Raw genomic sequence first — 57,671 nt, 5'->3', positions numbered from 1 at the left:
AAATCAGGGTGATCAAAAATGCCTCAGTCAAAAATTGTAAGGTCAACTGGGAAAAATTGGCTCCCATGGTTTTGCGTACACCCACTTCCTTTCCCCTAGTGCTGGCTTTTCCTATAGCCATCGTGGTGAAGTTAATACAAGCAATCAGGAGGACAAGAAAGGCTATACCGGATAATATCCAAAGTAGGGATTTTCTAGTAGTTTCTAGTCCGCCATCGCCTCGGCTTTCTGAAAAGTGCATTTCAGATAAGGGATGGAGCGTGAAGAAATATTCCCCTTCTCTATAATCTTCTCCAAGGGCAGACTTCATGACTGCCTCCATGCGCTCGTTAATCAGATCCACATCAGTAGGGTTTCTAAGCTTGACGATATTTTGACCCCAGACACTATACCAAGAGGTCATTCCCTCTGGATCAGAAAAGAAATCCATATTGGCAATTGGCATCAAGATTTCAAATTTGATCGAGGAATTGGCAGGGATATCCGCTAACAAGCCCGAAACTTGATAATCTTGAAATTCTTCTCCCATCTTTAAACTAATGCTTTTACCGATTGGGTTCTCGTTTCCGAAGTATTTCTTTGCTGTGGCTTCAGTGATGACAATTTTGTATTTGTCGCGAAGCTGCTGACTGAGACTCCCTTGGATGAGTTGAAAATCAAACATTTCTAGAAAGTCAGAATGAACTAATAAAAAGCTTTGGTTTTTTCTGCTTTCATCGGGAAGTTTAGCCTGTACACCGGATGTAATAAATCCTGTAATTTTTTCAATCTGTGGAAATTCCTCCCGAAAGGTGCCCTCCACTATCATAGGAGATGAAAAGCTTTCGATCATTTCTCCATCTACCCGTTCATGGCTTTTGACTCTGAAGATTTTTTCACTTTCGGGGTGAAAAGAATCAAAACTCAATTCGAATTGCACAAAAAAGAAAATCAATATACCTACACCCAAAGCAATGGATAATCCGATCAAATTGATTCCTGTGTAAAGCTTATGCTTCAATAGGTTTCTGATAGCGATTTTGAAGTAGTTTTTGAACATGCGGAGAAATCATTTAAACCTTATGCGATTTATAATCCAGTTTTATGCCAGTAGAAACACCCCTTAAGAGCAATTAATCGTAGTTTTTAGCTAAATTGGGTCCATTGTTCCGAACAAATTTGTTCGCTATCGGGCAAAACAAAACATCTCTTCTTAGTAAGCATTTTTGCAGGTTTGAGGAGAAATTTAGAATAATTACTTGGTGAAAAATGACTTCTTTCTATTCCAATGCTTGGTTGTCATGCTACAAATTCAGTTTTTTTAGCAGTGGATTGGTTCTAGCTTTATTAAGTTACAGCTGTAAAACCGTAAAAATCCCCACTGAAAGGCATCAACAATACAGCTATGGGGCCTCATATTCCTATTCCGAAAATGAGTTAATAGTCGAACTGAAAAATCCACTTTATGCTCCACTTAGAGTTTGGATTTTTTACCCTGAACAAGATAAGCAAGAGATATTTAATGAAATCAATCCAGTAGAATTGGATGCAGGACAGGATACAGTTTTACTTTTTAAGAATATTTCTGATTTCGACCAAGAAATGACTTTCAGTTCAAGACTAGGAAGCCTTACTAAAGAAATTGAGGGGTTGATAGTGGATTTTCCTTTTCCAACAAATAAAGAGTACAGTGTAATTCAAGGTAATGATACTGATTATACCCATGACACTGATTGGTCGAGATATGCAGTTGATTTTGATATGAGTGAGGGTGATACCATTACATCAGCATCAAATGGCTACGTAGTGGGGGTGATTGAAGAGTATCAGTTTGGTGGGATTGGTGAGCTATGGAAGCCTTTTTCGAATTACATTACCATCTATGAGCCTGAATCAGGTGTTTTTATTCAATATGTTCATTTAATGAAAAATGGTAGTTTGGTGGAAGTAGGGGATCAAGTGAAAGTAGGTCAAGCTATCGCACTTTCTGGAAATACAGGTCAAAGTAATAGGCCACATTTGCATTTTAACTGTTTGATTCCTGAGAATTCCGAACAAGGCCTACGATCGGTTCCGGTAGTATTTAAAGGTGGTATTCAGTCTATGGATTTAAAAGCAGGTGATAGGGTATCTCATTGAGTTTTTACTTCCAAGGTTCGAAAGTCTTTATATTTTCCCGTTTCTTCTTCTACAGTTAGAAATTGAAAAAAGACCAGTTTTTAAATAAAACTAGTCTTTTTGCAGAGAGTGGGGAATTGGCTTCGCCTTTCCCTAAATGGGGTAGGAAGTAAACTAAGCCTACTCACTTCGTTCGTTTTGTTCTTTTTGCTCCTCAGCCACTCAAGCAAGCTTGGTGTCTAAAAAGCAAAAAGCCCACCGCTTTGCGGAAAGGCTTGTTTTGCAGAGAGTGGGGGATTGCTCATACGCGCGGCCATGCCGCACTGCCTCTCGCGAATCTCCCTTTAGTCGATTTCGAAGCCAAGGGTTCTCATCCCCATATTTTTTTATTATTGAGTATTCAAAAAAAAACCGACCCTATTTCTAAAGCCGGTACTCGCAGAGAGTGGGGGATTCGAACCCCCGGTACGGTTTGACCCGTACGACAGTTTAGCAAACTGCTGGTTTAAGCCACTCACCCAACTCTCTAAAGCGTTGCAAATATAAAGGAATTGATCAGATTTTACCAAGGCTTCACCTTCTCTGTTTAGCCTCTTTTTTTATCATTTCTTAATTTGTTGACTATCAATGTCAATTCTTGTCAGATAACCTTCAGATTTTTGAAAAATACCCTGTACAGGGTATTTTTTCCACCGTGCTAACTCCTAAATTTGAGTTTTAAAGTTTCTGATATATGATTATTCAAACAAATTCGGGTTCCTTCTTAGTAGAAAGCTGCTTGCAGAAAAACGGACGCATAGCTGTAAAATCAGATTCGGAGCTTGAAATACTTAGATTTTTTGGTTCTCAAAAAATTCAAGCTTCTAATGATTTTAATTTCCCCTACCAAGTAAGCATTTGCAAGCAGGTCTTTTCTGATGCCCTTATTTTGATGGTTAAAGAGATAGACTACACCAAATTTCAATTCGATTCAGACCTTTCTCAATAATTTTTAAAAAAATTGTAATTTTTTTTTTTCGCACATTTTTGGACGAAAAGCATTTTTTATTTTAAGTCTTACTTTTTACTGTCGTTGAAAAAGAATCTACTGAAAAATCCTGATTTATCAAATTATCTTAGTGATTTTGGTCATTTTATTTATAAATATTTTTTTTTAACCTTTGACTTAGATACAGGACAAAATACTCCTATTAGAGGGGCTTGCCATGATAAAGATTCAAAACTCCGAAAAGCTTCTACCTGATTTCTTAATGGACTCAGAGCATTTCTTTTATGCCTTACTAGATGTAGAAGGTCAACTGATTGACGCCAATTCATTGCTTTTGGATCATACTAAGTTGAAGCTTAATGAAGAGATTTTTGGTTTTTTGGAGACTGATTCTGCTGAGGAATTATCCGAATTGCTGGATCAGATGATTTCTAAGCCTCATGATTCCAGAAATATCCTGCTTAATTTTTCTAAGTCGGATGCTCAAAAATCAAATTCAATTTGGTGGGAATTTTCGATGGTACTCAATGATGAAATGGATATCATTGGACTTGTGGGACTAGGAGTGAGCTTGAAGTTTCTTGAGCATGAGTTGCCTTGGGAGCATTTGGTAGAAGTCCTTCATTTCGGAAAAATTGAATTGTCAAATGAGCTATTGGTCAGCGAAGTAGAGGAAAAAGTTGCATTATGGCTGGGAAAGAGTAGCTCTGAGCTTAAAAACAAAGCTTTGGCAGATCCTCAAGTCCTAGTATTGACCCAAGAGCAACTGGCAAAGATCAAAGCCTTGGATAATCAAAGTCAGCCTCTTTTCTTAAAAATTCCCGGTCAGTTCCCAAATCTTTTGGCATTGGCAGGTTTGCTGACAAAGCATGCCTCGGGATATACCTTTTTATTGGCACCTTCCAAAAAAACGCTTAGACCCTTAGCTGATTTCCAGCCATTTACTTCGAGTCAATTAGCAGCTATTCAGGGGGCTGTTTGGATTGTAGATCAACATTTTACTCTGATTCAACAAAATTCATATGCCTCAGCTTTTTCTAAAGAAAACGGTTATCTAGGATTAAACCTAGGTCTTCAATTTTCTACAACTTGGGCTGGTAGCCGCAAAGACCAATTGTCTAAGGCGGTCATTCAATCCTTTGAAGGCAAAGAATGTGCCCTCGATCTTCTCGTGGGCAAGGGAGAGGATGGCATCTTTTTGAATGTGAGAACGAGCCCTATTTTCGATGATTATGGCCGATCAGCTGCAGTGATGATTCAGGCTTTGGATGTAACAAAATTCTATGGGAAAATCAGACAGCTGGAATCAGAGAATAAGGAGTTGAAGGATTTGGCACTTAAGCCTTCTCATATTTTGAGGTCTCCTTTGTCTTCTATGCTTGGTCTTCTTGATCTGATCGATCAGCAATCCATGGATGAGGAAAATAGAAAATATTTCTCTTACCTAAAGCCGCTTGCACATGAATTGGATGAGGTGATCAGAAGCAATGCTAAAAAGATGTCTGCCCTAGATTAAAATAGGCCCTCAAGCCCAACAGCACTAATTATGGGTGGGATATCATAAACTCCCTCCAAAAAAAAGCGCTCTGAACTGATTAGAGCATTTCCAGCAGTCCAATAGGTGATCCCCTCTGGAAAGCCTCTGATAGGAATGTAGCCTATTTTACTTTTTCTGTAGCTGTCTGTCAACTGATTTCCAGAAAATCCGTCAAAAAACCAAAGCCATTGCTCTAGCGGATGACTGCCTAGGCGTAAAAAACCTAGTAGCACTACCCTGCCAGTAGCAGGGTCTATGTCGGCGGCAGTCACTAAACCATCTATGGGAAGCGTTCCCAGAAATTCTGCTTCGTAATTACCGGGTTCTGCAGAAAGGAGGTAATGATCGCTATCCTCAGATTGCCAGTTTTTGGTGAATAAGTGCAGTTTTCCCTCTTTATATACCATCGCTTCACAGTCAAAGCGATGATTTTGTGAATTCCCACTAAAATCAGTTTGATTAGGATAGTAGAATTCTATTTTTTCGGCTTGTATTTGGTCTGCGGTCAAAAGATCAGAAATGCTAACTACATAAATGCTGAGATCCTTTCTTCCTCCTAAATTATTTCCAAAATCACCTATATAAAGATGGGTATCGCTATGGGCTAAATCCTCCCAGTCTACATTTAAGGCATTTTCAACAATAATACTTCGAACTACCTCTCCATTAACTGGGTCGATCTCATGGATTTCATTGCTGTTTTCTCCATCGTTGATCGAGAATAAGCGATTAGCTATCCAAGCTAATCCAGAAGTTTCATTTTGTGATGCAGGAAGTGAATTTAGCTCAATCGATCTGAGTACTCTAGGCCATCCGGATGCATCGAGGTGGTACTCATCATTGTAGAAGTAACTTTCCTCGGGCCATTTTATACTGATTCTTGTAGATAGGTCCACACGGCTAGAAGGAAGGAACTCGGTAAGGTAGCTACTGGATTCAGGTATAGGAATGTTGATCTTGAGGAGCTCTTCCGTGTTGAAATAAAGGTAGAAATCAGCTGTATTACGATGAAAATTTAGCTTCTCCGGCTCAACCAGTTGCGGGAAATCAGATTCAAAATTGGGACTGATCACCACTTGTTTACTCTTAGCAATCCCCTCTAGGTCTAAGCTTTGTTTCCCCGCTTTAGCCTCGAAGCTTCCTGAAATGTTGACAGGCAAATAATCAGAAAATTGAGGACTCGATGGAGATTCATAGGCATAGGTATAAAGCCCCGGTTCTAATTCCAATTTTCCCTCAATAGGAATTTGATTAGGCTTGATACTAAATTTCTGTGCAGAACTGCCCTCAGTTAGATTTACAGTCAACTCCCAATTTTCCTCATAAATTTTTCCAGTTTCTGCTACCCAATCTTCCAAAAGGATTGATCCAAAGGAAATCTCACTCCTGTTTTCTGTATCAGGATCAGGCAAAGGGGTAGGATCTTCTTTCTCTCCACAAGCGTGAATAAAAATCGCGATAAAGAGAAAAATGGTGTGAAGTGCTCTCATATCCATAAAATTATTATAAAAATATTCACCAAGAGGAATTTTTAAATTTTCTAAACAATGACTTTCTACAGGATGTTGACAAATCAAAGGTAGAGAACATGAACGAACTGATTGAAAGTGCTCGAAGAAATGGGAATGGAAAAGGAAATGGCTATCCAGTGACTAAAATTTCTAATGAACCTAAGTTGTTGATAAAGGATGCCATTTTTGTACGACACGATGGCTCTTTGGTCAAAGTAAGATTTCAGGAAATACTCTGGCTAAAAGGAGATGGTAATTATACGACCTTGGTAACCAAAGATTTTGAACTTTCAGTCAGAAATATTCTTAAAGATTTTGAAGAAGCTTTGCCTCAATTGGAGTTTATGCGGGTACACAAAAGCTACATTGTTCGACTAGAAGAAATCTTAGCCATCAATACTAGAGAACTCCGAGTTGGGGATGAGTTCATTCCCATTGGACGGACTTATTATCAAAAGCTATTGGAAGGTGTACACAAATTGGGTGGAGATCATCATTAAACCCATAATAAACTACTATCTCCATAACTTAAAAATCTGTAATTTTTATCCAATGCCTCCTGATAGATTTTTTTCCAGTCCTCTCCCAAAATAGAAGCGATCAATAAAACTAAAGTGGACCCAGGCTGGTGAAAATTAGTTATCAAACCCTCTATCATCTGAAACTTATAGCCTGGAAAAATAAAGATCTCCGTAGAACCCATGATTTCCTGCTTTCCGGTTTTTTCCATCTGTGCTAGTATTGCTGCAAGCGATTCTTTTCTCGTCGGTAGCCCTCCATGGTCTTGATAGGGATACAGCTTTTCAATTAAAAAATGATCCCCTTCATTTTTCAATAGCTTGACCCCGTACCAATAGAGACTTTCAAGAGTTCTCACTGAAGTAGTACCTACTGCTACAATCTTACTTTCTTGATTAAATAGCTGGGCTATAGTTTCTCGCTGCAAGTGGATTTGCTCACTGTGCATATTATGCTCGGTGATATTATCAGCTTTGATAGGCTGAAAAGTGCCGGCACTGACGTGTAGCGTAACCTCAGCTTCTTTGATTCCTTTTGCCCGTAAATTTTCAAATACTGTCTCGGTAAAATGTAATCCTGCAGTCGGGGCGGCGACGGCACCTTCTTTTTTGGAGTAGACAGTTTGGTAGCGCTCCTTATCTTCCTCAACGGGCTTTCTGTTTAGGTAGGGGGGGAGGGGTACCTCTCCGCTAGCTTCTACAATGTCCACAAAAGCAATATTCTGAGCATTCCATTCAAAGCTTACTATTCGCTTTTCCCGGTTTTCCAATCGTGCCTGTAAGATGACTTGAGCTCCGTTTATGTGTATTTCCCCGCTTAAAACCTCTCCATCTTTCCATTTTTTAGCATTACCTATCATCACATCCCAACTCACAGGCCGGGTTGAGAGCATTACTTCGGGTATTACTGTACTTGGAGTCAGGGGCTGCAGCAAAAATATTTCAATACGAGCACCCGTTTCACGCTGAAAAATCAAGCGGGCAGGAATTACCTTGGTGTTATTGTAAACCAAAAGCGTGTCAGAAGGGAGAAATACAGGGAGATCATAGAAGTGATGATGACTGATTTTTCCACCCTTAAATTGCAGTAAATTAGAATGATCCCTTTTTTCGAGAGGGAATTTTGCTATTCTATCATCAGGAAGAAAGTATTCGTAATCTTTAAGATCTATTTTTGGGTCAAACATTCTGCTTTGATTTAGCTTTGCAAATATAGCTGCAGGAGCGGTTAAGGTCCCAATTTTATCAAGAAAGCTAAGAAACCTATGCGTCTGAAATTTGATTTTGTCCCCAGAGAATTGATTTTTCGTTTTGATGCCGGTACTTCCCGCGGTGTTTTGAAAACTCGGAAAATATGGTGGGTAAGTACTACTGATTTGGATTTGACTAAAATAGGTTGGGGAGAGGCTGCCCCCTTGGTCAAATTGAGCATTGACGACCGACCAGATTTTGAAGCTAGGTTAAAGGATATTTTAGCAGAAGCAGAAAATCGAGATTGGGAATTGGGTGAAGAAACCCTACTCACACAAGTAGAAAGCATAGTTCCTTTTGAATTTCCAACTATAAGATTTGCCTTGGAAATGGCTCTTTTGGACTTTTTCCATGGTGGCAAAAAGCGGTTTTTTGAGAATTGTTTTCGGGACGATTTCCAGTCTATCCCTATTAATGGATTGATTTGGATGGGAGATCGGGATTTTATGCTCGCTCAAATTGAGGAAAAACTTGCCTCTGGTTTTAACTGTATAAAGATGAAAATTGGGGCTTTGGATTTTGATTTAGAGCTATCGCTTTTACGGTATATTAGAGATCAATATTCCTCAGCAGAAATCATGCTTCGCGTCGATGCCAATGGGGCCTTCTCGCCAGAAGAGGCTTTAGAAAAGATGCAAAAATTAGCTGATTTGGATATTCATAGTATTGAGCAACCTATCCAAGCCGGTCAATTTGAGCAGATGAGGCTTCTAGGCCAAAATTCTGCTCTTCCGATAGCTTTGGATGAGGAGCTAATAGGTATTAAAAATAAGGCAGAATTGCTGGACCGATTACTTCCCCAGCATATTATCCTAAAGCCTTCGCTTCTGGGAGGATTTAAAGAGACTAATGAATGGATTCAATTGGCCGAGGAGCGTACCATCGGCTGGTGGATGACCTCAGCTTTAGAAAGTAATATAGGCCTCAATGCCATCGCTCAATTAGCCAGTAAATATCGGCCTAGTATTCATCAAGGCTTGGGTACGGGGAAACTTTTTCACAATAATCTGTCCTCACCCCTGCATATCGAAAAGGGTAAGATTCACTACTTGCCTACCGAATCTTGGGATAATCCTCAATGATTATTTAAAGGATAGAGGTAGACTGGGCGATGCCCCTTAATTCTCCAATTGGTGGGTGAAAGCTCTCCTGATTCGGTGTCTCGCTTGAAAACAACAAAGTCATGACTTTCCTGATGTGCAGAAATCACATATTTCTCATCGGAACTCAGTACAAAATTGCGCGGCATAAGTCCTCCTGAGGGATTGTGCTTGACTAGTTGAAATTCTCCATTTTCCTTCTTTTCGAAAATAGATAGGGTATTTGCTTCGCCTCGATTGGAGACATAAATATGGGCATCATCGGCTGAAACTCGGATCTCCGCTGCTCCTACTTCTCCAGAAAAATTGGATGGCGTAAGAGGCAGACGTTGGAATGAGCTCAAATTTCCTTCATTAAAATTAAAAATCTCAAGCAAAGCGGTCATTTCTTGAACCACGTATACCTGCTCCCCCGAAGCCGAAAATGCCAAATGCCTAGGGCCATCTCCTCCCTGCATGGAGTTTTCTACTAGTAGTTGGAAAGGCTGCTCTGCTTTAGGGTCAAACTTATAGCTCATCACAGCGTCCTTTCCCAAATCAGCCACTAAGAGGTACTTTCCACTTGGGTCAAAAGTTGCACTGTGCACGTGAGGTCCCTCTTGTCTATCAGGGTTTATGCTACTGCCTTCATGCTGAATGACCTGACTGATTTTTAGTTGACCGCTGTTTTCAATTTTGAAAACCGCTAAATTTCCCCCTGAGTAATTGCTCACTACTAAAAAATCCTCGTTGGGAGAAAGGGATAAATGACAAGGATGATCTCCTTGAGTAAATTCAGAATCTATCAGATTGAGTTTTTCTTTCTCTTTATTTCTCTCAAAGACTAAAACCTTACCTCCTTTTTCGGAAGAGGTTTCTTCCACCGCAAAGACCAGGTCTTCATTTTTATTGGCTATCACAAAGGAAGGATTGGAAATCCCCGAGGCAAGTGTGGTGAGTTCAAGTGTTCCCTTAGAAGGATTAAACTCCAATAAATCGATTCCTTGCTTTTGGTTGTCAGTGTAGGTTCCTACTAGAAACTTATAACTCATTGCTTGATCGTCTTTGATGGTGGAGGTGCAACTCATTGCAAAGCAAAAGAAAAGCAAGTAAATTGGATATTTCATAAGTGAAAGATAGCTAAATCCTTTTGGACCTAATGACTGTCCCACTAATAGACCGTGATTTATGCAAAAATGAAAAGAATTACACTATTTCATTAATGAGATTGCAAATCATTGGCTTAAAACTAACAAAATTATTAATTTGCTATGCTTAAAAACCTTAATCAGAATGTATAAAACCTACGATACGGAAGTCGCAAAGCGATTCACGATTTACAATTCTTTATTTTTAGACCTGCCTTTTGATCATATTTTCCGAACAGGTACCATGCTTCCTCTTCTATCGACAGCCTGTCAGAAGGGGTTTGAGCATAAGAAGACGCCTCGAGAAATCATTGAAGGATTTTTTGAAGAGATGCTGCCTGATAACCCAAAGAAAGAGCAATTTGATCTGCTTTTTCAGATGATTCAATACGTAGAGCGACAGGTGGTTTTATTTGATTCCATCGAAGATGCTGCCTATGAAAAAATCAACGATTTGGGCGGAAAGGGCTCCATTCGGGCACTAATCAATCGTGCGGAAAGTGATCATAAGAAAGAGGAATTAAAAGAAAAGCTTAAAACTTTCTCTGTTCGTTTGACTCTGACAGCTCACCCCACCCAGTTTTATCCTGGAAATGTACTCGGGATTATTACCGATTTGGAGGATTCCATCCGTAAGGATGATATTGGTCGTATTAATTTGCTACTTCAGCAGTTGGGAAAAACGGGTTTTATCAATCGGGAGAAGCCTAGTCCTTACGAGGAAGCTGTGAGCTTGATTTGGTACTTGGAAAATGTCTTCTATCAAAGTATCTCTGATATCAGTATCCGTTTGCTGTCTAGCTTAGGCATCCCTCTACATGATTGGGAAAACCCCGGATTGCTCAAAGTTGGTTTTTGGCCGGGTGGTGATCGGGATGGGAATCCTTTTGTAACCCATGAGACCACCTTGCAAGTGGCGGAGAGACTTAAAAAATGGGCTTTGCGCTGCTACTATAGAGATCTCCGAAAATTGAGAAGAAGACTCACTTTTAAGCATGTGGAGGAGGTCATCCTGAAAGTGGAAAAGGGCATTTACGCTACATTATTTGAGGAAGTTCAAGTCTATGAAAACCTTGATCAGCTTCTCGATGATCTCAACAATGCCAGAAAGGCCCTGATTGAGCATCATGAGGGATTATTTCTGGAGCAATTGGATGAATTCATTCTCAAAGTAAGGATTTTTGGTTTTCACTTTGCTTACATGGATATGCGACAGGACAGTCGTAAACACGATGGGCTTTGGGATGCTATTTTTAACCTGAAAGGAATAGATCAAGCAGTAGAAGAAAAAGATCAAATCAAGCAAATTCTGGCCTGCAATAGCCTGCCGGATTTACCTTATTTCAAGGACGAATTTCATCAGGAAATGCTTCGCTCTTTGGGAGCCATAGACACCATCCAAAAGAAAAATGGAGAAGCCGCTTTGCACCGATATATCATTTCCAACTGCCAGTCAGCCAAGCATGTTCTCGAGGTATATCAGCTTGCTAAATTGACCGTAGGAGAGGGTAAAGAAACACTTCCATTGGATATTGTCCCGCTTTTCGAGACAATCGATGATCTTGCCGAGGCTCCGGGTATCATGGACTGGCTCTATAAGCTCCCAGAATACCGGGACCACCTTGCTGCAAGAGGAGACAAGCAGACTATCATGTTGGGCTTCTCTGATGGCACCAAGGACGGTGGCTACCTCAAGGCCAACTGGTCTATTCTTCGAGCTAAAGAGGAACTCACTCGTGTTTCTAGAGAGAATGGAATCAAAGTTGTCTTCTTTGACGGGCGTGGTGGACCACCTGCCCGAGGTGGAGGAAACATGCATAATTTCTATGCCTCTCTGGGGCAGCAGGTAGAGAATGCTGAAATTCAAGTTACCATTCAAGGTCAAACGATCTCCGCCAATTATGGGAAACAGGCTTCCTGTACTTACAATTTTGAGCAACTGCTAAGTGCCGGTCTGGAGAATCACCTTTATGCCGACGCTGAGAGAAACTTGAATACCGCCCAAAGAGAATTGATTGAAGAACTTGCCAATCTAGGCTATGAGTCCTACAAGGAGTTTAAAAACCATCCCAAATTTGTTCCCTACTTAGAACATGTGACTCCGCTGAAGTTCTTTGGAATGACAAATATTGGTTCTCGTCCCCTAAAAAGAGGAAAGGGGGAAGGTTTGAAATTTGAAGATTTGAGAGCAATCCCTTTTGTGGGTTCTTGGGCACAAATGAAGCAAAATATTCCAGGATTTTATGGTGTAGGTTCTGCCATTTCCCACATGGAAAAGAATAAACGGCTTTCCGAACTTAAACAGCTCTATCAAGAAAGTTTGTTTTTCCGGACACTCCTCGGGAATTCCATGCAGTCGCTTAACAAATGTTTCTACCCTGCGACTTCTTATCTCAAAAATGATGAGAACTATGGGGAGTTCTGGCAATTGATGTTTGAAGAATACAATCGCTCAGTGGATCAATTGAAAAAAGTTTCTCAGCTGGAAGAGCTAATGGGAGACAATTTGGTGAGCAAAGCTTCCATTTCTATCAGGGAGCGCATCGTTTTACCTTTGATTACGATACAGCAATACGCTATTCAAAAGATGCTTGAGGATGGAAAGCCCTCCGAAACCCTACAGCGATTGGTTTTAAGAAGCATGTTTGGCATTATCAATGCCGCTAGAAATGCCGCTTAAAAATACTATTTGTAAAAAAATGCCTTCATATTATTGATGAAGGCATTTTTTTGACATACCGTTTCATTACCTATTTGAGGATCTTTTTCAGTAGTTCTCGCTTGACAATCACGATGAAAAACCAAGAAATCCAGCCTGCCAAAGTACCGATCAAGCCCCCAATCACAATATCTACTGGGTAATGAACTCCTAGGTATATTCTGGTGTAGCTCACCGCTAAAGCATAAAGAAAAAGCCATCGAAGATAAGGGAGCCGCCCCTTCATTTTTAAATTTAGGAATACCGCCAAACCAAATGTATTGGCAGCATGGGATGAGGCAAAGCCATAGAGTCCACCACATCGGCCGTAATTGTGGATGACATTTTCCCATCGATCATCGTGACAGGGCCTTAATCGCTCAAAAAAGGGCTTCATAAAACCGGATGTGGTTTGATCAGCAATCAAAATCGTCAAGGCTACACCTCCAAAAACCCACCAGCTATTTTTGGGGTCGTTCTTATAGATCAAATAGATCAATAAAATATATAGTGGAATCCAAGTGCTTGTTTCAGTGGCACGGTAAACTACCGGGTCTAACCAGTCCCAATGGAAACTGTTTAGCCAAAGGAAAAGGGTTTCATCCCACTCTTTAATCCGCTCAATCATGGATTATACGTTAACCAATCTATTTCTTTTTTGAGATGCTCTAGTGTGAAAGCTTCGGGACTTCCGGGTTCTGCTTGATACATATAGGTCCAATTGGCCTGAGGAGGCATACTCATCAGAATACTCTCGGTGCGTCCATTGGTGTCGAGGCCGAATTTGGTGCCTGCATCCCAAACTAGATTGAACTCCACATAGCGTCCTCTTCTGTAATTTTGCCAGATTTTTTCATTTTCTCCAAAAGGAATCGCCGAGTTCTTTTGCATAAAATAACCGTAAACTTCAGGAAAAAGTCTCCCCAATGCCAGACTAAAGTCTAAAATCCGCTGAAAGTGATCATCATCCTTTGCGCTGAGGCGATCGTAGAATATCCCACCTATGCCGCGGGTCTCATTTCTATGCTTAAGGTAAAAGTAATCATCCGCCCACTGCTTAAACTTCGGGTAATAGCTAAGGTCAAAAGCATCACAGGTCTTTTTGACCTCCTGATGGAAATAGGCTGCATCTTCTGGTATGATGTAGTGTGGGGTAAGGTCTATTCCTCCACCAAACCAATGGGTTCCGTTTTCCATTTCAAAATACCGGATATTCATATGGATGATGGGTACCATGGGGCTTTTGGGATGCAAGACTATAGATACGCCCGTGGCAAAGAAGTCGGCTTTTTCCAGCCCTAGTTTTCTGAGAATTTTCTCTGGTGTAGGACCATGTACCGCAGAAAACGCCACTCCTCCTTTTTCGATGATATTACCATTTTTGAAAATACAGGTTCTCCCTCCTCCACCTTCTTTTCTATCCCAAAGATCCTCCTGAAATGTCCCCTCCCCATCGTACTTCTCCAGGGATCTGCAGATATGATCTTGCATGCCTTTATAAATCTCGGCAATTTCTTCTTTTTTCTTTCTACTCATAATCTTAGAATGGATACCCGATGCCAAAATTAAGGACTGTCTGTCCTCTCACGCCAAAGGGTCTTTTGAATGATATATTGTCTAAAATCCATCGCTCTCCTTCTGGCTGAGCGGGATCTATTGCTTTGGTAGCTAAGTCCAATCGTATGATTAGAAAATCAAAATCCATACGAAGTCCGATACCCGAACCTACAGCCAATTCCTTATAAAATCGATCAAACCGGAAATCCCCTCCAGGTCGGGAGGGATCTGCACCGATATCCCAAGCATTTCCCACATCAATAAAAAGCGCCATGTCAAAATATCCGTAGATATTTCTCCTGTATTCCAGCATGGTTTCAAAAATCATCTCAGCAGGCTGCTCAAAGGTGTAATCAAAGAAACCATCAGGGCCTCTTTCAGGAGAGAAACTTCCCGGCCCCAAGCGTCTTGCTTGCCATGCCCGTATACTGGTACCACCTCCTGCGAAGAAATATTTTTCATAAGGCAAAATCCCCGCACTAACGCCATAAGGTTGAGCGATTCCGAAATTAGCCCGATAGGCCAATGTCTGTTTTTGATCCAAAGGGTAATATCTTCTAAAATCTGCCTGAAGCTTTAGCCACTGAAAATTAGCAAATTCTATACCTTCTTCGGCATTATTGGGTACATCAAAAAGGTTGAGACTAGTACCACCACTTTCCATATAAAGCCTCAAAAGAGAAGAGGGGCGGCTTCTCCAGTTGCCATATTGATTAAAGTTGATCACGGATTGGGCAGAGATCGAACTGACGAAGGAGGGGAGAAATGAAAATATTAAATTATTACCCTGATCCGCAAGATTGTTGAGTACATCCAAAAAATCAGGTGTGATGTTTGGCGTCCTTACATAACTGATTTCAGTTAGATTGACGGTAAATTGTTGCCTTTGATTCCGGGTAGCCCAAGTATAGGCTAACTGTCCATTCAAACTGTTTCTGGTGTATTCGGGACGATTAGTGTGGTTATAACTGATTTGAGTTCGGGTATTGGGGTTATACCTACCAAATTTATCCAAAGACCAAGGGGCGAAAGGAATCAAAAATCTTGGAAATATCACTGCAGTGGAGAGTCCTACCTCACGGCTTTGGTACACCCCCTGATCCGTAGCGGAGGCAACTCCTTCCAATCCTGCACGGAAGCTGAACTCTAAAATCTCACCGGCTCTGAAGAAATTTCTATTCCTCAGGGAAGTACTGAAAAATGGTCCGGGCAGCTGCTCGGTCACACTTAGACCTACCTGATTGGTTAATTGATACTTCTGATTGGGCTGGGTATAAATATTGGCAGTAAGACTAGTCCCTAGTGTATCAAAGGTCAAGTTTACAAACCGAAAGAGATCCAAATTGCTGATTTGACGCTGACTCTCAATGACATCCTTTCTGTTGTAAACTCCTCCCGGTTCCAAGAAAACTCTGGAGGCCAATATCTTCTCAGAATAACGATCCTGATAAAAATTAAAGTTGATGTCTTTGTAATCGCGCTCGGTTTCTCGATCAGAAAATTCGTCGGTAGGGGGATTTATCCTGAAGTTAATCGAGTCAATGGTGTAAACTTCATGCTTTTCGGCAAAAGTGGGCTTTCGGATCAACTGCTCGACAGTGACAGTTTTACTGGAAGTATCCTGATAGATATTGTACTCTACAAAGGTTTTTGAAAACATGTAGAATCCATTGTTTTTCAAAAGATCTTCCACTCGATTACGCTCAGATACTATGTCTTCCTGCCGATAAATCGCATCTTTTTCTAGGTGGTTTCCCTGCTTATTTCGCTCCAGTATTTCTTTGATCTTCTCATTTTCACTTCTTAAATAAATGGAATCGATTACATAAGGAGACTTTTCATCTACTAGATAAGTCAAATAAGCCTTGTTCTTTTTAGTTTCTACTTCGTAGCTGACTTTGGAATCAAAAAATCCATTGTTTTTCAGATAGCCTTCCATATTTCTCAGAGAGCTTTCTATGCGAGTCGTATCCAATATTGTCACAGGATTTCCTGTCCTCATCAAGGAGTTGCCGAATTCTTCTTTTTCTTCAAGGCTCTCAATCCTTGATCGAAGTTTATCTGCACGTTTGATTAATTGACGATCTCTACCAAGGGTATCAAGCGCAGCATTAACTTCTTCTAATTCCTCTTTTTTTTCATTTAAATTCTTCTGCACTTTGGCACTGTCATAGAATGATTGGCCGATTCTATAAATGGAAACCCCCGGTGATCTATTGATAAGCGGAATTCTAAAATTGGGTTCTAGTTGATTCAAGCCGGCTAAAGCTTCTTCATCGGATTTTTCCACACCCTTTATTTCTACTTCAAATAGGGCGTATTCGTTTTCCTGAAGCCTTTTGGTCAGGGAACATCCCAGGCAAAACCCGAGTAGCGAAAGAAAAAGTATATATTTGGTGAATTTCAAAATGGAAGATCAAGTCCGAATGCTTAGCAAAAATACAGTTAAGTTTATAAAATCCTTACATCAAAAGAAATACCGTTCAGATCATGGGATGTTCTTTGTCGAGGGGGAAAAAAGTGTAATAGAAGTTTTAAGTTCAGATTTTCAACTTCACTCTCTTTTTGTCAGTGAGGCTTTCTGGGGAAAGCACCGAGTTTTGCTAGATAGGCTAAGCATAGAGCTGGAAATAGTAAGCCAAAAGCAGCTAGAATCCATGGGCCAATATCAGAGCAATGATGCCGCTTTGGCCGTACTTTATATGAAAGAGAATAAAGCCTTTGACGCTAGTAAGGATGAATTGATTTTGGCTTTGGATGATGTTAGGGATCCTGGGAATCTAGGGACTATCATCCGTATCGCTGATTGGTATGGCATTCGAAAGCTCGTTTTTTCCAAGCAAACGGCTGATTTTTACAATCCTAAGGTGATTCAGTCCAGCATGGGTTCCTTTACTAGAGTAAGTTTTTTCTATGCTGAGCTTTCGGAGGTACTTGAGCGCTGGGGATTGCCTGTGTATGGTGCATTTTTAGGAGGTGAGTCGATTCATGAAATTAAAGAAATAGCCCCGGGCGTATTGGTCATGGGAAATGAATCCAATGGGATTTCTTCTGAAATAGGAGAAAGGGTGAATCGTAAACTCACTATTCCTGCTTTTGGAGAAGCAGAGTCATTGAACGTAGCCATTGCTACGGCTATTCTTTGTGATAATATAAAGCGATTGATGAATCCATGAGTAGGATACTAAAACTAGCTAAAAAGGTAGGGTTGAACGGGTTTTTGGCAGGTCTTTTTTTGGCTATTTTCCTCGCCTGGCTTTTTCCCACATTCGGTTCTTCTCAATCTTCCGTGCCGTGGAAACCCATCATCAATGTAGGTATAGCTCTGGTGTTTTTTATGTACGGGGTCAAGTTGGAACCCGCTCAAATTAGATCGGGCTTATCCAATTGGCGACTGCATGTCCTCATCCAAGGATTTACCTTCCTTGTTTTTCCAGGCTTGGTTTTACTTATTTTACAATTTACACCATGGATAGCCCCTGATTTTAAATTGGGAATTACGTACCTATCCGCCCTACCATCTACTGTGAGCGCTTCGGTAGTCATGGTTTCTATAGCAGGAGGAAATATCCCTGCAGCGATCTTTAATGCTAGTGTTTCCAGTTTATTGGGAGTAGTGATCACTCCTGCTTGGATGGGGATTTTAGGAAATGGTGGAGGGGAGTTTTCGGTTGAGTTTTTACCGACATTTCTCGAACTGACGTATAAGGTACTTCTTCCTGTTATTTTGGGGGCATTTTTACATGCTTATTTATTTCCAATTTTACAGCCTTTTCTCAAGCAGCTGAAGTACATCGATCAGACAGTAATCATGATGATCGTGTTTACGGCTTTTTCCCAGTCTTTCGCAGAGGAGGTTTTTGCTCCTTATGCTTGGAATACAATCCTTGTTCTGGCATTGACCATGCTCGGTTTGTTTCTGTTAATTTGGACTGTAATCAGCCTATTTTCCTCAATCTTAGGTTTTTCTTTGAAGGATAAAATTACGGCTTTGTTCTGTGGTTCTAAAAAATCCTTGGTTCATGGAGTGGTGATAGGAAAGGTCATTTTTCCAGATCCTGCATTATTGGGTTTGGTTCTTTTGCCAGTGATGCTTTATCACATTCAACAACTAATGATAGGCTCAGCGATTGCCTCTTGGTTTGCTTCAAAAAATAAAACCTGAGTATTCGGCTCAGGCTTTGAAATGTTTTGATTTTATAAATGCTGTGTTGCCAACTTTTCTACTAATTCCATGTAAAGGCTTGCTGCCTCTTCTTTAGAGGTTCCTTTTAGACTGAGCCAGCTATTGTACTTTGCCGCTGCTTTGAAATCAAAACCTCCCGGTCTTTCTCCTTCATTGTCACCTTCTGTGGCTTGCTTATAGAGTCCGTAGAGCTTGAGAAGGTCCTCATTGGATGGTTTGCTTGTGAATTTCTTGGTCAGCTCTACAGCTTCCTCAAGTGTAGTTGGTTTCATGTTTTACTGTGATTTGGAACGAATTAAAAGCCAAATATCTATCCAAAATTTTTTAAATATGGCTTGTGCCATAAAAAAAAGCCGACGCAGGGGTCGGCTTTTGATAAATCTCAATTTTATTTTTATCGTTTGTTCATCGATACGTAGTCTCTTTCATTCGCACCTACATATACCTGACGTGGACGACCAATAGGCTCGCCATTTTCTCTCATTTCTTTCCATTGAGCGATCCAGCCTGGTAGTCGGCCTAAAGCAAACATCACAGTGAACATATCCGTAGGGATGCCTAGTGCTCTGTAGATAATACCGGAATAGAAGTCGACATTTGGATAAAGCTTTCTATCCACGAAATATTGATCATTCAATGCTGCGTATTCCAGTTCTTTGGCGATTTCAAGAATTGGATCGTTGACACCTAACTTTTCTAAAACGTCATCAGCAGCCTTCTTGATGATTTTAGCCCTTGGGTCAAAGTTTTTATACACTCGGTGACCAAATCCCATTAATCTAAATGGATCGTTTTTGTCTTTAGCCTTGTCCAAATACTTTTTAGCATCTCCGCCATCTGCTTTGATAGCTTCTAGCATTTCGATTACAGATTGGTTGGCTCCTCCATGAAGTGGTCCCCAAAGTGCATTGATGCCTGCAGAAATAGAGGCATAAATAGACGCTTGTGAAGATCCTACGATTCGCACAGTAGAAGTGGAGCAGTTTTGCTCATGATCTGCATGAAGGATCAGCAAAGAGTCCAAAGCTTTGGATACCACAGGATCCACATCATAACGCTCAGCAGGTAGAGCAAACATCATTTTTAGGAAATTGGAGCAGTAATCCAGGGTATTGTCTGGATAATTTACCGGATGTCCCATTTCATTTTTGTAGGCCCAAGCAGCAAATGTTGGCATTTTGGCAATCAGACGAATGATGCTCAAATTAACTTCTTCTGCACTTCTATTTGGATTAAGAGATTCTGGGTAAAATGCAGAAAGAGAGCAAATCAATGAAGAAAGTACTCCCATAGGGTGAGCATTGGAAGGGAATCCATCCAGGATCTTTTTGATATCCTCATGTACTAGGGTGTGGTGAGTGATTTCACTCGTGAAGGACTCGTACTCTGCCTGTGTAGGCAATTCCCCATAAATCAAAAGATAAGCTACTTCCAAGAAGGTTGACTTTTCTGCTAAGTCTTCTATTCTGTAGCCTCTGTAGCGAAGAATACCTTCTTCACCATCCAAAAAGGTGATTGCACTGGTAGTAGAGCCGGTATTTTTATACCCTGGGTCAAGGGTGATTAATCCAGTGGCGCTTCTAAGTTTTGCAATATCAATTGCGGGTTCTTGCTCGGTTCCCGTAATCACCGGAAACTCAAAATCTTGTCCTTTGTAGGACAACTTGACGGATTCAGACATATAATTGTTTTTTGGATTGCATGATAAAAAACCTTAAAAGATGGCTTGAAGTTAATAAAAACCATGATTTTTTAAGGATTTTTTGTACGATGGATAATATAATATTTCAAATAACAGAAACTTTAACTTTGGGATTTCAATACTCATACGTTACTATCCCTTTTTCGGAAATAAGAAATTGAGAAAAATTGAAATTTTTTTTGGCCTCTGTTTTTTTAAAAAAAAAGCCCCGAAGGGCTAATTTTAGTCACAGAAATGCTCGAAAACCTCAACCAAGTGGTCTCCGATCATTTTGGCATTTCTACCTTCAATATGATGCCTCTCGATGAAGTGAACGAGTTCCCCATCTTTAAATAAAGCCATAGCAGGAGAGGAGGGAGGATAGGGTAAGACCAATTCTCTTACTTTATCCACTGCTTCTCTATCATTTCCCGCAAAGACAGTGGCCAATGTAGTGGGCTTTTTAGTAGCGTTTTCCACTGCGTATCTCACTCCAGGTCTAGCCGCTCCAGCGGCACATCCACAAACTGAATTGACTACCACTAGCGTGGTGCCTTTGTGATTTGGACCTAAGTGTTCTGAAACCTGCTCTGCAGTTCTAAATTCTTCAAAACCTACATCTGAAAGTTCTGCCCGCATCGGGGCGATGAGTTCTTCGGGATACATATTTGTTGTTTTTAAATTGTTACAAGAAGCCTAATTCTAATTTTGCTGCTTCAGACATCATGTCCTGTGAATAAGGAGGGTCAAATGTGACTTCCACCTCTACATTGCTGATGCCCTGAATCTGCTGTATTTTATCCTTGACCTCAGAAGGGATATACTCCGCAGAGGGACAATTTGGAGAGGTCAAAGTCATCAGCACAAAGACGTTGTTTACTGGGTAAACAGTAATTTCATAAATCAATCCAAGCTCATAGACATCCACGGGGATCTCCGGGTCATAGACCTGCTTGATAGCTTGGACTACCTTTTCTTTTAACTCTGCGATTTGACCTGTTGAGGTACTGTTTTCAGTTTCCATTATCAGGCGTTTAGTTTGGTTTGAAAAGCTATGGCATACATCTTCATTTGCTTAATCATCGATGCCAAGCCGTTGGATCGCTGACTTCCGATGATACTGCCCATGCCGATTCTATCCAGAAAATTCAGTTCAGCATTGATAATTTCTTCTGGACTTCTTTTATTGAAAATTCGGATCAAAAGCGAAATAAGACCTTTAGTGATATCTGTATTGGAGTCTGCTTGGAAATGTATTTTACCTTCTTTCTCATCTGCGGTAAGCCACACTTTTGACTGACAGCCTTTGATGATGTTTTCCTCTTTTTTCTCACTTTCCGGAAATTCATCCAAATTACCACCTAGCTCCATGATATAGAAGATCGTGGACTCTCTGTCATCCCCTAGGATTTCAAATTCTGATACGATTTCTTCCTGTATATCTGTTATGCTCATTTATTTTTGATTTTGGCTATTCTCGAAACACTTTCAGCCAAGTTTTCTACTTCTGATTTGGAATTGTAAACAGAAAAAGAGGCTCTTACAGTTCCTTCTATCCCGAATCTTTTCATTAAAGGCTGGGTACAATGATGACCTGTTCGCACTGCGATTCCTCTTGCATCCAGCATCTGTCCTACATCAAAGGGATGCATCCCTTGTATGTTAAATGATATTACACTGACTTTGTTTTGAGCCGTACCTACTGGTATAAAGCCTTTGATCGGTAAAAGAAGATCGTTAGCATACTGAAGTAGTTCATCTTCATGGCCTTTGATTGCTGTTTTGCCTATACCATTAATAAAATCTAAGGCTGGCTTGAAAGCAATCACGTCTGCAATATTGGGCGTACCTGCTTCAAATTTGAAGGGAATGTCATTGTAAGTGGTCCTTTCGAAGCTTACCTCTCTGATCATTTCGCCACCACCCAAGAAAGGAGGCATGGCTTCCAAGATTTCTCTTTTGCCATATAAGATCCCCAAACCAGTTGGTCCATAGAGCTTGTGGGCGGAGAATGTTAGAAAATCACAATCCAATTCTTGGACGTCAATTTCCAGGTGAGAAGTAGATTGAGCACCATCCAAAAGTACTTTGGCACCAAAACCGTGCGCAGCATCAATTATTTTTTTGACGGGGTTGATCGTACCCAAGGCATTAGAAGCATGGACTATACTGACTAATTTGGTTTTTTTGCTTAACAGCTTTTCAAATTCCTCGAAAAGAATCTCTCCAGAATCCAGAATAGGGATTACTTTCAATATTGCACCTTTTTCTTCACAGAGCATCTGCCAAGGAACGATGTTGGAATGATGCTCCATCGTAGAAATGATGATTTCATCCCCCTCATGGATAAACTTATAACCAAATGTTTTGGCCACTAAATTGATCCCCTCGGTAGTTCCTTTGGTGAAAATAACTTCTGCAGCTTCTTTGGCACCTATGAAATTCTGTACAGTTTCTCGGACTTCCTCATAATCTCTAGTAGCCCGATCAGCTAGGGTGTGTGCTCCCCTATGGATATTGGAATTATCCTGCTCATAGTAGGCCGTGAGTCGATCCAGAACTGACTTTGGCTTTTGAGTAGTAGCGGCATTATCTAAATAAACTAAGGGCTTGCCATGCACTTCTTGATGAAGTACAGGAAACAAGCCCCTAATTTGGTCAATATTTAAGTTCATGTCTTTCAGAATTTGCTTCCTAGACGATCTCCCACTAGTGATATGCAGTAGTTTCTGAAACTTTCATCTCCAATATGCTCCAATACTTCACCTGCAAAGGCGTAAAGCAAAAGTCCTTTGGCTTGAGTTTTATCAATTCCTCTTGCCTGAAGGTAAAATAAAGCTTCCTCATCTAATTGCCCTGTGGTACAACCGTGAGAGCATTTGACATCATCGGCCCAAATTTCTAATTGAGGCTTGGTATTGATGATGGCATCTTCAGAGAGAAGTATATTATTGTTTTGCTGGAAAGCATTGGTTTTCTGAGCATCCTGTCGGACAAAAATTTTCCCGTTAAAAACCCCTCGCGATTGATCAGCTAAAATTCCTTTGTACAATTCATTGGATTCTGCATGGGGAATGGTATGGTCCACATTGGTGTGGTTGTCCACATGAGTCTTACCATTCAATAGATAAAGCCCATACATATTGCCTTCAGAATTACTTCCTAGCAAGTTGAGGTTCAGGTTGTTTCTGACCATGTCTCCTGATAGGGAAACATTGACTGAAGTGAATCTACTGTCCTGCAAAATATCCGTTTCGATAGTACTTACCTCAATGGCAGTACTTCCTTCATTCTGAATTCGGTAATAGTTCAATTGAGAATTGACTCCTCCTTTGATTTCTACTACTTTATTTATTAGACAAGCGGAATCACCCAACATTGTGGAGAAATCTATGAAACTGGCCTCTGCAAAATCTCCAGCCTCAATCCAAATTCTTGGTTGTACAATCTGACCGTTTACGGCTTGATTAAAGGAGAGTAGCAAGATGGGTTTTTCGATCTTGGTTTTCTTAGGAATAGATAGGGAAACCCCGGATTGAAAACTTGCCTGGTTCAAAGCCACAAATGGATCTTTCTCTGCTTTTGCGATGCTTCCCAATTCTAAATCAGCTTGATCAGCCAAATCGCTAACCTTTACAGCATCATCGCAGTTAGATAGTTCTGGTACAAACTTTCCATTGGCAAAAACCAAAACAGAACCGTCAAAACCATCGAAAATAGCATTTCCTACTTCTTCGGCGGTGATTGGAAAAGGTTTGGCGTTCTCAAATTGAGAAATGGTCTGCTCTATTTTTTTTCGAATCGGCGTAAACTTATACTCCTCTTCTTTCAATGCAGGAAGTCCCTGAGTCAAATACTGCTCCTTTCCTTTCAGTCGGATTTCTGCAAAACTCGCTGGTGCAGCGTCTATAATTCCTGTAAATGTATCTTGTGTCGTCAAGGTACTCATGCTTCTGGTTTAAAAGGTTCAGACTGTGGCTTTGGAATCAATTTCTTCTTTGATCCAATCATAGCCTTTTTCTTCAAGTTCAAGAGCCAAATCCTTGGTTCCTGATTTTACAATTTGACCTTTATAAAGTACGTGTACGTAGTCAGGTACGATGTAATCCAAAAGTCGCTGGTAGTGAGTCACCACTATGGTAGCATTGTCAGGTGATTTCAACTGATTCACTCCGTTGGAGACCACTTTTAAAGCATCGATATCTAAGCCGGAATCTGTTTCGTCCAGGATAGAAAGCTTAGGCTCCAACATCGCCATTTGGAAGATTTCATTTCTCTTTTTTTCTCCTCCAGAAAATCCTTCATTAAGTGCTCTACTTAATAGTTTCTGATCGATTTCTACAAGCTTCATCTTCTCTTTCATCAAAGTGAGAAACTTCACAGCATCCAAAGGCTCCAGACCTCTGTACTCACGAACTTGGTTGACAGCAGTACGAAGGAAATTGGTAGAGGATACACCCGGAATCTCCACCGGATATTGAAATGCCAAAAACACACCTTCTCTAGCACGATCCTCAGGTGCTAGTTCGAGTAAATCTTTTCCTTGGAAAAGTACCTCTCCTTCAGTCACTTCATATTCTTCTCTTCCTGCTAAGACTGAGGCAAGAGTAGATTTACCCGAACCGTTAGGTCCCATGATAGCGTGAACCTCACCTGCTTTAACTTCCAGATTGATTCCTCTTAATATAGGAGTGCCTTCGATAGAGGCATGTAGATTTTTTATTGATAGCATAGTCTGATTTGATATTTCAAATTTCAAATTTGAGATTGGAAGCTCGAATTCATCATTTGAACTTATTTCCTTTAATCTCACTAATTTTTAAATATTTCAAGAATTCGGAAATCCTCTTGGAGATTTCTACTTCTCTTTAACTACTTCTTGAACTGAGTATTTTGAAACTGTATTCATTTGGTCTCAGACCAAATTCTCTTTCAAAACCATTTTGATTTTGTTAACTCGAGATTTTCCTTGATTTGGTCCAATCAATTTCCAATGCTCAAGCTTATCAATAGGAGAAATGGTGACCATGAATCAAATTCTCAACCTCTCGTTTCAAACCTTATTACCCAACTGATCCTTCTAAGGTAAGGGCGAGTAGTTTCTGTGCTTCCACAGCAAACTCCATCGGCAATTGGTTTAATACTTCTTTGGCGTAGCCATTGACAATCAATGCCACCGCATCCTCGGTGGCAATCCCACGCTGATTACAGTAGAAAATTTGATCTTCTCCGATTTTTGACGTAGTGGCCTCGTGTTCTACTTTGGCAGAAGGATTATTGATGTCGATATATGGGAAAGTATGTGCGCCACATCGATCACCCATCAATAGGGAGTCACACTGTGAGAAGTTTCGAGCATTGGTAGCCCGCTTCATTACTTGCACTTGACCACGATAGGAATTTTGTGATTTACCTGCAGAAATACCTTTAGATACGATTCTTGACTTGGTGTTTTTACCAATGTGAATCATCTTAGTACCTGTATCCGCCTGCTGATAATTGTTTGTTACTGCTACAGAATAAAACTCTCCAATAGAGTGATCTCCTTTAAGAATACAAGAGGGATATTTCCAAGTGACCGCAGAACCTGTTTCTACCTGGGTCCAAGAAATCTTAGAGTAATCTCCGGCACAAATACCTCTTTTGGTTACAAAGTTATAGATACCGCCTTTTCCGTTTTTATCACCTGGGAACCAGTTCTGAACAGTGGAGTATTTTACCTCGGAACGTGCACCGGCATAAATTTCTACAACGGCAGCGTGAAGTTGGTTTTCGTCGCGTTGAGGCGCAGTACAACCCTCTAGGTAACTCACGTAGGACTCGTCTTCCGCCACGATCAGTGTACGCTCAAATTGCCCGGTATTGGCCGCATTAATTCTAAAATAGGTAGAAAGCTCCATTGGGCATCTTACGCCTTTTGGAATGTAGCAGAATGATCCGTCAGAAAAAACAGCAGAATTAAGTGCCGCATAATAATTATCGGTCATAGGTACTACAGACCCCAAATATTTCTTTACTAATTCAGGATGCTCTTTAACCGCTTCACTAAAGGAACAAAAAACGATCCCTAATTTGCTTAAAGTTTCTCTGAAGGTAGTAGCAACAGACACAGAGTCTAAGACCGCATCTACAGCTATTCCTTGAAGTCTTTTTTGTTCATTAAGGGAAATACCCAAGCGTTCATAGATAGCTAATAGCTCCGGATCAATTTCATCCAAACTTTTAGGCTTCTTCGTTTGCTTTGGCGCAGAATAATATATGAGTGCTTGGAGATCAATTTTTGGATAATGTACATTTGCCCACTCGGGCTCAGTCATGGACTCCCATGTTTTGAAAGCTTTCAATCTCCACTCAAGAAGCCATTGGGGCTCTTCTTTTTTCGCTGAGATCCAGCGGATAATTCCTTCGTTTAATCCGGCAGGAGCTTCATCTGCTTCATAATTGACGGACCAACCGTGTTCATATTCTTTGGAGGTAAATTCTTCTAAAATCTGATTGTCTTTGCTCATAAGCCGAGTTATTTAGACTAATTATATTTTGACTGCGAATCTACAACATATATTCAAAATAATATGTTCGAACCGATCGGAAAAATCTATCAAAGATTCAATTATTCGATAAAAACAAGTCAAAATAGGGCAATTTTGGACTTTTCTAAAAAAATAAGAAGTGAGGAATAGTTTTGTCCCCACTTCTGTTTTGGTTGAAAATTATTTATTTGGATTTAATCCAAATAGTGATTTTACTTCTTCTCTTTATCAAAAAATTGGATAGGCCTGTTGATACTTTCTTCGAGTACAATAAGCGTTTCGGTCCTATCAATACCCTCCACTTTTTGGATTTTATCTAAAACGATCCGTAGATGATTCGTGTCTCTACAGATGATTTTGGCAAAAATTGAGTAGTTGCCCGTCGTGTAATAAGCACTCACCACCTCCGGTATTTCTTTGAGCCGCTCAATTACAGTGTCATATAAGGAGCTTTTCTCCAAATAGATTCCCAGAAAAGCAGAGATGTCATACCCTAATTTTGAAAAGTCAATATTCAATGTGGCACTCTTCACTATCCCCATGTCTTCCAATTTTTTCATTCTGACATGAACAGTACCCGAAGAAACGAAGACTTTTTTGGCTATTTCTGTGTATGGAGTTTTTGCATCCTCGTTGAGGAGTGAAATGATTTTTAGGTCTATGTTGTCGATATCTAAAATTTTATCCATTTTTTTGATGTGGATTTAGATGATTGTTAATGAAGTGAGCTGTAAATTAGAGATTGTTCAAAATATTGCAAAATTATTTTTTCAATTTGTAATTAATGTGAAAATACATTTACTTTGAGGTCGACTTAGAAAGCTTCAATAAAATTTTGCCTAAATGAAGTTTGAAAAAATTAAAAATGGCAAAAATACCGATAGCGAAATTTCAAGTCGGTATCAAAATTGAAACTTTTAATCTCTAAAGTTATATTTGGGTTTATATTCTGAAAAGAGTCTTGCTTCTGGCAAGACTTTTTTGATTTTAGCCCTTTTGAGGGATCCATTTTCCTATTCCGAGTTCTGAGAAATGGAAGATTAACTAATAAAAATTCAAATCACATGGATTAAAGTCCGACCACCTTTATAGGTTAAGCTGAATCAAACCCTAAAATCCGTCTTTCATAACCTTTAAATCGCTGTATATTTTTCAATTTTTTTGACATTTCAAATGCTGAAATAAAAATATAAAAAATTGATAATCAGGTAATTGTGTTTATCCATCGAGCATAGGGGTTTTCATGATTTGTTTTTTGGTGTTTAAACTGCAAAATATTTGCTTTGAAATTAATTTTTGTGCATTTTTGGGTATTGAAATCAGTCATGAAAAAGCTCATCTCACATATCGGCATTACAGTGCTAGCCATTATGCTATCACCGTTTAATGTTTTTGCTTCAGGCAACTTGGAGGAAAAAGCAACGCTTAGGGTAGTTGTTGAAGAAGCTAAAGCTGAATCTGCGAGTTGGAAGTTTGCGGATTTTACTGAGGAAATGATAGACAGTTATTCTCCATTTATTTTTAGAACAAAGAAAAGTCAAGAGATTGACGAAGTTAGAGTTCTTTTGGATGTCAATTCCATGGGAGAAATTAGTGGCTTCGAAATCGAAAACTCTGATGATAAAGGGCTCAAAGAGCGATTGGATCACGTTATTCGCAAATTACCCAAATGCGAGCCTATTCCAGGAAAACAACAATATGGTCCCCAAACCTTTGAATTAATCATCCAAAAATAATAAGTCGGTTTTACCGACTTTTTTTTTGAGCGGTGTGGATGCACTGAGGTACGGTTGGTATTTTTATCCTCTAATCAACCGCCAACCTTATGAAGAACGTTATACCCACTTTAGGTGTACTGTCTCTGCTCAGTTTTTCCGTATCAGGACAAGTTAAATCTTTTCAGGAAGGAAGAAATTTCCCAGAGAAAGATTCTACAGCCAAATTCTATACCGTATCAGGGGAGAGGCATGGTCCCTCTTTTTTTAAAAAATTTGTATTTCCAGAAGTAGAATACACTCCAGGTGATCAGCTCACCTTTGACAAATACCATACGGTAGACGTAATGTATTACTGGTATGAGCAATGGGCTAAACAATTTCCCGAAATCGTAGATCTCTATGTAGTAGCCCATTCCTTGGAAGGACGCCCTGTCTATCAGATGACCTTGACTAACAAGTCAACAGGAAAGGACACGGATAAGCCTGCCGCCTATTTTGAAGGAGGTCGGCATTCTGGAGAGATTACATCCAGTGAGTCCATTCTTTGGATGACCAAGCACCTGATCGAAAATTATGGGAAGGACGAAGAAATCACTCATCTTATAGATACAAAGGCTATCTACCTAAGACCTCAAAATAATCCCGATGGGTCCAACCTTTATTTGTTTACCGAGCAGCGAAACCGAAGCTCTGTCAAACCCCACGATAATGACCGTGATGGATTGATAGACGAAGACCCGGAAGAAGATCTAGATGGTGATGGTATCATCTATCAAATGCGAAAAAAGGCGGTCACCGAAGAGGAAAAGAAAAAAGCCAATTACATCATCGATCCTGATCACCCTTCAGGCAAATTAATGAAGCGCGTTTTTCCCGGAAAGGGAGATTATCTCATCTACTCTGAGGGGATAGATAATGATGAAGACGGGAGTTTCAATGAAGATGGTATCGGAGGGCTTGACCTCCATAGAAATTATCCCGAAAACTGGCGCCCCGACATAGGGGGTGATTTGACAGGTAGAGGCTATACCCAATATGGTGCCGGTGAATACCCCCTCAGTGAACCAGAAACTCGTTCCACAGTACTTTGGATGCTTTCTCATCCCAATATTTCTGTCGTAAACTCTATGGATACCCGAGTTCCTATGCATTTGAGACCGCCTTCCACTTCTAAAAGTGAAGAGCGTATGTATCCTGAAGATCTTGAGATTTATCGGGAAATGGACGAATTGGGACTTTCCTTTACCGCTTACCCTTGGGCAGGGGACGTATATGAAACCTATAGCACTCGATATAAAGTAAATCCCATGACAGGGGATCCGCTTAAGCCTTCACCTTTATTTGGGCATGGACCGGACTTCGGCTACTTCTATTATGGAAGTATTTGGTATGGAGATGAGCTTTGGAACAATGGCGCCATGAAAGACTACAATGGTGATGGTATATACAATGACTATGATGCGCTTATGTGGGATGAAGAAGAAAATGAGGGAAAAGGCTTTAAGCCTTGGACACCATTTAATCATCCCCAGTTAGGTGAAGTCGAAATAGGAGGGTTTCATCCTAAGTTTTTTGGACAGAATGGTCCTACATGGCAACTGGAAAACTGGGCTAAAAAACAGGCCCAATTCAATATGGCCATGGCCATGCGTCTCCCTGAACTGAAAGTAAGTGAGCCCATGATCAAAAAAATAGCTGATAATGAGTATGAAATCACCATCAACTGGGAAAATGTCGGTGGGCTTCCGGTGGCTTTAGAGCAAGCTAAACTCGTGAAAATTGTACAGGAAGATCGAGTTTCTCTGGATTTTGATAAGGCACTTTTAGAAGGTTATGAAGATGCCAAAGTAAAAATCATCAGTCCAGAACTGTACGACAAAACGATCTATTCCGGGTACACGGGATTAGGAGAGAAAAAATCTGCTACTTTCCGGGTAAAAGTAGACGCTGACGAGGAAGTCAAAGGAAAGATCAAGCTTTCCTCCACTAGAGGAGGGATGTTTATTAAAGAATTTAATTTAAACTAAACCATATAAAAGTATGCTGATGAAAATGAGGCTAATGGGATTACTTTTTGCCGTGCTGTTCTATACAGGTGTAGACGCACAGCAAAAGCGATCTCTGACGCATGATGATTACGATGGCTGGGAAAGTCTTTCTGCTGAGCGAATCACAAAAAATGGAAAATGGGTGGGATATATGATTTCTCCGCAAGATGGAGATGCTCGTTTGGAGATTTTGCCCTACACGGATCCCAATCAAAAAACAATTATCCATCGGGCTCAAGGGTGGAGTTTCTCCCCTGACGATGCTTTTGCAGTAGGGAAAATTGTTCCTCAAAAGGACTCGGTTAGAATGCTGAAATTGAAGAAGGCTAAAAAGGACGATATGCCAAAGGACAGCTTGTTTATCCTTAATCTTAGCGCAGGTAAAATTGAAAAAATGGCTAATGTCAAGTCATTTGATATTCCCTCAGAGGAAGGAAGCTGGATTGCGATTCATTTTGAGAAGGAGAAGCCTGTAAAAAAAGATGAGGCAGATTCTACAGCAAAAGCCGAAAAACCAAAGAAAACAGATGGGACTAAATTACAAGTTCGATCGCTGGATGGAAGCAAAAGCTATGAATTTGAGCGAGTGAAAAGCTACGGTTTTTCAGGAGATGGTAAGTTTCTTCAGTATGTTTTGGCAGAGGAAGATACTCTGGACAATGCCGCCATTTACCTCCTTAATCTTAACAGTGGCGAAAGCATGGCTGTTCACGAAGGAAATACAGAATATTCCAGAGTATCATTTTCACCTAAGTCAACGTATTTGGCTTTCATCTCTACCAATGACTCTTCCAAAGCAGAGAAGCCCTACTATCAGCTTTACCTCACACCAACTGAAGCTTTGGCTTTGGAGGAACTGGTCAATAAAGACTCAGAGGGAATTTTAGATAATGGTCGCTTGAGTAGCGATGCCGGTATTCGGTTTACCGAAGATGAAAGAAGACTCTTCTTTGGAGTGGCCGAAGATTATGTAGATTATGCGTATAAGTCTGACACCACGATTCTCGATGAGGAGCGCGTAAGTCTGGATATTTGGGGATGGCAAGATGCCGAAATCCAACCCATGCAGCTTAGAAACAAATCTCGTGAAGAGAGAAGAGCCTACACCGCTACGATGGACTTGGCGAGCAAGAAAATCACTCAACTTGAAGACCGAGAAGTCAACAATATCATTCTAGAAAATAAGATCGAAAGGGATTTTGCATTAGTGTGGACAGATGCACCTTACCGAAGAAACTATTCTTGGGATGTTCAGATTGGAAGGGATGTTTACTTGATTGATTTTACCTCCGGCCAAAAAACCTTGGTAGAAAAGTCCCTGCCAGGATATCCAAGTCTGTCTCCTGAAGGCAACTATGTGACATGGTATGCAAGCAATGATTCCACATGGATGGCATATGATATTGCTCAAAAAAATAAAATCAATTTGACCCAAGGTTTGGATGTTGATTTCTATGAAGAATTGCATGACTCTCCCTCACTTCCTGGAAGCTACGGTACAGCTGGATGGCTGGCAAAAGATGAAGCTATTCTGATCAATGACAGATACGATATTTGGAAAATCGATCCAAAAAATCCGTCTCAAGCGATCAATATCACCCAAGGAATGGGTAGAGCTAATGCTATCGAATTTAGAAGACTAAGCTTGGATAGAGAGGAGCGATCTATTGATCCCAAAGCTACTTTGTATTTGACTGCGTTCAATGAAGTAAACAAGCAGTCAGGACTCTACCAAACTAGTATAAATGCTAAAAGCGCACCTAAGGAAATATTGATGACTGATCATCGTTATTATGGCTTTAATAAAGCAAAGAATTCAGATGAGATCACAGTCAGGAGAAGTACCTATCAGGAAAACCCTGATTTGCACTTGGGAGATTTGACTTTGAAAAACCTGCGCAAAGTATCCAATCTTAATCCACAGCAGGCCAATGTTAAATGGGGATCTGTTGAACTAGTGAGCTATTTAGCAAATGACGGTGTTCCACTGCAAGGCTTGTTATTTAAGCCGGAGAATTTTGATGCTAATAAGAAGTATCCAATGATGGTGTATTTCTACGAGCGAAATAGTAATGGACTGCATAACTATCGCTCCCCGGCACCTTCTGCTTCTACGATTAATATTCCATATTTCGTGAGCAACGATTACTTGGTTTTTGTGCCCGATATCAAATACGATTTGGGACTTCCCGGACCAAGTGCTTACAACTGCATTATTCCTGGTGTGCAATCTATCGTAGCCCGAGGCTTTGTTGATGCGGACAATATGGCGATTCAAGGACAAAGTTGGGGAGGATATCAGGTGGCTTATTTGATTACTCAAACGAATATGTTCAAAGCAGCAGGAGCAGGTGCACCTGTGGTCAACATGACCTCTGCCTATGGTGGTATTCGTTGGGGAACAGGTATGAGCAGAATGTTTCAGTATGAGCAGACTCAGTCGAGAATAGGAGGGACCCTTTGGGAAAAGCCAATTTACTATCTCGAAAACTCTCCTCTATTCTTTATGGATAGAGTAAAAACTCCCGTCCTGATTATGCATAATGACGAGGATGGGGCTGTGCCCTGGTATCAGGGAATCGAAATGTTTATGGCATTGAAAAGATTGAACCAACCGGCGTGGTTACTTCAGTATAATGGAGAGGATCACAATCTCCGTCAACGTAAAAATAGAAAAGACCTTTCTGTTCGTCTAAGTCAATTCTTTGATCACTACCTCAAAGGTGCTCCTGCGCCACTTTGGATGACAGAAGGACTTCCTGCTGTAGAAAAGGGTAAAACCCTGAAATATGAATTGGAGGATTGATCCACCATTCATGTAACCTAAATAAGAAAACCCGGCTCATTGAGTCGGGTTTTTAGTTTTAAATGGGTCTGATTTTGAGCTTTTCCTTATTGAAAATCAGTGCTTTTTCCATCCAGATTCACTTCTTGGATCCAAACATTTCGATAGAGAACATCATGACCTTCAGCTTGTAGTTTCAATCCTCCTGGACGGTCTGTGATTCCTTTTCCTTCGTCATTTCCTCCATCAAGTCCAGAGTTAGGCCCACCCCATACTTGCTGTATACTGACATCCTCATGGATTTTTTTACCATTAAAATAAACAGTTACCCTTGCTTTTTCTTTTAATTCACCATTTTCAAATCGAGCAGCTTTAAATAGTATGTCATAGGCGTTCCATTTACCAAGTCCATTATACGCTTCCTCTTTGGGTAAATGTTCGTTGATCACAGCGGCCAAGCCGTGCAAGCCATAATCTCCATCTAGAATTTGGATTTCGTAGCGATTTTGTAAGTAAACACCGCTATTTCCTCCTTCATTTTTGATTAAAAACTCCACATGCGCTCTGAAGTCTCGGTATTTTTTCTTAGTCACAATATCTGCAGCGCCATACTTTCCACCTGCACCTGCTGGGTCATTGCTGCTGATGGCTTTTCCGCCTGTCACTGGATCTTCGACTTCCGGCCATTTGATGGGGTCTTCGGCAGAAAATCTGGGACCTTTCCAGTATTCCCAGTTTTTTAAAAGCATCTCTTTACTTCCGTCGAGTAGTAGCTCGGCTCCTTCGATAGGCGCAACTCCTACACCCGTTTGCGTGTAGCCACAGGAAATTGTGCTGAAAATTAATCCAGCGAACAATAGGTTTTTTAGGTTGATTTTGGGATTCATAGTATATTTAATTAGGGTTGATTCTAAACTTAAATCTCAATTTGGTTAAATTTAAAATAGCATAAAAAGGATTTTATCTGAATGCCTTCTTTAATTTGATTTTGATTTCCGATACCTCAGCAAAAAAATGAAATTCAAGTAAGGAATTCTCATCTCCTTATTTGATCCAAATTCCTTTGAAAAGTTAAAAGCCGAGCGTAAAAAGGTAAGGGCATTCCATCCCGAATCAAGTTCGTGGCAAGCTATCCTGACTTAAAGCGCGGGACAAGTTCTGGCCTAAAAAAAATAAAGACAAAAAATCGAACACTTTGGAAACGACACACAGGGGGATGCCCCGATGCATTGGAGAAAATGTGTGAGACAGGCTATCCCGATACTCGGGACAAGTTATGACCTCTAAAAAACAAATTATAAACAGATGAAATGGCAAGGAAGAAAAAAAAGCTCTAATATCGATGACCGTCGAGGCCGAAGGGGTTCAGGAGGTGGAGGAATCAACCCTATGCTTTTAGGACCCTTGATCAAAATCTTATTTTCCAAAACAGGCTTGGTGATAGTGGGGATAGTAGTTCTCTTTTCGGTAGTGACGGGTACCAATCCTCTAAATTTTATCGGGGATTTTCTCGGTGGGGGTGGGCAAAACTTTTCCACTGAGTCCACCTATCAGTCCAGTCCTGAGGAAGACGAATTAGCAGATTTTAGCGCTGTTATTCTCGCGGATACAGAGTTGATATGGAATCAACTCTTGGAAGATTATCGCGAACCGACTTTGGTCCTATTTACCAGGTCTGTTTCCTCTGCCTGTGGCAATGCCAGCTCTTCCACGGGTCCCTTTTACTGCCCAGCGGATGAAAAGTTATATATTGATTTGAGCTTTTTTGAGGATATGGAAAAAAAACTTAATGCTCCCGGAGATTTTGCTCAGGCTTATGTCATCGCTCATGAAGTAGGGCATCATATCCAAAATCTCATGGGAATCACCGATGAAGTGCAAAGCCTAAGAGGGCAAATCAGTCAGACGGAGTATAACCAATATTCCGTTCGACTGGAGCTTCAGGCTGATTTTCTGGCGGGAGTTTGGGCACATCATAGTCAAAAAATAAGTGGTATGATGGAGTCAGGTGACCTTCAAGAAGCTTTGAATGCTGCCAATGCAATCGGGGATGATCGCCTCCAAAAGCGATCTGGTTCTGATGTGGTACCTGATTCTTTTACCCACGGTACTTCAGCACAGCGTATGAGATGGTTTAAAAAAGGATTTGATACTGGCGACCTTCGTCAAGGGGATACCTTTAATGCGAAAGAACTATAATTTATGCAATAGCTTTCTCATTTTTAACTTCGGCCCTTCTCGTTTCTCTTAAATCTCCAAGATATAATCTAATATTCCGGCATTCTTTCCCTTCGGTCTGGTGACCAATAGCGGTAAACTATCATTGTATTGGATGAGACGCTCCGCCATGCTTCCTATGAAAAGAGCTGTTGCAGCAGTTCTTCCTTTTGCACCAATGATGATACCATCGGCATCGATTTCTTTGGCCTTACTGACAATCTCCTGAACGGGATCATCGTCTTCATCTTTGGTATAGACAGGGGTAATGGAGACGCCTTTGGTGTCAATCTTTCGAATAAATTTTTTGTAATTGATCTCAGCATGCATTAGCATGATTTGGGTAAATTCCTCATAGCTCTTGCCAGTAAAATGATAGCCTGAAGGAACTGTATACACGTTTTGGCAGACGATATCTACATTTCCATGTTTTTCTGCAATCATAATGGCTTCTTCAAGGGCGTCTTTGGAATAATCTGAAAAATCCGAAGGAACCAATATCTTATTCACTCTTGGAGTTGAGTTTTCTGGTACAATTAAAAGTGAGCAACTTGCACGTCGAGCCAATCTCAATGAGGCCACCCCTGTTCCTGGAAGGCTTACTTTTCTACCGATGATAATCATATCAGCGGATTTTTCCTCCGCCAGTTTCAGGACTTTTTTGGATAGGGAACCTTCCTTGACGATGTAGTTAAGAGAAATGCCTTTTTGATCTTTAAAATTCTCACTGACTACTTGCTCCATCGCCTCTTGCCTTTCATTGACCATGTTCTCCACCAGGTTTGGGAACTCCTCCAAGACCTCCTTGGGTACCGTCAAATTCTTTATGACATTTACAAAATAGACCTTTTTGGTCTGGTTGACCTTGGAAATAAATGCTGCATACTGGATTAACGTTTTATCCAGTGCAGTTTGGTCTAGGCAGACGATAAGCTTTTTGATCAAATACATTGTTGTCTGGGTTTTGCGCTGCAAATTTAAATAAAAAGAGAGTTTATAAGGGGTGGATTAGAAATATTATTTTGAATAAATGAACTTTAATTTATTTTTCAATATTTTTATTCGGTTATTTTAATCATATTAGAATATAATTTTAAAATTCAGACTTCTTGATTCTCTCCTTCTATGATTTTTAAATACTTTCATTTTTTATCTTGAGTCAATAAGCCTGAAGCTTTTCGAACAGTCCCGGGATTATCCCGTATATTTGTAGTGGTCCGGGTCGCTGACATGTTCAAACTTCACAATTAACAAAAATACCGAGTGAAGCCCTTTCCAAAAACAGGCCTCACCCTGATTCTTTCAGGGCCTCGCCCTCAGGGCAGGATAACAGTGGAAGTTTGCGGATCCCAGGCAGCTCAAATCTTGTCTTATAGGAGGTTTGTAACACTCTAAGATCCGGGCCTTTTTATTTTTCTCAGCACCCAAGCCAACTCTTCCTGACCGTATATTTTTGTTTTGGCAGCAATCCAATATATCACCAAGATCAAGATTGATTTTATTCCCAAATCAATCAATACATTTTCCATCGTTGGTAAGAATTTGACTACAAGTAGGCTGAATACTCCTATGGCAATTATTCGCGGGGTATTCTTATCGAATGGGTCAAATCTTAATTTCTGTTTGAGGAAAAAATATTTTATCAAATTAAATACCAACATCACAAGGGCAGAGGCCAAAGCAGCACCCTCTATTCCATAAATGGGAATCAGTGCAAAGTTGAGCAGTATGATCGCAAAACTCATCAGCACGGTCGCGACTAGATTGAAGCGATAGTAGTTTGAGTAGACTAAAATCTCAGAATTGATTGAAAAGCCCACGTCAAAAATTTTTCCCAAACCAATCAGAAACACCACCCACTTGCCGCTTTCGTACAGTTCTCTATTGGGAATAAAATAGTAAATGCTGTCTATATTACTCCATATCCCCACAAATAAAAATAAGCAGATATACAATTGTCTACGGCTGACTTGCTTATACAGCAAATTGATCTGAGTAAATTCATTTCGAGTGAAGTGATCAGATATGACAGGGGTGACTACTTGTGAAATGGCTCTTCGGGGCATTTCTATGACCAAAGCCATACTGAAAGCAATGGTATAAATCGCATTTGCCTCCAGGCTAATCATCGAACTTACCATGATGCTGTCTATCTTCATGATCAGTGTGGAAGCTGCTGTGGCCAAAAATGTGATTAGACTAAATCGCAGGAACGATCGCCTAAACCTTGGGGGGAAATTGCTCCATTTAAAATCAAACTGAAGTACTTTTAGCCAAGCCAAATAGCTGATCATTCCGATCAGCGGGATTCCATAGACGGCAATCAATCCCATCATAAGCTGGTCAAAATTTATCCAATCAGTCAAAAAGAAAATGATCCAACTGCCAGTCAAAAGCCGGATTAATACCTCTCTGAAAAAGGTAGGAATTGCCACTTTCAAAAAGGAACGACTATAAGCATCTAGGATGGAATTCATCAAAGCCAAAAATGTAATCAACAATACAATCCAGAGGTGTTTGAGTACTTCCGGTGAATTGCTGGCAAAAAGTGAAATGATCTCTTTCTGAAAAACCCAAAAAAGAAGACTTACCACTGAAAATCCACCCAAAGCCATCAGCATGCTAAAACTTAAAAAAGCAGATTTCCCCTCTTTTAACTTGGGGAAATAACGGGTGATACCATGTCCAAGCCCTAATTGGGCAAAGGGTACAAAAAGCAAAGCCAAGTCCTGAATAGTACGGAATGTACCCAGTTGTGAAGCTTCAAGGGCATAGGGATAGAGCCAAAGCACATTGAAATAGCCAATGACTACTCCCAAGTAAGAAAAAATAGTGGTCTGAATGCTTTGATTGGCGACTTTGCCCATGGGCTGAAATTATCAAAAAATAAGGAATCTTATCCTTTTCTTTTTATAAATCAAGGCTTGGCGCACTTGTCACAACCTGCCTCGCCTTTAGGTTTGAAAAAATATTTTCTCCCCAAAAAAACCAAAGCGGCTACTACCACTACTCCCAAAAGGATTTCTTGCCACATATTAAGATAGAATTTGATAAGTGATCAATGCAGATACATAAGCCAAAATGGTCATGTATACTGTCTGAATCAACGGCCATTTCCATCCTTTAGTTTCCCTATAGACAACCGCAAGCGTACTCATACACTGCATGGCAAATGCATAAAATACCATCAATGAAAATGCTGTGGCAGTATTGAATACCTTTTCTCCTGTGGCAGGGTTGATTTGAGAGTTCAGTTTTTCTCTGATGGTCAACTCGTCTTCTCCATCTCCTCCGATGCTGTAGATAGTAGCGATGGTGGAGACAAAAACCTCCCTAGCTGCAAAAGAAGTAATCAAAGCAATGCCGATTTTCCAGTCATAGCCCAAAGGACGTATGCTCGGCTCGATGGCCCGACCCATGATACCGATAAAGGAGTTTTCCAATAGCTTGGAAGAGGCTTCGGCTTCTATGATTTCTACTTCTTCCTGATTCTGAGCCAGCTCAATTTTTTGATCTCTTTCTAGCCTTATAGCTTCCATTTCTGAAGGTGGCCCATAAGAAGCCAATACCCATAGAATTACCGAAATCGCCAAAATTACTTTTCCCGCTTCGGTAACGAAGGTGTAGGATTTGCTATACATGGTCAGTAATACATCCTTCCATCGAGGTGTTCTGTAACTTGGAAGTTCCACCATCAGAAAACTCTTCTCACTGGTTTTAAGGATATTTTTCAGCCCATAGGCTGTCACCAAAACACCGACAACTCCCAGCAAATAAAGTCCTAAAAGTGCTAAAGCCTGCATGTTAATAAAACCCAATACCGTATCATCCGGTACTACTAATCCAATTAGAATAATGTAGACAGGTAACCTTGCTGAGCAACTCATCAGCGGAGTCACCATGATGGTGATGATTTTTTCTTTCCAGTTGCCAATATTACGGGCAGCCATCACTCCGGGAATCGCGCAAGCTACACCGGATACTAAGGGGACTATACTTTTGCCATGTAGACCAAAAGGTCTCATCCATCGATCCATCAAAAAGACCACTCTTGACATATAACCCGTGTCTTCCAGAATGGCCAAAAAACCAAAAAGCATGGCAATCTGCGGGATAAATATGACCACTCCTCCTATGCCTGGAATAATTCCCTCTGAAATCAAACTGGTGAAAACCCCCTCGGGTAGGCTTGAATTGACCCAGCCGGCTAACTCTGCAAAAAACCCATCGATCATGTCCATCGGTACCGAGGCCCAGGCAAAGATCGCTTGGAAAATTACAAGGAGAATTGCTGCAAAAATGACATAGCCTAATACGGGATGTAGGAAAGCCTTGTCCAGCACATTGGTAGTAGCGGGAATCGCGTCCTTTTTGACTACTACCCTTTCAATAATATCTGTGATTTTGCGGTAGCGAAGCTTGGTTTCTTCCAATTGTGCAGCTTCAAGGTTAACCGAAATGGAAGATAGCTTTTGGGCAATCCAGTTTCGCTTTTCAGGGGATAATGCACGGTCTTTAAGACCAAAACGCAGGAGTTGATAAGCTTGGTAATCTGTGCTCAACCCAAATTTTTCCTTGACATCTGTCAAAAGCACAGGATCCAAGTATTCACTTACTTTGAGGAATTCGCTTGGTTTGGCAAAGTTACGCTGATGTATCAAATCTTTTATCTGATCCAAGCCCTTGGATGCCCTTGCATTGGTATGAAGTATAGGTACCCCCAAAGCTTTGAATAACTCAAAACCCTTGACTTCGATTTTCTTTTTTTCGGCTAGGTCGGACATGTTGAGCACCAATGCCAAGTTGAGACCCAAATCAATCAATTGAGAAGCTAAAAACAATCCCCTAGAAAGCTGAAGGGAATCAATTACCATGAGCACAAATTCCGGCTTTTCTATTTCACTCTGCTGATTGAGTACTCTATGGGCGATGATCTCATCCTCTGAATTAGGGTATAAGGAGTAGGTGCCAGGCAAATCAATTAATTCGTAGCTAGAACCTTCATGATTCATCACACCGGTTTTTTTGTCCACCGTCACACCCGGATAGTTGCCGATTTTTTGATTGAGCCCGGTAAGCTGATTGAATATTGTGGATTTACCCACATTCGGATTACCGATAATGGCTATTTTGGGTGACTTGACAGCAGTAGATTTGGTAGGATTGGACATGAAGGATCAGAGAAGTTGGACTTCGAGAAGTGAAGCTTCGGTTTTACGCAAGGCGAGTATGGTCTCCTCCAGTAAGAAGGCCATGGGGCCACCCGCAGGAGCTACATGATGCAGACAGATGACTTTACCTGGCAAAAAGCCCAATTCCATCAAATTGATCCTCATCGGGGAATCTTTGACTTCTCGGATAATGGCTTTTTTCAGTTGTGGTAATTGGTCTGCTGTCATGAACTAGCGTTTCGGTTGACGAATGAGTTTGCAAAAATAACTTATCTGGAATGAATCTAAGGAAAAATAAAGAAGATTTTTGTCATATTTTACATGACTAGCGGATGCTGAGGATTTCATTGGGGAGGACAAAGCCCTGTCCATTCTCTAATTGTATCTGTAAATCAAACTCAAGTACGAGTTCTTTTCCCGGTGCTTTTTGCCAAACCAGCTTGAAAAGATCGTCAGAAAATACAGGTAATCCACCGTCCAGAAACTCTGCTAGGGGAAAGGTTTCTGAAGCAGAGAAATAATTCATTTTCACGAATTCATTCAGAAGCTTCCCGACTTCTAAAATTGTACCGTCGCCCAATACTACTTCTTTTTTATTGATCAATTGTAATCCAATAAGTCTATGAATCGATTGAGGGGCAATAGGACTACAGGCATAAGCCATCCCTGGTAGGCCACCGAGGGATTCCTTGCTTTGGGCTACCGTCTCAAACTGTGCTACACGAAAGGACTTGGTTGTCTGATCATAAGGCAAAACCAAACTTGGGTGAATGCGCTGCCCATCCTGAGCCAAGCTAAGCGTCTCAAAAGCTGTAATTCTAAAGTCCTTTACCTCAAACTTCGGCCGACATCCGCAGGGATCATTGCAGAAAACTTCGCAACCCATTGGGAGAATAGCCAAAATCAGAAAAAGCACTACCGTGCTGAAGAGCTGTTTAATTCGTAAAGACATCTTTTGAAATCTACATTCATTCTAACCAATACCAGAACTGAAAAGTTGAAATTTACGGCTGAATTTTTTGCTGTCCGATCAGTCTTAACAAAAAAGCCCGGCGAATCGATCGCCGGGCCTTTTAGAAATTATCCTTAAGCTTTTCCTCTTAGCATCAAATTCCAATACATAAAAGGTAAACCATATTTTTTCAGTAGCCACATACTCCATTGCTCTTTGGAAGTATCGACAAACTTTGAGATTAATGGGTCACTATCTCTCACATTATCGTATTTGAATTCTGCTAACACCATTTTTCCATAGCCTGTCACAAGCGGACAAGAGGAATAACCTTGATAGGAAGCAGTGCCTACTTTCTCTGTTTGAAGTAGTTTTAAGAGATTTTCTACCACCACAGGAGCTTGCTTTCTGATTGCCGCCCCAGTTTTTGCAGTAGGTAGGTGGGCCACATCACCCAGAGCAAATATATTTCCAAATCTTTTGTGCTGAAGGGTGTTGATATCCACATCTACCCAGCCTTTGCCAGGACCCTCTTGGATGGATACTTCTGAGTTTTGGATAAACTTAGGCGCAGCCTGAGGCGGAGCTAAATGCAACATGTCAAAGTGAAGCTTGATCTCGGTATCCCCAGTCATTTCTTCACCGATAGGATTTCCTTCCGTTACTCCGCAATTGCCACTATCCCCTGGCTTGTTGTAGGAGAAATAGATCTCCTGTTTCTCTGGATCAATTTTTATGGGTGCATAAAATGGCTTGAAAATAATGTCTCTGTCATGAATGATTTTATTTAATGTCTTTGCAAAATCAGGAACTCCAAAGATTACGGTTCCAGGAGTAGCAAAAATGACATTGGTCTTGTCTCTCAATCCATTTTTTCGGAAATAGTCTTCCGCCAAATACATGATTTTCTGAGGAGCCCCACCGCATTTGATAGGGGTCGTAGGCTGGGTGAACACGGCATTACCACCTTTGAAATTTTTCAAAACCTCCCAAGTATGCTCCGGGTCTGTATAATTACTGCATACCACTCCTTTATCCATTGCTTCTTTAAGTCCAGGCAAAAGCTCAGGTGCCATGACCAAGCCCGGGGCAACCACTAGATAATCGTACCCTAGGTCTCCATTTTGAGCTGTGGCTACTTGATTGGACTCGGGTCGGATATCAGTGGCTTTGTCTTTGATCCACTCCACCCCCTCCGGAATGTAATCGGCTTCATTTCTTTCGGTGTCTTTAAAGTCAAAAGTACCTGCACCCACCAAGGTCCATGCAGGCTGATAGTAATGCTTATCCGAAGGCTCAATAATAGCAATGTTGAGATTTTTATCTTTGCGCTTAAGCTGCGCAGCTACGGTAATTCCGGCAGTTCCACCACCGATAATTAAAATTTGATAATGTTTCATAGGGTTGTAATTATTTCTTAAAGGCCGATAAATAATTCAATCAAAGTCGGGATTTTTTGCTCCAAACGTATTTTGGAACTGGACTACAGATGTCAGGGAGTCACCCTATACAATCCACCAACTTTCTTTTTTCAGACTTTAGTTTTGTCTGATTTTTTAGAGAAGGAAAAGGTACTAGCTACTAAATGGTTTTTTGGTGACATTCATCACCTTATTAATTTTAGATTCACAATTCTTCTGAATTTATGATTTTTGGCAAAAATTATTTGCTGCAGTACTGTATTTGTGAAGGATAAGCCAATCAATGTCAATTACTAGGCAAGCAATACTTTCTGTCAAAAGCACCAAAGCATGGATAATTTACAATTTAAAAAATCCCCTTTGTGATAATTATCACTATTTTCACATTCATGTAAATTTAGTTTCGCTGCTTTTTAAATCTAAAATGACAACAGAAGAACTCAAAAACGCATTGCCTAATTTCACTGACCCGAAATTGCTGGAGGCAATCTTAGAAAAAGGGCAGATTTTAAAATTGGAACCTGGAAAAATCTTAATGGAACCGGGGAAATTCATCAAGATGGTGCCTATTGTACTGGAGGGCTCCATTAAGATCATGCGTATGGACGAAGATGGCAAAGAGCTGTTTCTCTATTACCTGGACGCGGGGGAGACTTGTGCGCTTTCACTCACTTGCTGCTCAGCCTCCAAACCCTCGGAAATCAAAGCCATTGTAGAGGACCCAACTACCTTGATATCTATTCCTGTAGCTGTACATGAGCAACTTTCGGATGAGTTTAAACAGTGGAAAGATTTTGTTTCATCTACCTATCAAAGCAGATTTCAGGAGATGCTGATTGCCCTGGATGCCGTAGCATTCAAGAGAATGGACGAGAGATTGATGCGCTATATCGTCACAAAAATGAAACAGCATAAAACCAACGAGCTCAATACCACACATCAGGAAATTGCCAACGAATTGGGGACTTCCAGAGAGGTGATCTCGCGTCTGCTCAAGCAACTCGAGAAAAAGAAATGGATAGAACTGGGAAGAAATGTGATTTACATTCGTGATGATTTCGAAGAGTTGATAAGCAAGTGAGGATAAAGCTTATTTGTTAAAAAGCCATCATTTGGATGGGGGATTAAATGCTAGAAATAATTTGAAGAATAGACCATTCATCTACCTTCTTGTTACTTTAAGCTGTATTTTAGTAGTAAATAATCCTATTACTTATGAAAATTCTTATTCCACTCGACTTTTCAGAAAATTCCGAAAAAGCACTTCAGTTTGCCCTAAATCTTAATAAGGATCAAAATCATCAATTGATTTTGGTTCATGTGGTAGAAATCATTTATGATTTTGCATCACAGGCCGCTTTGGCATTGGACAGCATATATAAGGATTCTGAAAAAATGATGAAGGAACTCCAGTCCAAATACAGTACTGATCAGATTAAAATTAAAACCCTTGTCAAAGAAGGTACTCCCTCCATTACGCTGGCCAAAATAGCAGAAGAGGAAGATGTAGACATGATCGTAATGGGGACCAAAGGGGCTAGCGGGATGAGAAAGGTGATTGTAGGATCTACTGCGGCAAATTTGATCAAGGAGTCTTCTGTTCCAGTTTTATTGGTTCCAATTGGGATAGATATCACGGGGATCAGACGAATGGTTATAGCATTGGAATTTGCCAACCATGAAGAGGACTTTGTGGATTGGGTGTATCAGCGTGCGGTCAATTGGTTTTTTAGCTTTGAAGTATTACATATTGAGACGAAAGGAGATTTTAGAGAAAAGCTTTTAACGCTGGGAATTCAAAAGTACTTGGAAGATAACTATCCAAAATCACCCACCCTTTTTCATAAAAAATCTTCTCAAAAAGTGGATGAAGGCTTTGAACAGTTTCTCGAGGAAGAAGAGGATATATTGCTAGTGATGTGCCATAATCATATGGGGCTCTGGGATCAGTTCTGGTCAAAAAGTCAATCCCTAGAAATGGCCTATCATTCCAGAGTACCGCTTTTGATTATGGTTTAAATGCCAGATTAGGGACTACATTATCGGCCATGCGGGCTTAGTGATCACAGAAAAGCCTAAGGCATTGGTAAACCTTTGATCTGATTATAAAATCTGATTTCATCGGTTACCCAACCCTACTTGCCCGCTATGGCGGAAACCTTGAACCCAGAGCCTGGAACATTTTTTACCCCAATCTACCTTTTAACCCTTAACTTTTTGTACCTCAATACTCCATCGCATTTCCCATCAATTCCCCAATCCCAAACCATTTCTTTCATTTTGATGACCACCCTTCTACTTTATTGGCATGATAATCAGACAGAGCAAAGACAAATTGTACATCTTCCCAACTTCCCAACTTCCAAACCTCCCAACTTCCCAACCTCCCACTTTTTCAGCTTTCTGATTTCAAACTCCCTTCTTCCTCTCATGTGACAATTGTTACTGCTAAGGCTAGAGACAAGAAGGTACTTTTGTGAGGTAAAAAAATTAAATTTGAAATTATGGACATCATCATCCTAATTGGATATGCAGCCGCAATTATAATTGGTGTAAGCTTAGGGCTTATTGGCGGTGGAGGTTCTATCCTCACAGTACCGGTTCTCGTTTATATTCTTGATGTAGATCCGGTTTTGGCTACGGCTTATTCTTTATTTGTAGTAGGAGCTACCTCCCTAGTAGGTGCAGGAAACTACATGAAGCAAGGAAAAGTAGATTACAAAACAGCATTGGTATTTGCTATCCCTTCATTTATTGCTGTTTTCCTTACGCGTAAATTTTTGGTCCCTTGGCTGCCTGATCCGCTTTTCTCTTTAGGAGATGTAGCGATTTCAAAAAACATAGGCATCATGGTATTTTTTGCTTTAATCATGCTCGCTGCTTCGTATTCTATGATCAAGGACAAGAAAAAGGTCGAAGTGGAGGGTGAAGGCGAAGTGAAATTTAATATTCCCCTGATTGCAGTTGAAGGTTCGGTTGTAGGGGTGATTACAGGTATAGTTGGTGCAGGTGGAGGATTTTTAATTATTCCAGCTTTAGTGCTTTTGGCTAAACTTCCTATGAAAATGGCAGTTGGTACTTCATTACTCATCATCGCTGCAAAATCTCTAATCGGATTTTTAGGTGACTTAGGTAATCAAACCATCGATTGGCAAATGCTAATCATTTTCACGGGCCTTTCCGTAGTAGGTATATTCATAGGTAGTGCGCTTTCGAAAAAAATCAATGATAAGGTTCTCAAAAAAGGGTTCGGTTGGTTTGTTCTCATCATGGGGATCTACATCATCACCAAAGAGTTGATGGCGCTTTAATCATTTAATAAATTGGAAAAGTATATTAAAATCATTCTAGACGGCTATTATGGGTATTGGAATTACCTGACCTCAGAGATTCTCTACCCATCATGGCAAAACTATTTCTATTGGTTGATTGGACTTTCGGTAGTTGTTTTTGCTCTGGAAGTGATCGTGCCTTGGAGAAAGAGTCAACCTATCTTCCGAAAGGATTTTTGGTTGGATGTGTTTTATATGTTCTTCAATTTCTTCCTGTTTTCCCTAATCCTTTACAATGCCCTCTCCAATGTCTTTGTAGAGCTGTTTAATGACTTCTTGGGAGTTTTCGGGATCACCAATGTAGTGGCAATTCAAATTAATACCTGGCCGATCTGGGGACAGTTTCTGCTGATGTTCATTTTGGCTGATTTTATTCAGTGGAATGTACACCGCATGCTTCATCGAGTACCTTGGCTTTGGGAATTTCACAAAGTCCACCACTCAGTGGAGCAAATGGGCTTTGCTGCTCACCTACGCTATCATTGGATGGAGACCATTGTCTACAAGTCGGTACAGTACCTTCCTCTGGCGATGATTGGTTTTGGATTGGATGATTTCTTTATCCTTCACATCTTCACAATTGCGATCGGACACCTCAATCATGCCAACCTGAAGATTACCTACGGGCCATTGAAATATATTTTGAATAACCCTATCATGCACACTTGGCACCATGTGAAAAACTTGCCTTCGGATAAGCGGCATGGAGTCAATTATGGAATCACTCTCAGTCTTTGGGATTATCTATTCGGTACGGCCTATATCCCTCATGATGGAGAAAACGAACCCTTGGGTTTTGATAAAGTAGAAGAATTTCCTCAGACCTTCTGGTCACAAATCACCTATCCATGGCTGAAAAAGAAAGCTTAAAATCGCTTAATCCATTAAATAATTGGACTACAGTACTGATGCTTTCCCTGACTTTGGGGCTTGCTCCCTTTTTCCCAGAACCTCATATTTGGGGCAAAATAAAATGGGTAGCAGGCGGTGCCGTGGGGATGCAGTGGTTGGATTGGGGGGACCTTCTTTTTCATGGTTTCCCTTGGATTCTACTCCTTCGATTATCCGTTTTAGAGATTAAACGAAAAGTCAAACCTGCTGCTTAAGGCCTGTGACATTTATTACTGATTTTAGTCAGTCGAGCAGGTAATTTTGTAGCAGAATTTAAAATTAATCACTAGCAAAATATGTTTGACTTCTTTAAATCAAAACCAAAAAACTACGAGGACATTCCCGTAGGAGAATTCCACAACTTAATGCTTCAGCCCAACACGGTAGTCATCGACGTCAGAACAGCGGGCGAGTTTGCCGGAGGAAAAATCCGAGGAGCGAGAAACATCGATATCATGTCGAGGGATTTCGCGAAGCAGGTACAAAACCTACCAAAAGACAAGACCTACCTTATTTATTGCCGCAGTGGCAATAGAAGCGGACAGGCTTGTGAAATCATGGCAGACATGGGTTTTGAAAATTGTAAAAATATGGCCGGTGGCATCATGAGATGGCCTTTCGAAACCGTATAAAACCCTATTAAAAAGATATTATCAAGACTTTAGTTAAATGGCCTAAAAAGTGAGCATATTAAATTGGGTAAATGATGATACCAACGAAATAGTTTGAATTTGACTGGAGTCTTTCGGTAATGTGGCCCTTCGGGATTTTCGGTTTTGGAGTGCTTTGCAAACCCGTTAAGAAAATGACTTGGCTCGCGAGGTATCGAGAGAGACCCAGTCATTTTTAGGGTGGCAAAGCATGACAAAATTCCGCTGTGCACTAGGTTTTCATAAAATAGAAAACGTCACCAGCGGAAAGAAAAGAACGGGGCCAAGACTTTTGGATACTTTTGGTCTTCAAAAGTATCAAATAAAAAAGTTTTAAACAGCTTAAGATCAAGCCAAGCTTTTCAGTTTAGGCCAAATCATTTTTTACCTAACTCGCCTCGCCTGAAAAAGCAAAAAAAAATTATAAGGTCATTTACCAAGTGGAAAGACTAGCCTATTCATTAATAAATTTATCAAATTAGAATTGCGGACTAAACTTGTATTTTCATTAAATTATGGGTAGAACCATTTTAAGAGGCTGTTTCAAAAGTGAAGTTTGTCACATTGAGTACTTGTAAGACAAGAGTCTCAAAAAGGAAATATAGGCTAAAACGACATAAAAGGCCTTTATACTGCTCAGCTCCCGTTGGTAAGTTGCTCTAACTAACACTAGAGCGTTTTATGAGACAACCTTATCTGCACGAAAACCTAACCACCCACTTCTTTTCAAGTTTGGCTAAAACTGCTTTGAGTGGATTTGTAAATTGAGCTAGACCTTATTATCGTTTGGAAATCTTATTTAAACTAATCCCTTTTTGTCGGCTACAATGAAATCGATCCATGTCTTTAGGACTTTTTTGCAAATGCTTGGTTTTTCTGCCCTGAACCCTCGCTCTCCACATTTTAAAACTACTCCTCTTCATCTCTCTTCGCATCAGCTCGATAACCTGTGATTCGGAAACTCCAAACTGAGCCTCAATAGCCTCAAAGGGAGTTCGATCTTCCCAGGCCATTTCTATAATTCTATCTAGCTCTTCTTCTGATATTTTTGGCTTTTTTTCCATATCTCTCAAACTATGCTCCCTATAGAAGGTTTTACTGAGGTGAATAAAATCGCTCTAGTTTGGTTGAAGCGGGACCTCAGGCTTCAAGACCATCAGCCGCTGCAGGCAGCCATCGCCTCAGGTCAGCCCGTCTTGCTTTGTTATATTTTCGAGCCTTCCTTGGTTCAAGCTGCTCAAAGTGATACCAGGCATTGGCGGTTTGTGTGGGAATCCTTGGAGGACCTTCAGCTGCAGCTCGATCCCTTCCAGACTCAAATTGCTATTTTTTATGAGGAGGCGACTACCGTACTGCAAAGAATTCACCAAGATTTTAAGATCTGGAAAATTTATTCCCATCAGGAAACAGGCATTCAAGTCACTTTTGAGAGGGACAAAAAGGTAGGTCAATTCCTCAAATCTCAAAATATTCCTTGGCTTGAGTTTGCGCAGCAAGGGGTGGAGAGAGGTCGTAAAAACCGGAAAGGCTGGACCGAATTATGGAGAAAATTTGTGAATCAACCGCTAGCCAATCCTGATTTGAAAAAAGCTAATTTCTTTACTTTTCCACGAAGCTTTTGGGAAGATTTTCCACAAAACTCCATTCCGGAGACTTGGAAAACGCCCAACCCATCCATGCAAAAGGGAGGGGAGAGATTGGCCTATCGCTACTTACAAAGCTTCCTAGACGATAGGGTCAAAAACTACAATAAGCACATCAGCAAACCTGAACTTTCCCGAAAAGGCTGTAGTCGTCTTTCTCCTTATTTGGCTTGGGGCTGTATATCCATCAGGCAAGTATTTCAGCTTTCGCAAGAGAAAAAGAAGTCTGGATTTCAATCCAGAAACCTCACTAATTTCCAATCCCGATTGCAATGGCATTGTCATTTCATTCAAAAGTTTGAAATGGAATGCAGAATGGAATTCCAAGATCTAAATCAGGGCTTTCATAAAATGAAAGAGGAAGAAGATTCCGAAAAGGTAGAGCGTTGGAAGTTAGGTCAAACGGGGTTTCCATTGGTGGATGCCTGTATGCGATGCTTGAAGGAGACAGGTTACCTCAATTTCCGAATGAGGGCCATGGTAGTCTCCTTTTTGACGCACCATCTAGGGCAGCACTGGAAATATGGTGCCAATCACTTAGGAAGTATGTTTTTGGACTTCGAGCCGGGTATTCACTATCCCCAACTTCAAATGCAAGCCGGTGTGACAGGGATCAATACCGTTCGAATTTACAATCCCGTAAAACAGTCTCAAGATCATGATGGGGAGGCAGTATTTATCAAAAAATGGGTGCCGGAACTCAAAAGTTTACCGGCTTCTTTGATACACGAGCCTTGGAAAATCACTCCCCTAGAGCAGCAAGGGATGGGGTTTGTATTGGGTAGAGATTACCCCTTTCCAATCGTACATCCTGAGAAAGCAGCCGCAGCCGCAAGAGATAAAATATGGTCAGCACAAAAAGACCCTGAGGTACTGAAAGATGCCAAACGTATTTTGGCAAAACATACGAATGCGAAACGCTGGCCTTAAGAATTTCGCTGATTTTCAAAAAATATAAATTCCTAATAAATGGATTGTAAAATTTTTAACATCCCCCTGTTTCAAAAATCCCCCTTTACTCACCTTCGTCATTACCATGAAAAAATCTGATTTACCCTCCAAAATTTGTCCCGTCTGCCAGCGTCCTTTTACTTGGCGCAAAAAGTGGGAAAAGAATTGGGAAAATGTTAAATATTGCTCTAAGAGGTGTGCGGGTAACTCTAAAAAAGCTTAATCCCGATATACCATCGCAGACCAGGTGAGAAAAATAGCCAAAGGCACAAAGTAGCTGACGAAAACCACTACTGATGATTCTTTTAAACTCTGTCGGCTTATGCTGTGAAATCCCAAAACCCAAATGACTCCGTAAATCAATTCAAATAGATTCAGAGTGGCCAAGGGATAATGAAATCTTTGGGCGGTTTGATCTGGCCCTATCAGTGCCAAAAGCGATAGGGGACGGTATTGCTCTATTTCCAGAAAAGTACTTGCACTCTCAGGATTGATATAAACTAAAAACCTTATCAATTCAGGAAAAAGGAACACCACTTCTGCTACTAGGGCAAATTGCCAAAGTGATTTGAATGGGACCTTATAGCCTAAGAAAAAGGCACCCAACCAAAATAAAAAGGCAACCACGGTAAACTTCCAAAGCATAGCAAAGGGCGTCATCAAGTAGTCTAAAGTATTGAAAATATAAAAAAAGGTGAAAGCCCCTGAAGCCTCCAATTCTTCAGAATTGGGAACTGCATCCAAGATGAGGGAGTTGGTCAGATAGCGAATCAAAACAAACAGAATCAAAAGAAGGAAAAAATAAAGGCGCTTATCAAAATCTATCAGCTCCTGAATACGTTGTGCTAAGGGGGTATGTGCTTTAGGCATATTTAAGATTTTACCATTTCAAATCTACTGTATTGTAGCATATAAGCCCTAATTTTGCCTCATAATTCATAAATGACAATGTTGAAACACTTGAGTTTGGTACTTATACTCTTCGGTTCTTTGGGACTTCCATTGACTTGGGGCCAATCTGCCCCCGAAGATGACTTGAGTTTTGTGCCCTCACCTTATTTACTGCTGGATAGAGGACTTCAGTTTCGTGTGACCAAGTCCATCAACAGCATGTATGATTTCGATTTTGAGACAGCAGAGCGGGATTTCCAGGTTCTTTCCTATCAATATCCTAATCACCCGCTCCCTGATTTTTTAATGGCTTTGGGCTATTGGTGGAGGATTGAAGTGGATGTGACCAACAAAAAATACGATGACCTTTTTCTAGGATACATCGACCGAGCCAATGAAAAGGCGGAGAAAATGTTCGAAGAGGATGAGACCAATAAGGAGGCTGCTTTCTTCCTAGCGGCAGGATATGGTTTTCAAGGTCGACTTTTATCTGAGCGAAAAAGCTGGACCAGAGCGGCTTGGGCTGGTAGAACTGCCCTCAAATACATGGAATTAAGCAGGGGAGAAGAGGAGTTTAATCCCGAGCTTCTCCTGGGAGATGCGCTGTTTAATTATTTTTCTGTTTGGATTCCCGAAAACTATCCACTTCTAAGACCAGTGATGGCCCTATTTCCAAAAGGAGATAAGGAATTGGGCATAGAGCAACTTGAGAATGTGGCTTCAAATGCTTTTTATACGAGAATTGAAGCGATGTATTTCCTCTTTAGACTTTATGCCTCAGAGGAAAAAAAGCCCTATGAAGCCCTCCGGATTTCGGAATATTTACACAGTAAATTTCCAAATAATCCCTATTTCCACCGTTCCTATGCGAGACATTTGTACACCGTGGGTAGATGGTCAGAGTCGCTAGAGGAATCCCAAGAGATTTTGGACCGGATAGAGTCGGGGAAAACGGGATACGAATCCAACAGCGGGCGCTATGCGGCCTTTTTCATCGCGCAGTATTTTGAAAGAGTAGGAAATCAAGAAGAAGCCAAGCGATATTATTTAAAGACATTATCTTATGGCGAGGAATCCGAATCTCAGGAAAGTGGCTATTATTTGCATTCAATGGTCCAACTAGGACAAATTGCGATGAAAGAAAATCAAAATGCTTTGGCCAAAGAATATTTTAAGAAAGTAAAGAAATACGCAAAGCGTAAACACCCCGCTCATCAGGCTGCAAGGAATTTTATCAAAAAGAATAAACTTTAATCGAAACCTTTACGTTTTTAGAGTTTATAACAGGAGAATATTTGAAAATCCTGCTCCACAACTACTCTTTTGGAGGTAATCTTTGCTCAAAAGCTTGATTGAATTAAGAAAATTTTGATTTCCGCTCATCAAAAAGCATAAAATGATTTTAAAATTTTCCTTAAATATTATAAATTTGTGCCATATAAAATTTTGTAAATGCAAGAGATAATGGATAATAGCGTCAGAATCAAATTTGACAAAATCGACCGCAGGATTCTGGAAATTCTTCAAGGTAACGCGAAGATCACTAACGCTCAACTGTCAAAAGATATTGGACTTTCTCCCGCCCCTACCTTGGAGCGAGTGAAAAAGCTGGAGCAATCCGGAATTATCAAGAGCTATCACGCAAAGCTTGACCCCGAAAAAATCGGTCTTGGAGTCAGTACCTTTGTGTTGGTAAGCTTGATAGGACACAACAAGGCAAATATCGATGCCTTTATGAAAGAGATCAACGGAATCCCTGAGGTTATCGAGTGTCATCACATCACAGGTACGGGCGATTTCATCTTGAAAATAATCGCTAAAGACATCACTGCCTATCAGAAGTTGATGTTGGAAAAGGTTTCTGAAATCAAAGAAGTAGACTCTATGCAGTCCATGGTGATTTTGTCTACCTTCAAAGACTCTAAAGTTCTGCCTATACCCGCATAAAAAATCATTAATCAAACTATTGGGCTGTCTGGAGTTTTGGACAGCCTTTTTTTTTGCAGCTATGACACAAAACCCCTGGAAAACTCTTCAGAAAGAAAGTATTTTCGAAAACCCCTGGATCCGTCTAGAAAAGCATCAGATTATTAATCCTGCAGGTAATCCCGGCATCTATGGGAAAGTGCATTTTAAAAATAAGGCCATGGCCATTATCCCCATCGATAAAGAAGGAAATACCTGGCTGGTAGGACAATATCGCTATACCTTGGATGAGTATTCCTGGGAAATACCAATGGGAGGTGGCCCAATAGACCAAGATTTGCTGGATAGTGCCAAGCGAGAATTGAAAGAGGAAACAGGACTGATTGCAAAGAAATGGACGGAATTGCTCCGGATTCATACCTCCAATTCGGTGACGGACGAAGAAGGTTTGGTTTTCCTTGCAGAGGATTTGACGCAGGGTGAAACTGAGTTTGAAGAGACGGAAGTCTTACAGATCAAGAAGCTTCCTTTTAAAGAAGCCTTGGCTATGGTCATGTCAGGAGAGATTACCGATTCCATAAGTATAGCTGGTATTTTAAAGGCTGCCCGTATCTTGGGCTATTAAGGAATGACAATAAAAAATCACTTTCAAATCACCCTACAGCTCGCTTATCCTGTAGTATTGAGTCAGTTGGGGCAGGTGTCCGTGGGAGTGGCTGATAGCATGATGGTAGGTCAGTTGGGGGCAGTCCCATTAGCGGCATCCTCATTGGCCAACAGTATTTTTTTCGTTTTGCTAATGTTTGGTATGGGGGTTTCTATGGGGATTACTCCCTTGGTTTCCGTCGCGGAAGGTAAAGGAAAACCTACTCGAATAGGTCGACTTTTCCAACATGGCCTATGGATCAATCTAGCCACAGCACTTTTATTGACTACAATCATCCTGGGACTATCTCAAGGACTATACTATCTTAATCAACCCGAGGAGGTAGTGGATATTGCTATCCCGTATTTATTTGTGATTACGGCATCTCTTTTTCCATTTATGATATTTCAGACCTTCAAGCAGTTTGCAGAAGGGCTCTCCCAAACGCGCCAAGCCATGTACGTGACTATCTTTTCCAATTTAGTCAATGTCCTTTTGAACTGGATTTTGATTTTTGGGAAATGGGGAGCACCCGAAATGGGATTGATGGGGGCTGGCTGGGCTACGCTGATCTCCAGGATTTTAATGCCTGTTCTGATGGGACTGTATGTGATGAAATCCACTCGTTATCGGCCTTTTAATTTACAATGGACCGGTAAAAGGTTGAGTTTCCCTATGATCAATAGGGTTTTGAAAATTGGAATTCCTACAGGTTTCCAATATATCTTTGAAGTGAGCGCTTTTGGTTCGGCGGCAATTATGATGGGTTGGATCGGAGTAAATGCCCTGGCAGGACATCAGATTGCATTAAACCTCGCTTCTATTAGTTACATGATGGCTGCAGGTTTAAGTACTGCAGGAATGATAAGAGTAAGCAATCAGATTGGAAAAGGGAATTTGAAGGCTATGAGAGAAGCCGGGATGGTGGTTTTTGGGATGGTCCTGATATTCATGGCCTGCACCGCAGTTATATTTATTGTTTTCAGAGACTTTCTACCCACACTATACATTGACGATCCTGAGGTGATTGCCATGTCGGCTACACTGCTGGTGATTGCAGGGATGTTTCAGCTTTCTGATGGAGTACAAGTGGTCGGCTTGGGAGTCTTAAGGGGAATGGAAGATGTACGTTTTCCCACTTGGATCACGCTCTTGGCCTATTGGGTCCTTGGATTGCCTTTGGGTTATTTTTTGGCCTTCGAATTAGAATGGGGTGCTGTAGGCGTTTGGTATGGTTTACTGATTGGTCTCAGTATCACCGCAGTAGTGTTGTTTTACCGATTTCATAAGCTAAGTCTTAAGCTAAAAAAGGAGAATGATTTTTCTTAATCATCTTTTGTTTTTGAAATCTGATTTTGAAGATTTAGTTTCATTCAGCCAGTGAAAGAATACATCTATTGTAGTTGGTACTACCTCGACTTTAATGAAAAGACCAAAAAAATGATTTCTATTAAAATCAGTGACAAATCAATCTGCTAACGCAACAGTTTAAATTGGACTGGAATCTTTTGTTCATGGGGCCCTTCGGAATTTTCGGTTTTGGAATGCTTTGCAAACCCGTGAAGAAAATGACTTAGTCACGAACTTGTTTCGGGAATCCAGTCATTTTTAGGGTGGCAAAGCAGTACAAAATTCCGCTGCGCACTAAGTTTTTACAAAATAGAAAACGTAACCAGCGGAAAGAAAAGAACGGGGCCAGGACTTTTGGATACTTTTGGTCTTCAAAAGTATCATAAAAAAAAGATTTAAACAGTTAAAGATCAGGCCAAGCTTTTCAGTTTAGGCCAACTCATTTTCATACCTTAATTGTCTCGCCTGACAAACCAAAACAAAAAGTTATAATGTCATTTTCAAAGTGTAAAGACTAGTCTATTCATTTATAAATTTATCAAACGAAAATTTCGGACCAAACTTGTCTTCTTATTAAATTAAGGGTTGACCTTGTAGTTTTTCCCGAACAAAGATTTACTCTAGTCTTAGCCATTCGCAGTGATGTTTCCAAGTATTATCTATTTTTGCATCACCTATGAAGTTCCTCCCTTCCTTCTTTACTATTGATTTTTTTCTGCTCTGTGCGAGTTCCTTTCTCTTTTTCTCCTCTTTCAATATGATTATCCCTGAGCTTCCAGCTTACCTTACTTCTTTGGGCGGAGCGGAATACAAAGGCTTGATTATATCCTTATTTACACTTTCAGCAGGTTTATCACGCCCATTTAGTGGGAAGTTGGCAGATAAAATCGGTAGAATTCCGGTGATGATGTTCGGCGCCTCGGTCTGTTTTGTGATCAGTCTTCTTTATCCTTTGATGAGTTTTGTAAGCGGTTTTTTATTCCTCCGCTTTATTCATGGCTTTTCTACAGGCTTCACCCCCACAGGGACCTCAGCTTATGTGGCAGATATTGTTCCTTTTCAGAGGAGGGGAGAAGCCATGGGGATTCAATCTCTTTTTGGTTCATTAGGGATGGCAGCCGGCCCAGCAATTGGAGGGTGGATAGCGAGTATTTGGCCGATTGAGATTTTGTTTTATTCGGCTTCATTTACTGCTATTCTATCTATTTTGATTTTACTAAAGCTGAAAGAAACCTTGGAAGAAAAGGAACCGCTTCGGTTGGGACTTTTTAAGCTGAAACGAGATGAACTGATAGAGAAAAGAGTATTAGCTCCTTCTTTGGTTTTGTTTTTCTCTGTCTTTTCTTTTGGGGTGGTTTTGACCATCATCCCTGATTTTTCTGCCCATTTAGGAATTGCCAATAAAGGACTTTTCTTTGCGGTTTTCACTTTATCAAGCTTAGGAATACGATTGATTGCGGGGAAAGCTTCGGATCGCTATGGTCGCATTCCTGTACTTCGAGCAGCTACTTTATTTATGATGGGGAGTATGGTGTTGATTGCCTTTTCAGAAACTAAAACAGCCCTTATGGGAGCAGGAGTAATGTTTGGCTGTGCAGTAGGTATGAACAGCCCTACCACCGCAGCATGGGTGATTGACCGATCACTGAATGCTTACCGAGGTAGAGCCTTGGCTACCATGTATATTTTTCTCGAGGCAGGAATTGGTATTGGAGCGGTAGTTTCGGGATGGCTCTTTGCCAATGAGGTGGAAAATTTCAAATTGGTCTTTCTCACCGCTGCCAGTATGGCTGCAGTAGCCTTATTGGTCTTGTTTTTTGTGAAAGAAAAGACCAGGTTTGAAGACAAGCTTTGAGCCAGAGCTTGTTAATCTTCTGCCTTGTCCATTTACGGATTTTATGGATTAAATCCCCAACCCCGCTTGCCCGCCGCGGTAACCTTTAACCCAGAACCCTTAACAATTCCTCCCCAAAATTTCATCGTACTTCCCCTCAATTCATCAACAATCGTTTCCATTCGCCACGGCGAACAAGTTCTTGCTGGCATTGACATCGTGGTTTCCGATAAAATCTCGGGCCAGCACTGGGGTCACCGACATGCCTTCATACACCGCATTCCGTTCGGCGTTCCCCCTCACTTCATACGGGGCTATTCATAGTTTGACCCCTTCAGGGTCAGCTTGGTTCGCCTTTGTGCTCGTTGTAAAATGAGCTAGGCCCGAACCTGCCTTTGCCGGTAACCTTGAGCCCAGAACGCTCAACAATTCCTCTCCAATACCTAAATGGCGCAATGTCTTCA

Annotated in this window: 51 protein-coding genes and 1 tRNA gene (1 of these 52 only partly in view); 25 read left to right on the top strand and 27 right to left on the bottom strand. The window is 40.7% G+C overall.

Annotated elements, in window-relative coordinates:
- Window positions 1–1,039: the beginning of an FtsX-like permease family protein gene (locus BLQ57_RS13680; RefSeq protein ID WP_087939771.1), read on the bottom strand. Its footprint begins 1,406 nt before the window's first position; the window shows 1,039 of its 2,445 coding nt (coding positions 1–1,039); its start codon is at window positions 1,037–1,039; its stop codon lies beyond the left edge, outside the window.
- A 209-nt stretch (window positions 1,040–1,248) separates the two neighbouring features.
- Between BLQ57_RS13680 and BLQ57_RS13675 the strand changes: the two genes are divergently transcribed.
- The gene (locus BLQ57_RS13675; protein WP_087939770.1) at window positions 1,249–2,118 is read left to right on the top strand and encodes a M23 family metallopeptidase; all 870 of its coding nucleotides are present in this window, start codon (window positions 1,249–1,251) and stop codon (window positions 2,116–2,118) included.
- Between the two features lie 418 nt (window positions 2,119–2,536).
- Here the strand turns inward: BLQ57_RS13675 and BLQ57_RS13670 are convergent.
- A tRNA-Ser gene (locus BLQ57_RS13670) sits at window positions 2,537–2,625 on the bottom strand.
- A 205-nt stretch (window positions 2,626–2,830) separates the two neighbouring features.
- On the opposite strand from BLQ57_RS13670, the gene BLQ57_RS13665 reads away from it, so the two are divergent.
- Window positions 2,831–3,085 carry a hypothetical protein gene (locus BLQ57_RS13665; protein WP_087939768.1) on the top strand — a complete coding sequence of 85 codons (255 nt, stop codon included), beginning with the start codon at window positions 2,831–2,833 and terminating at the stop codon, window positions 3,083–3,085.
- A gap of 217 nt (window positions 3,086–3,302) precedes the next feature.
- Window positions 3,303–4,601, top strand: coding sequence for a hypothetical protein (locus BLQ57_RS13660; RefSeq protein WP_139162739.1), 1,299 nt, complete (start codon window positions 3,303–3,305; stop codon window positions 4,599–4,601).
- Here BLQ57_RS13660 and BLQ57_RS13655 read toward each other — a convergent pair.
- The gene (locus BLQ57_RS13655) at window positions 4,598–6,112 is read right to left on the bottom strand and encodes a hypothetical protein (RefSeq protein ID WP_139162738.1); all 1,515 of its coding nucleotides are present in this window, start codon (window positions 6,110–6,112) and stop codon (window positions 4,598–4,600) included. The genes BLQ57_RS13660 and BLQ57_RS13655 overlap by 4 nt on opposite strands.
- A gap of 98 nt (window positions 6,113–6,210) precedes the next feature.
- Here BLQ57_RS13655 and BLQ57_RS13650 point away from each other — a divergent pair, with 98 nt between their 5' ends.
- Window positions 6,211–6,633, top strand: coding sequence for a LytR/AlgR family response regulator transcription factor (locus BLQ57_RS13650; protein ID WP_087939765.1), 423 nt, complete (start codon window positions 6,211–6,213; stop codon window positions 6,631–6,633).
- On the opposite strand, the gene BLQ57_RS13645 is transcribed toward BLQ57_RS13650, so the two are convergent.
- Window positions 6,630–7,838 (bottom strand): S-adenosylmethionine:tRNA ribosyltransferase-isomerase, encoded by a 1,209-nt coding sequence (locus BLQ57_RS13645; RefSeq protein WP_087939764.1) that lies wholly within the window; start codon window positions 7,836–7,838, stop codon window positions 6,630–6,632. The two genes, BLQ57_RS13650 and BLQ57_RS13645, sit on opposite strands and share 4 nt — an antisense overlap.
- 78 nt (window positions 7,839–7,916) lie before the next feature.
- Between BLQ57_RS13645 and BLQ57_RS13640 the strand changes: the two genes are divergently transcribed.
- Entirely contained in the window at window positions 7,917–8,984 is a 1,068-nt protein-coding gene (locus tag BLQ57_RS13640) for an o-succinylbenzoate synthase (protein ID WP_087939763.1), read from the top strand.
- Here the strand turns inward: BLQ57_RS13640 and BLQ57_RS13635 are convergent.
- A complete protein-coding gene (locus BLQ57_RS13635) occupies window positions 8,978–10,108 on the bottom strand; it encodes a lactonase family protein (protein WP_092824124.1) in 1,131 nt (376 codons plus the stop codon). The genes BLQ57_RS13640 and BLQ57_RS13635 overlap by 7 nt on opposite strands.
- Before the next feature lie 166 nt (window positions 10,109–10,274).
- On the opposite strand from BLQ57_RS13635, the gene BLQ57_RS13630 reads away from it, so the two are divergent.
- Window positions 10,275–12,809, top strand: coding sequence for a phosphoenolpyruvate carboxylase (locus BLQ57_RS13630; RefSeq protein ID WP_087939761.1), 2,535 nt, complete (start codon window positions 10,275–10,277; stop codon window positions 12,807–12,809).
- A 70-nt stretch (window positions 12,810–12,879) separates the two neighbouring features.
- On the opposite strand, the gene BLQ57_RS13625 is transcribed toward BLQ57_RS13630, so the two are convergent.
- The 3 genes from BLQ57_RS13625 to tamL are packed head-to-tail and all read right to left on the bottom strand — an operon-like array spanning window position 12,880 to window position 16,791.
- Complete coding sequence (locus BLQ57_RS13625; RefSeq protein WP_087939760.1) at window positions 12,880–13,455, bottom strand: phosphatase PAP2 family protein; 576 nt, start codon at window positions 13,453–13,455, stop codon at window positions 12,880–12,882.
- Entirely contained in the window at window positions 13,452–14,363 is a 912-nt protein-coding gene (gene hemF, locus BLQ57_RS13620; RefSeq protein ID WP_087939759.1) for an oxygen-dependent coproporphyrinogen oxidase, read from the bottom strand. Before hemF ends, BLQ57_RS13625 begins: the two co-directional genes overlap by 4 nt.
- 4 nt (window positions 14,364–14,367) lie before the next feature.
- On the bottom strand, window positions 14,368–16,791 hold the full coding sequence (gene tamL, locus BLQ57_RS13615) for a translocation and assembly module lipoprotein TamL (protein ID WP_087939758.1): 2,424 nt from the start codon (window positions 16,789–16,791) through the stop codon (window positions 14,368–14,370).
- Between the two features lie 19 nt (window positions 16,792–16,810).
- Between tamL and BLQ57_RS13610 the strand changes: the two genes are divergently transcribed.
- Window positions 16,811–17,560, top strand: a complete 750-nt coding sequence (locus BLQ57_RS13610; protein WP_087939775.1) for a TrmH family RNA methyltransferase — start codon at window positions 16,811–16,813, stop codon at window positions 17,558–17,560.
- The gene (locus BLQ57_RS13605; RefSeq protein ID WP_087939757.1) at window positions 17,557–18,549 is read left to right on the top strand and encodes a bile acid:sodium symporter family protein; all 993 of its coding nucleotides are present in this window, start codon (window positions 17,557–17,559) and stop codon (window positions 18,547–18,549) included. The genes BLQ57_RS13610 and BLQ57_RS13605 overlap by 4 nt, the downstream gene beginning before the upstream one ends.
- 32 nt (window positions 18,550–18,581) lie before the next feature.
- Here the strand turns inward: BLQ57_RS13605 and BLQ57_RS13600 are convergent, their stop codons facing one another.
- The 10 genes from BLQ57_RS13600 to BLQ57_RS13555 all read right to left on the bottom strand — a co-directional run bounded on the left by BLQ57_RS13600 (window position 18,582) and on the right by BLQ57_RS13555 (window position 27,470).
- Window positions 18,582–18,842 (bottom strand): acyl-CoA-binding protein, encoded by a 261-nt coding sequence (locus tag BLQ57_RS13600; RefSeq protein WP_087939756.1) that lies wholly within the window; start codon window positions 18,840–18,842, stop codon window positions 18,582–18,584.
- Between the two features lie 122 nt (window positions 18,843–18,964).
- The gene (locus BLQ57_RS13595) at window positions 18,965–20,251 is read right to left on the bottom strand and encodes a citrate synthase (RefSeq protein ID WP_087939755.1); all 1,287 of its coding nucleotides are present in this window, start codon (window positions 20,249–20,251) and stop codon (window positions 18,965–18,967) included.
- A gap of 243 nt (window positions 20,252–20,494) precedes the next feature.
- Complete coding sequence (locus BLQ57_RS13590; RefSeq protein ID WP_087939754.1) at window positions 20,495–20,917, bottom strand: BrxA/BrxB family bacilliredoxin; 423 nt, start codon at window positions 20,915–20,917, stop codon at window positions 20,495–20,497.
- Between the two features lie 19 nt (window positions 20,918–20,936).
- The gene (locus tag BLQ57_RS13585) at window positions 20,937–21,275 is read right to left on the bottom strand and encodes a DUF59 domain-containing protein (RefSeq protein ID WP_087939753.1); all 339 of its coding nucleotides are present in this window, start codon (window positions 21,273–21,275) and stop codon (window positions 20,937–20,939) included.
- A gap of 2 nt (window positions 21,276–21,277) precedes the next feature.
- Window positions 21,278–21,706, bottom strand: coding sequence for a SufE family protein (locus BLQ57_RS13580; RefSeq protein WP_087939752.1), 429 nt, complete (start codon window positions 21,704–21,706; stop codon window positions 21,278–21,280).
- Entirely contained in the window at window positions 21,703–22,926 is a 1,224-nt protein-coding gene (locus BLQ57_RS13575; RefSeq protein WP_087939751.1) for a cysteine desulfurase, read from the bottom strand. Before BLQ57_RS13575 ends, BLQ57_RS13580 begins: the two co-directional genes overlap by 4 nt.
- Before the next feature lie 5 nt (window positions 22,927–22,931).
- Window positions 22,932–24,200, bottom strand: a complete 1,269-nt coding sequence (sufD, locus tag BLQ57_RS13570; protein ID WP_087939750.1) for a Fe-S cluster assembly protein SufD — start codon at window positions 24,198–24,200, stop codon at window positions 22,932–22,934.
- A gap of 18 nt (window positions 24,201–24,218) precedes the next feature.
- A complete protein-coding gene (gene sufC / locus BLQ57_RS13565) occupies window positions 24,219–24,983 on the bottom strand; it encodes a Fe-S cluster assembly ATPase SufC (RefSeq protein ID WP_087939774.1) in 765 nt (254 codons plus the stop codon).
- A 331-nt stretch (window positions 24,984–25,314) separates the two neighbouring features.
- Entirely contained in the window at window positions 25,315–26,760 is a 1,446-nt protein-coding gene (gene sufB, locus BLQ57_RS13560) for a Fe-S cluster assembly protein SufB (RefSeq protein ID WP_087939749.1), read from the bottom strand.
- Between the two features lie 233 nt (window positions 26,761–26,993).
- Window positions 26,994–27,470, bottom strand: a complete 477-nt coding sequence (locus BLQ57_RS13555) for an Lrp/AsnC ligand binding domain-containing protein (protein WP_087939748.1) — start codon at window positions 27,468–27,470, stop codon at window positions 26,994–26,996.
- 636 nt (window positions 27,471–28,106) lie between these two features.
- Between BLQ57_RS13555 and BLQ57_RS13550 the strand changes: the two genes are divergently transcribed.
- From BLQ57_RS13550 to BLQ57_RS13540, 3 genes are all read left to right on the top strand, one after another.
- A complete protein-coding gene (locus BLQ57_RS13550; RefSeq protein ID WP_087939747.1) occupies window positions 28,107–28,517 on the top strand; it encodes a hypothetical protein in 411 nt (136 codons plus the stop codon).
- Between the two features lie 89 nt (window positions 28,518–28,606).
- Window positions 28,607–30,526 carry a M14 family metallopeptidase gene (locus tag BLQ57_RS13545; RefSeq protein WP_087939746.1) on the top strand — a complete coding sequence of 640 codons (1,920 nt, stop codon included), beginning with the start codon at window positions 28,607–28,609 and terminating at the stop codon, window positions 30,524–30,526.
- A gap of 19 nt (window positions 30,527–30,545) precedes the next feature.
- Window positions 30,546–33,353: a S9 family peptidase gene (locus BLQ57_RS13540; RefSeq protein WP_317042233.1), complete on the top strand. Its 2,808-nt coding sequence runs from the start codon at window positions 30,546–30,548 to the stop codon at window positions 33,351–33,353.
- Between the two features lie 86 nt (window positions 33,354–33,439).
- Here BLQ57_RS13540 and BLQ57_RS13535 read toward each other — a convergent pair whose 3' ends face one another.
- On the bottom strand, window positions 33,440–34,219 hold the full coding sequence (locus BLQ57_RS13535) for a 3-keto-disaccharide hydrolase (protein ID WP_087939744.1): 780 nt from the start codon (window positions 34,217–34,219) through the stop codon (window positions 33,440–33,442).
- Window positions 34,220–34,637: 418 nt separating this feature from the next.
- On the opposite strand from BLQ57_RS13535, the gene ypfJ reads away from it, so the two are divergent.
- Window positions 34,638–35,531, top strand: coding sequence for a KPN_02809 family neutral zinc metallopeptidase (ypfJ, locus tag BLQ57_RS13530; protein ID WP_087939743.1), 894 nt, complete (start codon window positions 34,638–34,640; stop codon window positions 35,529–35,531).
- A 48-nt stretch (window positions 35,532–35,579) separates the two neighbouring features.
- Here the strand turns inward: ypfJ and BLQ57_RS13525 are convergent, their stop codons facing one another.
- The 6 genes from BLQ57_RS13525 to BLQ57_RS13500 form a co-directional block, all read right to left on the bottom strand.
- The gene (locus BLQ57_RS13525; protein WP_087939742.1) at window positions 35,580–36,500 is read right to left on the bottom strand and encodes a universal stress protein; all 921 of its coding nucleotides are present in this window, start codon (window positions 36,498–36,500) and stop codon (window positions 35,580–35,582) included.
- Window positions 36,501–36,940: 440 nt separating this feature from the next.
- Window positions 36,941–38,416 (bottom strand): lipopolysaccharide biosynthesis protein, encoded by a 1,476-nt coding sequence (locus BLQ57_RS13520; protein ID WP_087939741.1) that lies wholly within the window; start codon window positions 38,414–38,416, stop codon window positions 36,941–36,943.
- Between the two features lie 168 nt (window positions 38,417–38,584).
- The gene (feoB, locus tag BLQ57_RS13515) at window positions 38,585–40,720 is read right to left on the bottom strand and encodes a ferrous iron transport protein B (protein ID WP_087939740.1); all 2,136 of its coding nucleotides are present in this window, start codon (window positions 40,718–40,720) and stop codon (window positions 38,585–38,587) included.
- 6 nt (window positions 40,721–40,726) lie between these two features.
- Window positions 40,727–40,948: a FeoA family protein gene (locus BLQ57_RS13510; protein ID WP_087939739.1), complete on the bottom strand. Its 222-nt coding sequence runs from the start codon at window positions 40,946–40,948 to the stop codon at window positions 40,727–40,729.
- Window positions 40,949–41,045: 97 nt separating this feature from the next.
- Window positions 41,046–41,672 carry a hypothetical protein gene (locus BLQ57_RS13505; RefSeq protein ID WP_087939738.1) on the bottom strand — a complete coding sequence of 209 codons (627 nt, stop codon included), beginning with the start codon at window positions 41,670–41,672 and terminating at the stop codon, window positions 41,046–41,048.
- A gap of 134 nt (window positions 41,673–41,806) precedes the next feature.
- Window positions 41,807–43,072: an NAD(P)/FAD-dependent oxidoreductase gene (locus BLQ57_RS13500; RefSeq protein ID WP_087939737.1), complete on the bottom strand. Its 1,266-nt coding sequence runs from the start codon at window positions 43,070–43,072 to the stop codon at window positions 41,807–41,809.
- A gap of 445 nt (window positions 43,073–43,517) precedes the next feature.
- On the opposite strand from BLQ57_RS13500, the gene BLQ57_RS13495 reads away from it, so the two are divergent.
- From BLQ57_RS13495 to BLQ57_RS13465, 6 genes are all read left to right on the top strand, one after another.
- Complete coding sequence (locus BLQ57_RS13495) at window positions 43,518–44,174, top strand: Crp/Fnr family transcriptional regulator (protein WP_087939773.1); 657 nt, start codon at window positions 43,518–43,520, stop codon at window positions 44,172–44,174.
- A 134-nt stretch (window positions 44,175–44,308) separates the two neighbouring features.
- Window positions 44,309–45,112: a universal stress protein gene (locus BLQ57_RS13490; protein ID WP_087939736.1), complete on the top strand. Its 804-nt coding sequence runs from the start codon at window positions 44,309–44,311 to the stop codon at window positions 45,110–45,112.
- Window positions 45,113–45,597: 485 nt separating this feature from the next.
- Entirely contained in the window at window positions 45,598–46,404 is an 807-nt protein-coding gene (locus BLQ57_RS13480) for a sulfite exporter TauE/SafE family protein (RefSeq protein WP_087939734.1), read from the top strand.
- Between the two features lie 12 nt (window positions 46,405–46,416).
- Window positions 46,417–47,295, top strand: a complete 879-nt coding sequence (locus tag BLQ57_RS13475; protein WP_087939733.1) for a sterol desaturase family protein — start codon at window positions 46,417–46,419, stop codon at window positions 47,293–47,295.
- Window positions 47,274–47,531 (top strand): hypothetical protein, encoded by a 258-nt coding sequence (locus tag BLQ57_RS13470; protein ID WP_087939732.1) that lies wholly within the window; start codon window positions 47,274–47,276, stop codon window positions 47,529–47,531. The genes BLQ57_RS13475 and BLQ57_RS13470 overlap by 22 nt, the downstream gene beginning before the upstream one ends.
- An 81-nt stretch (window positions 47,532–47,612) precedes the next feature.
- Window positions 47,613–47,948, top strand: a complete 336-nt coding sequence (locus BLQ57_RS13465) for a rhodanese-like domain-containing protein (RefSeq protein WP_087939731.1) — start codon at window positions 47,613–47,615, stop codon at window positions 47,946–47,948.
- A 797-nt stretch (window positions 47,949–48,745) separates the two neighbouring features.
- Here BLQ57_RS13465 and BLQ57_RS13460 read toward each other — a convergent pair.
- A complete protein-coding gene (locus tag BLQ57_RS13460) occupies window positions 48,746–49,030 on the bottom strand; it encodes a TIGR03643 family protein (protein ID WP_087939730.1) in 285 nt (94 codons plus the stop codon).
- A gap of 12 nt (window positions 49,031–49,042) precedes the next feature.
- On the opposite strand from BLQ57_RS13460, the gene BLQ57_RS13455 reads away from it, so the two are divergent.
- Together BLQ57_RS13455 and BLQ57_RS13450 are read left to right on the top strand one after the other, a co-directional pair.
- On the top strand, window positions 49,043–50,539 hold the full coding sequence (locus BLQ57_RS13455; protein WP_169712748.1) for an FAD-binding domain-containing protein: 1,497 nt from the start codon (window positions 49,043–49,045) through the stop codon (window positions 50,537–50,539).
- A gap of 106 nt (window positions 50,540–50,645) precedes the next feature.
- A complete protein-coding gene (locus BLQ57_RS13450) occupies window positions 50,646–50,783 on the top strand; it encodes a DUF2256 domain-containing protein (RefSeq protein ID WP_087939729.1) in 138 nt (45 codons plus the stop codon).
- Here the strand turns inward: BLQ57_RS13450 and BLQ57_RS13445 are convergent.
- Window positions 50,780–51,430 (bottom strand): sulfate ABC transporter permease, encoded by a 651-nt coding sequence (locus tag BLQ57_RS13445; RefSeq protein ID WP_087939728.1) that lies wholly within the window; start codon window positions 51,428–51,430, stop codon window positions 50,780–50,782. The two genes, BLQ57_RS13450 and BLQ57_RS13445, sit on opposite strands and share 4 nt — an antisense overlap.
- A 72-nt stretch (window positions 51,431–51,502) precedes the next feature.
- Here BLQ57_RS13445 and BLQ57_RS13440 point away from each other — a divergent pair, with 72 nt between their 5' ends.
- The 5 genes from BLQ57_RS13440 to BLQ57_RS13415 all read left to right on the top strand — a co-directional run bounded on the left by BLQ57_RS13440 (window position 51,503) and on the right by BLQ57_RS13415 (window position 57,228).
- Window positions 51,503–52,705, top strand: coding sequence for a tetratricopeptide repeat protein (locus tag BLQ57_RS13440; RefSeq protein WP_087939727.1), 1,203 nt, complete (start codon window positions 51,503–51,505; stop codon window positions 52,703–52,705).
- A gap of 210 nt (window positions 52,706–52,915) precedes the next feature.
- On the top strand, window positions 52,916–53,398 hold the full coding sequence (locus tag BLQ57_RS13430; protein ID WP_073569973.1) for an Lrp/AsnC family transcriptional regulator: 483 nt from the start codon (window positions 52,916–52,918) through the stop codon (window positions 53,396–53,398).
- 61 nt (window positions 53,399–53,459) lie between these two features.
- Complete coding sequence (locus BLQ57_RS13425) at window positions 53,460–54,002, top strand: NUDIX domain-containing protein (RefSeq protein WP_087939725.1); 543 nt, start codon at window positions 53,460–53,462, stop codon at window positions 54,000–54,002.
- 3 nt (window positions 54,003–54,005) lie between these two features.
- The gene (locus BLQ57_RS13420; protein WP_087939724.1) at window positions 54,006–55,352 is read left to right on the top strand and encodes an MATE family efflux transporter; all 1,347 of its coding nucleotides are present in this window, start codon (window positions 54,006–54,008) and stop codon (window positions 55,350–55,352) included.
- Between the two features lie 697 nt (window positions 55,353–56,049).
- Window positions 56,050–57,228, top strand: coding sequence for an MFS transporter (locus BLQ57_RS13415; RefSeq protein ID WP_087939723.1), 1,179 nt, complete (start codon window positions 56,050–56,052; stop codon window positions 57,226–57,228).
- Window positions 57,229–57,671 lie beyond the last annotated feature (443 nt).

The organism is Algoriphagus faecimaris (assembly GCF_900101705.1).
In the GTDB taxonomy this organism is placed as follows: domain Bacteria; phylum Bacteroidota; class Bacteroidia; order Cytophagales; family Cyclobacteriaceae; genus Algoriphagus; species Algoriphagus faecimaris.
Note: the sequence above shows the minus strand (reverse complement) of the source record. Positions and strands in the feature narration are given on the sequence as shown.

What these genes read in the sequence shown, in the direction of transcription:
- BLQ57_RS13525 (WP_087939742.1), bottom strand. Translation starts at nt 36,500, where the DNA reads ATGTATTTGATCAAAAAGCTTATCGTCTGCCTAGACCAAACTGCACTG.
- sufC (WP_087939774.1), bottom strand. Translation starts at nt 24,983, where the DNA reads ATGCTATCAATAAAAAATCTACATGCCTCTATCGAAGGCACTCCTATA.
- BLQ57_RS13595 (WP_087939755.1), bottom strand. Translation starts at nt 20,251, where the DNA reads ATGTCTGAATCCGTCAAGTTGTCCTACAAAGGACAAGATTTTGAGTTT.
- BLQ57_RS13470 (WP_087939732.1), top strand. Translation starts at nt 47,274, where the DNA reads ATGGCTGAAAAAGAAAGCTTAAAATCGCTTAATCCATTAAATAATTGG.
- BLQ57_RS13605 (WP_087939757.1), top strand. Translation starts at nt 17,557, where the DNA reads ATGAGTAGGATACTAAAACTAGCTAAAAAGGTAGGGTTGAACGGGTTT.
- BLQ57_RS13500 (WP_087939737.1), bottom strand. Translation starts at nt 43,072, where the DNA reads ATGAAACATTATCAAATTTTAATTATCGGTGGTGGAACTGCCGGAATT.
- ypfJ (WP_087939743.1), top strand. Translation starts at nt 34,638, where the DNA reads ATGAAATGGCAAGGAAGAAAAAAAAGCTCTAATATCGATGACCGTCGA.
- BLQ57_RS13445 (WP_087939728.1), bottom strand. Translation starts at nt 51,430, where the DNA reads ATGCCTAAAGCACATACCCCCTTAGCACAACGTATTCAGGAGCTGATA.
- BLQ57_RS13430 (WP_073569973.1), top strand. Translation starts at nt 52,916, where the DNA reads ATGGATAATAGCGTCAGAATCAAATTTGACAAAATCGACCGCAGGATT.
- BLQ57_RS13465 (WP_087939731.1), top strand. Translation starts at nt 47,613, where the DNA reads ATGTTTGACTTCTTTAAATCAAAACCAAAAAACTACGAGGACATTCCC.
- BLQ57_RS13635 (WP_092824124.1), bottom strand. Translation starts at nt 10,108, where the DNA reads ATGAAATATCCAATTTACTTGCTTTTCTTTTGCTTTGCAATGAGTTGC.
- BLQ57_RS13590 (WP_087939754.1), bottom strand. Translation starts at nt 20,917, where the DNA reads ATGTATCCCGAAGAACTCATCGCCCCGATGCGGGCAGAACTTTCAGAT.
- BLQ57_RS13675 (WP_087939770.1), top strand. Translation starts at nt 1,249, where the DNA reads ATGACTTCTTTCTATTCCAATGCTTGGTTGTCATGCTACAAATTCAGT.
- BLQ57_RS13455 (WP_169712748.1), top strand. Translation starts at nt 49,043, where the DNA reads ATGCTCCCTATAGAAGGTTTTACTGAGGTGAATAAAATCGCTCTAGTT.
- BLQ57_RS13420 (WP_087939724.1), top strand. Translation starts at nt 54,006, where the DNA reads ATGACAATAAAAAATCACTTTCAAATCACCCTACAGCTCGCTTATCCT.
- BLQ57_RS13575 (WP_087939751.1), bottom strand. Translation starts at nt 22,926, where the DNA reads ATGAACTTAAATATTGACCAAATTAGGGGCTTGTTTCCTGTACTTCAT.
- BLQ57_RS13650 (WP_087939765.1), top strand. Translation starts at nt 6,211, where the DNA reads ATGAACGAACTGATTGAAAGTGCTCGAAGAAATGGGAATGGAAAAGGA.
- BLQ57_RS13610 (WP_087939775.1), top strand. Translation starts at nt 16,811, where the DNA reads ATGCTTAGCAAAAATACAGTTAAGTTTATAAAATCCTTACATCAAAAG.
- BLQ57_RS13585 (WP_087939753.1), bottom strand. Translation starts at nt 21,275, where the DNA reads ATGGAAACTGAAAACAGTACCTCAACAGGTCAAATCGCAGAGTTAAAA.
- BLQ57_RS13550 (WP_087939747.1), top strand. Translation starts at nt 28,107, where the DNA reads ATGAAAAAGCTCATCTCACATATCGGCATTACAGTGCTAGCCATTATG.
- BLQ57_RS13540 (WP_317042233.1), top strand. Translation starts at nt 30,546, where the DNA reads ATGAAAATGAGGCTAATGGGATTACTTTTTGCCGTGCTGTTCTATACA.
- BLQ57_RS13645 (WP_087939764.1), bottom strand. Translation starts at nt 7,838, where the DNA reads ATGTTTGACCCAAAAATAGATCTTAAAGATTACGAATACTTTCTTCCT.
- BLQ57_RS13520 (WP_087939741.1), bottom strand. Translation starts at nt 38,416, where the DNA reads ATGGGCAAAGTCGCCAATCAAAGCATTCAGACCACTATTTTTTCTTAC.
- BLQ57_RS13460 (WP_087939730.1), bottom strand. Translation starts at nt 49,030, where the DNA reads ATGGAAAAAAAGCCAAAAATATCAGAAGAAGAGCTAGATAGAATTATA.
- sufB (WP_087939749.1), bottom strand. Translation starts at nt 26,760, where the DNA reads ATGAGCAAAGACAATCAGATTTTAGAAGAATTTACCTCCAAAGAATAT.
- BLQ57_RS13415 (WP_087939723.1), top strand. Translation starts at nt 56,050, where the DNA reads ATGAAGTTCCTCCCTTCCTTCTTTACTATTGATTTTTTTCTGCTCTGT.
- BLQ57_RS13630 (WP_087939761.1), top strand. Translation starts at nt 10,275, where the DNA reads ATGTATAAAACCTACGATACGGAAGTCGCAAAGCGATTCACGATTTAC.
- BLQ57_RS13655 (WP_139162738.1), bottom strand. Translation starts at nt 6,112, where the DNA reads ATGAGAGCACTTCACACCATTTTTCTCTTTATCGCGATTTTTATTCAC.
- BLQ57_RS13665 (WP_087939768.1), top strand. Translation starts at nt 2,831, where the DNA reads ATGATTATTCAAACAAATTCGGGTTCCTTCTTAGTAGAAAGCTGCTTG.
- BLQ57_RS13640 (WP_087939763.1), top strand. Translation starts at nt 7,917, where the DNA reads ATGCGTCTGAAATTTGATTTTGTCCCCAGAGAATTGATTTTTCGTTTT.
- BLQ57_RS13660 (WP_139162739.1), top strand. Translation starts at nt 3,303, where the DNA reads ATGATAAAGATTCAAAACTCCGAAAAGCTTCTACCTGATTTCTTAATG.
- feoB (WP_087939740.1), bottom strand. Translation starts at nt 40,720, where the DNA reads ATGTCCAATCCTACCAAATCTACTGCTGTCAAGTCACCCAAAATAGCC.
- BLQ57_RS13495 (WP_087939773.1), top strand. Translation starts at nt 43,518, where the DNA reads ATGACAACAGAAGAACTCAAAAACGCATTGCCTAATTTCACTGACCCG.
- BLQ57_RS13490 (WP_087939736.1), top strand. Translation starts at nt 44,309, where the DNA reads ATGAAAATTCTTATTCCACTCGACTTTTCAGAAAATTCCGAAAAAGCA.
- BLQ57_RS13555 (WP_087939748.1), bottom strand. Translation starts at nt 27,470, where the DNA reads ATGGATAAAATTTTAGATATCGACAACATAGACCTAAAAATCATTTCA.
- BLQ57_RS13510 (WP_087939739.1), bottom strand. Translation starts at nt 40,948, where the DNA reads ATGACAGCAGACCAATTACCACAACTGAAAAAAGCCATTATCCGAGAA.
- BLQ57_RS13580 (WP_087939752.1), bottom strand. Translation starts at nt 21,706, where the DNA reads ATGAGCATAACAGATATACAGGAAGAAATCGTATCAGAATTTGAAATC.
- hemF (WP_087939759.1), bottom strand. Translation starts at nt 14,363, where the DNA reads ATGAGTAGAAAGAAAAAAGAAGAAATTGCCGAGATTTATAAAGGCATG.
- BLQ57_RS13545 (WP_087939746.1), top strand. Translation starts at nt 28,607, where the DNA reads ATGAAGAACGTTATACCCACTTTAGGTGTACTGTCTCTGCTCAGTTTT.
- BLQ57_RS13450 (WP_087939729.1), top strand. Translation starts at nt 50,646, where the DNA reads ATGAAAAAATCTGATTTACCCTCCAAAATTTGTCCCGTCTGCCAGCGT.
- BLQ57_RS13600 (WP_087939756.1), bottom strand. Translation starts at nt 18,842, where the DNA reads ATGAAACCAACTACACTTGAGGAAGCTGTAGAGCTGACCAAGAAATTC.
- BLQ57_RS13505 (WP_087939738.1), bottom strand. Translation starts at nt 41,672, where the DNA reads ATGTCTTTACGAATTAAACAGCTCTTCAGCACGGTAGTGCTTTTTCTG.
- sufD (WP_087939750.1), bottom strand. Translation starts at nt 24,200, where the DNA reads ATGAGTACCTTGACGACACAAGATACATTTACAGGAATTATAGACGCT.
- BLQ57_RS13625 (WP_087939760.1), bottom strand. Translation starts at nt 13,455, where the DNA reads ATGATTGAGCGGATTAAAGAGTGGGATGAAACCCTTTTCCTTTGGCTA.
- BLQ57_RS13535 (WP_087939744.1), bottom strand. Translation starts at nt 34,219, where the DNA reads ATGAATCCCAAAATCAACCTAAAAAACCTATTGTTCGCTGGATTAATT.
- BLQ57_RS13440 (WP_087939727.1), top strand. Translation starts at nt 51,503, where the DNA reads ATGACAATGTTGAAACACTTGAGTTTGGTACTTATACTCTTCGGTTCT.
- BLQ57_RS13480 (WP_087939734.1), top strand. Translation starts at nt 45,598, where the DNA reads ATGGACATCATCATCCTAATTGGATATGCAGCCGCAATTATAATTGGT.
- BLQ57_RS13425 (WP_087939725.1), top strand. Translation starts at nt 53,460, where the DNA reads ATGACACAAAACCCCTGGAAAACTCTTCAGAAAGAAAGTATTTTCGAA.